Here is a 51558-nt window from a genome sequence, read left to right on the forward strand (position 1 = left end):
GCGAACACCACCGAGTTGGTGAATGAAATCGTCCGTCTCTCGACGCAGTTCGGCATTTTGACCGAATACACCGCCTTCCTCGCCGAGGAAGGAACCTCGCTCGCGGCCGCACCGGCCAATGCAGCTCGTGCCAATAGCGTTTACAACGACAAGGCGATGAAAACGCGCAGCGGAGCTGCCTCCGTGTCGCAATCGGAGAACCTGAAGCGATCGGCCGAGTCGAAGCAGCTAAACGTCCGCAACCGCTACCTTGATGCCAAGATGGAAGCTGTCGAGATCACGAGCGTGCAGCAGTGTCAGGCCGGCGCCCTGTTTAACAAAGGCAATCGCTGGACCGATGCGAACGCCGCCAAGGCCGAGCGTGCGCCGGACCGCACCGTCGAGATCGGGAGCACCGAGTTTGGCCGCCTCGTGGACGAACTCGCCGCCGACAACCGGCAGGGCCTCCTCGCGCTGCGTGGCGAACTGCTTCTCGAGCATCGCGGCCAGATCGTGCTGGTCCGCTGAATCTTTTTCCCATCCCAACACACCCACACATCCATGAAAACCAAACACATCCTCACTGCCGCGGCCCTGACCGCGTGCATCGCCACCGCCAAGGAAATCCCAAATCCCGCACCCGTGGCGGAAGTCGCCGTGGTCAATGCCACGCCCGACACACCCGTCGTGCAGATCGCCGTTTTGCTCGACACCAGCAGCAGCATGAGCGGCCTCATCGAGCAGGCGAAGACTCAGCTCTGGAAGCTTGTGAACGAATTCATCACAGCCAAGCAGGACGGCAAAACGCCGATCGTTCAGGTGGCGCTCTATGAGTATGGCAAGTCTTCGCTGCGCGCGGAAGAGAACTGGATCCGGCAGATTCAGCCGCTCACGCGTGATCTGGACAAGATCTCCGAAGACCTTTTCGCCCTCACAACGAACGGCGGCGACGAATACTGCGGCGCCGTGATTCAGCGTGCCACCCAAGACCTCGCCTGGGATGCGAATCCGAAGGTGTACAAAGCGATCTTCATCGCCGGCAACGAACCCTTCACCCAAGGGCCTGTTGATTCCAAGAAAAGCTGCCAGAACGCCATCGCGAAGGGCATCATCGTGAACACGATCCACTGCGGCAGCGAATCCCAGGGCATCGCCGGGAATTGGAATCAAGGAGCGCTGCTCGCCGACGGCAAATACCTCGTGATCGACCAGAACCAGGCCATCGTTCACATCGAGGCACCGCAGGACAAGGAAATCGTGAAGCTCAACGAGGAGCTGAACAAGACTTACATCTCCTACGGCAGTAAAGCAGCAGAAAGCAAAATGCGGCAGTCCATGCAGGACAGCAATGCTGCCGCGAAAGCCGAATCCGGCGCGCAGGTGCAGCGCGTCATCAGCAAGGCCAGCGCGAACTATTGCAACAACGCCTGGGACCTCGTCGATGCCTGCAAGCAGAAGGACTTCGACATCAGCAAGGTCAAGGAAGCCGATCTTCCCGAAGAGATGAAAAAGATGAGCGTCGATGAACGGAAGGCCTACATCGTCAAGAAAACCGCCGAGCGTGACGAGATTCAGAAAAAGGTTCTCACCTTGAACAAGGAACGCGAAGCCTACGTCAGCGCCAAGCGCAAGGAGTCCGCCAAGACCGACACGCTGGACACCGCGATGGTGAAGGCCCTCCGCACGCAGGCCGAGAAAAAAGGCATCGCGTGGGAGAAGTAGAACCTTTAACCTTCCGCCATGCCTTCCACCATCCTCGTTGTTGAAGACGACGCCGCGATTCGTCGCGGCGTCCTGGATGCGCTCAAGTTCGCCGGTCATACGACGCTTGAAGCGGGCGATGGTGACAAAGGCCTGAAGCTGGCCCTGAGCGCCACTTTTGACCTCATGCTGCTCGACCTCGTGCTGCCTCACGCGAGTGGCTTCGACATCTTGAAGGCTTTGCGCCGCGAGCGACCGGGGACGCCGGTGATCATTCTTTCCGCTCGTGGCGAGGAGAATGATCGCGTGCGCGGTCTGCGACTCGGCGCGGACGACTACGTCGTGAAACCCTTCAGCGTGCGTGAATTGCTCGCCCGTGTCGAAGCCGTGCTGCGCCGCGCCCCGGAACGCCAGCCGGTGAGTGAAACGCTCGCGCTGGCCGTGGCGACCATCGATTTCGGCCAGAGCGAAGCGCGCTTCGAGAATGGCGACCGTGCCGAGCTCTCCGAGCGTGAGCGCGATGTGTTGCGCTACCTCGCCTTGAACCGCGGGCGCCCCGTTTCGCGCGAAGAACTGCTGCAACGCGTGTGGCACATCGACAACAAGCAGACCGAGACACGTACCGTGGACATGCACATCGCCAATCTGCGTCACAAACTCCGCGACGATGCCGAATCACCTCAGATGATCGTCACTGTTCGCGGCAAAGGCTACCAGCTCGTGTGAAATCACCGTCATGCGCAAACCACTCCACATCTGGATCACCTTCCTCGCCTGCTTCGGGCTGCTGCTCGCGGCGATGGCGTGGGTGAGCTGGCACACGCTGGCGCTGGAGCGCACGCGTGAAGAGGCGGCCAGGGATGCGGACCAGCAGGAGCGCGTGCGGCTGGCGCTGTGGCGGCTGGACTTCCAGGCGAGTGCGCTGCTGATGCGCGAGAACGCACGACCGCCAACCGACTTCCGGCCCTTTCACGCGCCAGAAGGTCTGGTGAACAAGGCCTACGCCAATGTGGCGAAAGGCGACGTGCTCGTGCCATCGCCCTTGCTGGCCGAGGTGCCGGAGCATGTGCTGCTGCATTTCCAGATGGACGCCCGCGGCCAGGTGATGTCGCCGCAGGTGCCTCAAAATGACGAACGCGTGCTGGCGCTGGCTCAGTTCATCAACGCGGACGATCTCACACGCAGCGAGCAGCGTCTGAGTGGTCTGCGCGAACTGTTGGCACAGCCGTCGAATCCGATCACACCTCAGGACAAGGTTTCCGTGTCGTCATGGAACCTGCGTCGCTCTCCGGTGGCCGAACCGGCGGCGCCACCGGTTCTCAATCGCCGTTTGCTGACGGAAGCGGCCTGTGTGAACGCGTTCGACCTCGACGACACGCAGCAGCAACTGGACGCAAGTGATGCCAACCTTCCTCGGCATGCGGCGTGGGCGGTGCAGCAAGGGCAGGTGGCGCAGCAGCAGTCCCTTTACAACATCGCAGAAAACTCATTTCGAAATCGTGCGGTCAATGCCCAGGCTGAGGAGGCGATCAAGCAGCAGCCGACGATCAAGATGAAGGAAGCCCCCGCCAAACCCGTCACGAAAGCCGAGACGGTCGATGCCAAAGAAGCGTTCGCCATGAAGAAGGCGGAAGCGAAGATGGAGTCAGGCGCCGTGGCGATGGTCCCAGCGCCACCTCCGGCCGCTGCGAGCGCGATGCCGTCTCTCGCCGCGGCGGATCCCTTTGGAGGAGCCCAGGCCGATGTCTCCGCCGGTGGCGGTGCGCCCATGGACAAGGCGATTGCCTCACGCAAAAGCACGCCGGCTGCGAACAGTTCGCGGCCCTTCCAAGGTGTATGGCTCGGTAAGAATCTCATCCTCACGCGCGAGGCCTTCGTGGACGGCGTTCGCATGGTGCAGGGCGTGTGGCTGGACTGGCCGGAACTGCATGCCGCGTGGCTGCGCGAGATCACGGATCTGTTTCCTGATGCCAAACTGGAACCCGCCGCCAATGCGAACGTCGGCACACGGCCCACCGACGATCCGCTGCGGTTCGCCGCGTTGCCGGTGCGGCTGGTGCCTGGTGTCATCCAGTTGCCGCCATTGCCGTTCTGGACGCCGTTGCGCCGGTCGCTCGCCATCGCGCTCGCGTGTGTGGTTCTAGCGGCTGCCGCAGTCGGTCTCGTGCTGTTTGGCACCGTGGCGCTCAGCGAACGACGTGCGGCCTTCGTATCCGCCGTCACGCATGAGCTGCGCACGCCACTGACGACGTTCCGGCTGTATTCCGAGATGCTTGCGGACGGCATGGTGGCGGATGAAGCGCAGCGGAAGACTTATCTCGACACCCTGAGCGGCGAAGCAGGACGCTTGAGTCATCTCGTCGAGAATGTGCTCGCGTATGCGCGGCTCGAGCGCGGCAGCGGCCAGGCGCGTGCGGAAAACATCACGATCGGCGAGTTGCTGGACCGCATCCTGCCGCGCCTGAAGCAGCGCGCTGACGATTGCCGCATGGAGGTGCGCGTGCATGCCACGGACGCTGATCGCAAAACGCAGCTGCACATCGACGCGGCGGCGGTGGAACAAATCCTTTTCAATCTCGTCGACAACGCCTGCAAATACGCCGCTCCGCGTGCCGCGGAGCCGGTGATACATGTCGAAGCCGACACGAGCGGTAAATTCGCCATGCTGCGCGTGCGCGATTCCGGCGGCGGCATTTCACGCAGCGAACGGCGGCGCATTTTTCATCCGTTTCACAAAAGCGCCGATCAGGCCGCCCACTCAGCGCCCGGCGTCGGACTCGGTCTTGCCTTGTGCCGTCGTCTCGCGACCGCGCTCGGTGGCGCGATCACGCTCGACACCGCGACGAAGGACGGCGCCTGCTTTGTGCTGCGACTTCCGAAGTGATCAGCGCTCACCTGCAAGCGTGACGGTCCCAGAGAGGATCACGTTGTCAGCATCATCGCGTATTTCTCCTGCCACCTGACCGAGCGTGTCCATGACGGCCTGCAGCGTGCCGCTGATGTGAATCGACTGACCGGGCGTGATGCTGCCGAGGATCTTGATCTGTCGCACCGCGGTGAGACGAAGGTTCTTCAGCGGCACCTCCCCTGGGCGGGTTTGCACGAGAATGCCGCCGAGCTGGGCCAGCGCCTCGACCATGAGCACACCGGGCATGAGCGGCGCATTCGGAAAATGGCCGCGCAGGAATTCCTCGTCGCCCTTGAGCTTCCACACCGCTTTGGCGGAGACGCCTGGGACGAGTTCAGTGAGTTCGTCGATGAAGCGAAACTCCAAACCGTGCGGCAGGGAGGAAAGCGCTTGAACAAGATCGGCGGGCGGTGGCATGCTCCGGTCTTATTCAGGAAACCCCGTCAGAGCAATCGCCAAGATGCGCGCCGGTCATGAACCGTGCGCTCAGGGGAGCATGGCTGCTGATCGTGCTCGTGCTGAGCATGGCCTACTGGGCGGTCGGCGGGCTGTTGTTTGTCGTGGCAGGACTGGTGCTCGCACCCCTGCTTTCGTCTGAGGCGTCCCGCGCTCTCGGCCAGCAGATGCTGCAGGCGGCGTTCCGTGTATTTCTCGCAATGCTGCGTCTGTGCGGGGTCTTTGAATGCGAGTTTGTCGGCTTCGAGGGGCTGCATGGCGTGACCGGCGGGCTGATCATCGCGCCGAATCATCCGGCCCTGTGGGATGCGGTCTTTGTCATCGCCAAGGTGGGCGGGCTGCGCTGCATCTTGAAAGCCTCGCTCATGCACAATCCATTCCTGCGAGGCGGAGCGAAGCTGGCGGGCTTCATTCCCAACAAGCCCGCGCACAAGATGCTGCAGCATTCCATCGAAGCGCTTCGCCAGGGCGACCGGCTGCTGTTTTTCCCCGAAGGAACCCGGACACGGAAGGAGGAAGGCGTCATCAACAGCTTTCAGGGCGGTCTCGGCATCATCGCCACCCAATCGAGCGCTCCGGTGTGGCCGGTGTTCATCGAGACGAACAGCGACTATCTCCGCAAAGGCTGGCCGCTCTGGCGTCTGCCGGACAAAAAGATCAAGCTGCGCATCACGCTGGGCGAGCCGCTCGCCAGCCCGGCGGACGAAGGCGCGACGGCCTTCTCCGAGCGTCTGCGTGAAGTGTACGTGAACGCGCTGGGCGACAGTCCAAAATCGACGCCCTGAACGGGGCTGGATTTCAACTTGCGGCGGGGGGCATTATCGTGTCCATCACGCCTCCCTTGTCGGCGCATGAAGCTTCAGATTCTCATTCCCAGCTACAACACCGGACGCCTGCTGGCGGACACGGTGCTTCACGCGCTGGAACACTGGAGTGACGTATGTGTGGTGCTCGACGGCAGCACTGACGGCAGCGAGAAGGCCGTGGAGGTCATGCAGCCCTCACATCCCGGGCTGCGTTTGATCAAACAGCCCTGCAACTGTGGCAAAGGTGCCGCCGTGCTGCGCGGCGCCGAAGCCGCCAAAGCCGCAGGATTCACCCACGTGCTCACCATGGATGCCGACGGTCAGCACCCGGCAGAGTGGATTCCGAAGTTCGTGCAGCTCGCCGAGGCACATCCTCAGGCGGTGCTTTTTGGCAAACCCGTCTTCGGCCCCGAGGCACCGCAACTCCGCGTGCAGGGCCGTCGCATTTCCAACGGATGGGCGAATCTCGAAACACTCGGCTGGGGCATCGGAGACTCGCTCTTTGGCATGCGGGTCTATCCCGTGCAGGCTTTGCTGGACGCGTTCCGCAGCACGTGGTTTGCAAGACGTTTTGATTTCGACACCGAAGTGGCCGTGCGCGTGTGCTGGCTGGGCGTGCCGACGATCAATGTGCCCACTCCCGTGCGCTATCTCACGCAGGCGGAAGGCGGCGTCTCACAATTTCGCTATGTGCGTGACAATGCGCTGCTCACCTGGATGCATGCGCGTCTGATGATCAGCTTCATGCTGCGTCTGCCGTTTCTTCTCTGGCGCGCACTTCGAGGAGGCAATCCGCTGAAAAATATCGTCGTCGACTGATGGGCGGCACAGATCGCGGCGTTTTCATCTCATGCGAACGCTGCTCCTGTTTCTCGTTTTCGGTGCCGGCCTCCACGCCGCGCCTAACATTCTACTCATCGTCGCCGATGATCAGCGTCCGGACACGATTCGCGCGCTTGGCAATGCGGTCATCGAAACACCGCACCTCGACCGTCTGGCGGCGCAGGGGACCTCGTTCACACGTGCGTATTCGGGCTATCCCATCTGCTATGCCAGCCGTGCGCAGATCCTGACGGGAAACCCGGCCTTCAGGGCGTTGTCGAAGTATCCGGGCAGCGTGGTGAATCCCCAACTCGCCACGATGGCGGGCACACTGCAAAAGGCGGGCTATCACACCTGCTACACGGGCAAGTGGCACAACGACGGCCATCCGATGCAGCGCGGTTATACCACAACGAGCGGACTCTATTCCAGCGGCGGGGCGAAGGGTGTCACGCAGCCGGACATCGATGACCGTGGTCGTCCGCTCACGGGTTATCGAGGCTGGACCTTCAAAGACGCCGACAACAAAACCGAACTCGACAAAGGCGTCGGCCTGCAGCCGGACAACAGCCGGCATGTCGCTGACGGCGCCATCCGCGGCATTCAAACCGCGCCGAAGGACAAGCCGTGGTTTGTGCACGTGAACTTCGCTTTTCCACACGATCCGCGCATGTGGCCTGCGGGCATGAAGGACCGCTACGACGCGGCGAAGATGGTGCTGCCGGCGAACTTCGCGAAGGACCACCCCTTTGATCACGGTAACCGCGGCGGCCGCGATGAAGTCCTGCTCTCCATCCCGCGTGTCGAAAGCGAGGTGAAAGAGGAACTCGCGCTCTACTACGCCATGATCACCGATCTCGATGCGAACCTCGGTCGCATCCTCGATGCGCTGCCATCGTTTGAAGACACCATCATCATCTTCACAAGCGACCAGGGGCTTGCGCTCGGCAGCCATGGCCTGCTCGGCAAGCAGAACGAATACGAGCACAGCATCCGCAGCCCCTTCATCATCTGCGGTCCCGGCCTGCCGAAGGGCGATCGCAGCACGGCGCTCATCAACCTGAACGACATCTTTCCAACGCTCTGCGATCTCTCCGGTGTTGCGATTCCCTCCACGGTGCAGGCCAGAAGCATCGTTCCGTTGCTGCGCCATCAGGCGGATCGCATCCACGATTACGCCTACGGCACCTTCACGAACACCCAGCGCATGATCTGCGACGAACGCTGGAAGCTCATCCGCTATCCCCAGGTCGGCCGCGAGCAGCTCTTTGATCTTCGAAGCGATCCCGATGAACGCCGCGACCTCAGCGCCGACCCGGCGCAACAAACCCGGCTCGAAGAGCTGAAGGCGAAATTGCAGGCGTGGTGCCGCGAGAATGGAGATCCTGATTTGTGACTGGACGCAGGCCTGCTTTTTCGCAACGTTCCCTCCGCGGCCAACCACGCGTCCTTCCATGAAAACGCATCGCCTCTTCCCTCTGCTGGCGGCTCTGATCGTCAGCCTCCTCACCTCCGGCACCAGCCACGCTCAGAAGGCCCCGCGCCAGACAGCGAAGCCCAGGCCCGACCTTGTCAAGGTGCACTACGGCGACCATGAACGCCAGGTGCTCGACTTTTGGAAAGCCAAGTCCGACAAGCCCACACCGCTCGTCGTCTTCATCCATGGCGGTGGTTTCCGCGCAGGCAGCAAGGAGGGCATTCCCGCCTCGCTCTTCGCCCTGTTGGACAAAGGCATCTCGCTGATGGCGATCAATTATCGCTTCTCGCCCGGTGTCACCTTTCCCGCGCACTACATGGACAGCGCGCGTTCGATCCAGTACGCACGCCATCATGCCAAGGAATGGAACATTGACCCGACACGCATCGGCGCGACGGGCGGATCCGCCGGCGCAGGCACTTCGCTGTGGATCGGCTTCCATGACGACATGGCCGACCCGAAGAACGCTGACCCTGTGCTGCGCGAGTCCACACGGCTGAGCTGCATGGCCGTCTCCGGCGCGCAGACCTCGTACGACCCCTTCGTCATCAAGGAATGGGTCGGCGAGGCGGCGGCCAATCATCCGGCGCTCGAAGGTTTCTATGGTCTCAAGCGCGACCAGTACGAGACGCCCGCCGCGCGCGAGATGTTTAAAAAGGCTGCGCCCATCACCTACCTGACCAAAGACGATCCTCCCGTGTATGCGTTTTACAACGAGCCGCGCGGACCCGTGCCCCCGGATGCGAAGCCCGGCACCGGCATTCATCACATCAACTTCGGTCTCAAGCTCAAGGAGCAGATGGACCGGCTCGGCATCGAATGCACGATCCGCCACGCCGACGAAAAGGCGAGCTACGCGCAGGAGGCAAACGAGTTTTTCATCAAGCACCTGCTCGGCACGAAGTGAGCCGCCATGAAACGCGTCGCGGTTCTTGCCTTCTTGTTCTGCGGCAGCCTTGCCAACGCGCAGACGCCCAAGGTCAAGAAGCCGGTCTTCGTGCCTGAACCGCTGCCGCCGCTCGCGTATGCGTTGGAGGATGCACTGGGTGGACTGACGTTTTCGATGCCGGTCGCTGTCGTGAATGTTCCGGGCGACGAAAGTCGTGTGTTTGTCGTCGAAAAGACCGGACGCATCCAGGTGACCAGCGGTTTGGATCAAACGACACCGCAGAAGCAGCTCTTTGCCGATCTCACGCAGCCGTCCGACGGCAAACTTGATGACAAGGGCGAGTGCGGATTGCTCGGCATGGCATGCCATCCCGACTTCGCACGCAACGGCCGCTTCTTCGTCTGCTACAGCCTGCGCATCGATGGTCAACTGCATCAACGCGTCTCACGCTTCGATGGACAGAAAGAGCAGCCTCTCATCACACAGTGCGATCCCGCGAGCAATCACAACGGTGGCGATCTGCATTTTGGTCCGGACGGTTATCTCTACATCAGTGTTGGCGATGGCGGCGGGCAGATGGATGCGTTCAACAACGCGCGCTTCATCAACAAGGACTTCCAGGCCGCGATCCTGCGCCTCGACGTGGACAAGAAATCCGGCAGCCTGCCGCCGAATCCACATCCGGCCATCGCACGTGATGCGAACGGCGAAGCGTTCTACGCGGTGCCGGCGGACAATCCGTTTGTCGGCGCCACGTTGCATCATGGCGAGAAAATCGATCCCGCCACGGTTCGCACGGAAATCTGGGCCACGGGCCTGCGCAACGTGTGGCGCTTCAGCTTCAATCCACCGACAGGACGGTTGTTCGCCGGTGACGTCGGCCAGAATCTCTACGAGGAGGTCGATCTGATCATTAAAGGCGGCGACTACGGCTGGAGTCATCGCGAAGGATTGCACGCATTCGATCTCGGCCCTGGCAAAGACACACCGCCGTCTGATTTTCATCCCATCGATCCGATCTTTGAGTATCCGCACACGACGGGCTTGAGCATCACCGGTGGACGTGTTTGCCACGGCACGAAGTTTCCCGAACTCGAAGACGCCTACATCTGCGCGGACTATGCGTTTGGCCGCGTGATCGCTGCGCGTGAGAAAGAAGGACGCTGGGAGACGCAAATCATCGCCTTCGAGCCCGCCATCACGGGCATCGGTGTCGATCCACGCGATGGCGAGCTGCTGTTCTGCAACATGGCGAAGGGCCGTGTGATGCGCCTCGTCAAAACAGAACCCAAACTCGAAGGCGTGCTGTTCAGCGAGGGCTTTGACGATGCGCAGGCCGATTCACGGGGTTGGTATGATGGCAAAGACGTGCGCATCGTGCCTGAGGGACGACACGGCAACTGCATCGAGTATGAGTGGATCGACGGCAGCGGCGTGACGGGATCATCGGCAAAACGGCACCTGTTTGAGCCCGCGGACGAGATTTTCATCCGCTATTACCTCAAGCTGTCGAAAGGCTGGGGCTGGAGCGGGCGCAGCTATCATCCGCATCTCACGCATTTCATGACCACGGAGAACACGAAGTGGCATGGTCCGGCTGCGAGTCATCTGACGCTCTACATCGAGCCGGTGAACGGCAAACTGCGCCTCGCTGCGCAGGACATTCAAAACAAGGACGCGCCGCATGGACTGACTCAGGGGCCGCTCAAAGGCGGCTACAACGGGCAGATGTTCGACAGCGCGGACGAACTCTTCACCGACGACGCGTGGCATTGCATCGAGGCGCAGTTCAAACTCAACACGCTCGACCTCGCCAACGACAAACCCAACGCTGACGGCATCGTGCGCGGCTGGGTCGATGGCAAACTCGTGATCGATCACGCAAATATCATCCTGCGCTCCACCGACTTCCCCAACATGAAGTTCAACCAGTTCCTCATGGCTCCCTACTTCGGCCCCGGCCTGCTGCCTCATGCGCAGAAGCTGTGGATCGACGAGATGGTCGTCGGCACGAAACGCATCGGGCCACTGCACGCGGAAAGAACCTCCCGCTGACCGTCGTCACAACAGCCGGTTTCGTTTCATTCCAACCCAAGCACCTCATGAAACTATGGCTTCTCTTCACGGCCCTGATGGTTTCGGTGCTGGCAGGCGGTGCTGACACGGAAAACTGGCCGCAGTATCGGGGTGCGAACTCGGACGGGCTTGGTGAAGGCGCGACGCTGCCGGACACATGGAGCGAGACGGAAAACGTGGTGTGGAAGGTGAAAGTGCCCGGCTGGGGGTGGTCATCGCCGATTGTGTGGGGCGACAAGGTTTTTGTGACGTCGGCCGTGAGCGCAACCGAACTGCCGACACCGCATGTGGGCGGCTATCCAGGCGGACACGTCGAACAGAAAGAGCCGCATCGCTGGATGCTTTACTGCCTCGACTTTGAGACGGGGAAAATCCTGTGGGAGTTCGAAGCGCACAAGGGCATCCCGCCGCAGATGCGACATCCGCGCAATTCCTTCGCCTCCGAGACACCGGTGACGGATGGCGAGCATGTGTATGCCTACTTCGCGAACATCGGCCTGTTTTGCTGCGACATGTATGGCCAAAAGGTTTGGGAGCGACGCTGGCCGAGCTATCCGATGCGCGACGGCTGGAACACCGGCACCTCGCCGGCACTTCACGGCGACCGCATTTTCATCCAGAATGACAATGATGAGGCGTCGTTCCTCGAAACGCTCGACAAGCTCACCGGCAAGACGCTCTGGCGCGTGTCGCGCGATGAGAAGAGCACGTGGTCCACGCCCTACGTTTGGGAAAGCGGTGCGCGCACCGAACTGGTGACCATCGGCATGAACAAGATCCGCTCTTATGCACCGGAAGACGGCACCGTGCTTTGGGAGCTGAGCGGCACCGCCGGTCTCGTGAGCCAGACGCCGTTGTCGAAACACGGACTGCTCTATGCGGGAGCGGGTTATCACTACGGGCCGCTCTACGCGATCAAACCCGGTGCCAAGGGCGACATCACACTCCAAGGCGACGCGACAAGCAATGAGTTCATCGCGTGGACGCAGAAACACGGGTCGAGCATTCACCCCTGCTACCTCATTAGCGGCGACCGGCTCTTCGTCTGCTACGATTCCGGCCTGCTCGCCTGCTTCAACGCGAAGACGGGCGAGGAGATCATCCCGAAGACACGCCTCAACACGAAAGGCGGGCGCTTCTATGCCTCGCCTTGGGCTTACAACGGTCACATCTTCATGCTGAACGAGAACGGCGACACCTGGGTGATCGAGGACGGCCCGGAATACAAACTCGTGCGCAAAAACTCTCTCGGCGATGTCGCCTGGGCCACGCCGGCCATCGCACGCGGCAGCTTGTTCATTCGCACGTATTCGTGGCTGTATCGGCTGCAGAACAAAAAATGATCCGTCATGAAACTCCCGCGCATCCTTCTCATTTGGGCGACCGCCTGCGCCATGTTGCCTGCCCAGGAATCGCAAACGCTCAAAGCGGTGAAGGATCGCTCCGAACGCGGCACGCTGAGCGATCAGCGTCAGCTTGTGCGCGGCGACACGGGCAAATGGAATGATGCGGCGATGCTGCTGCGCGCGCCCTCCCCCGCACGGAAGCCAAAGGGCATGTCGCTCGATGATTGGATCGACGAATTGTCCGAGAAAAAACCCACCATGACCGCCGCGGATGAGAACTGGTTCCTCTTCCGCACACGCCAGCTCGATGACAACGACCGTGTGTGGATCGAAAAGATCGAGCGCACCGGCACTGAATTCACCATCACCATGCATGAGGCCGTCTGGAAAGGGAAGTACTTCAAAACCTTCACCTACTATGAGGTGGATGCCGTGAACCTCGGCAAACTGCCGCCGGGCGATTACACGGTGAAGTGGATCGTGAAACCGCTGATCTTCAAACAGCTCGAAAAACCGCGTGAGGCCCAGAACAACTACCAGACGAACTGGCCGGCGGATGAAGAACCAGCAGAGAGCAGGCCGGTCGAAATCAAGACCGCGTTTAGTGTGCGCGAATAGCGAACCGATGATAGGTCTGAGCAGCAGTCATGAACCGAGCCCTGCGAACCATCTTTTTCCAATCAGCCGTCTGGCTGACGCCGCTTGTTTCAAGAGCGGCGGACGAGCGCGTGATCATGGAAGCACCTGTGCGGGTAGTTGCCTCCGCGAGTCCGGACGTTTTTCCCGAGTCGTGGTGCAAGTCACCTGTGCTGGCCTCGGGTGAGGAACTGCCGGAAGAAGAGTTCGAACGCGTGCGGAAGATTCTGGGCCGCGCTCTTGCCAAGTATCCGCCACAGATTCTCCAGGCAGATCTGAAGGCGGTGTATGTGCTCGCCGAACTGCGATACAGCGGCGTCATCACCAGCGGCACCAACTCGCGAACCTGCGTGTATTTGAAGATCGGCGATGAGAAGAAGGGCTTCACTGACACGCACATCGAGAGTGTGTTTCACGCCGAGTTCTCCAGCATTCTACTGCGCAATCACGCGCGTCATTTCGACAAGGAAGCCTGGCAGGCGGTGAACCCGCCGGGTTTTCGATATCTCGGCAACGGCGTCGATGCCGTGAAGCAGAAAAAGGCAGGCCTCAAACTGAGTGATGCCTTGCACGAGATCGGCTTTCTCAAAGAATACTCACAATCGACGCTGGAGAACGACTTCAATGCACTGGCCAACCTCCTTTTCAGCGGTGATGCCAACCTATGGGAAATCTCGGCCCGGTTTCCAAAGATCCGACGCAAGGTGGACCTCGCGCTCGCCTTCTATCAAAAGCTCGACCCAGCTTTCACCGAGTTGTACTTCCGCAGCTTCACGAAACAGAACGTTGCGCGTTGAGCCTCCGTTGCGTTTCTCCACGCCCTGCAAGCCATCCTTGACCGCTTGCGTTCAGATACCAACATGCGCACACTCCTCCCTCTCCTTCTTGCCGCCGCATCACTCCACGCCGCCGACTGGCCGCAGTTCCGCGGTCCCACCGCGGACGGTGTCACCACCGACACGAATCTGCCGCTGACGTGGAGTGAAAAAGAGAATCTCATCTGGCGCACCGAGCTGCCGGGTCCGGGATCATCGAGCCCCATCGTCAGCGGCGACCGAATCTTCCTCACCAGCTACAGCGGCTACGGTCTCGACGTGAAGGAGCCCGGTGACATGAAGAACCTCAAGCGCCACGCGATCTGCCTCGACAAAAACACGGGCAAGATTCTTTGGAATCACGAGGTCGTCACCGATCTTCCCAACGCCCCTTATGCCGGCACTTACATCACCACGCACGGTTACGCCTCGAGCTCGGCGGTGACCGATGGCAAGGGTGTGTTCTTCTTCATGGCGAATGCGGGCGTCTTTGCCTACACCGTCGATGGCAAGCCCGTCTGGAACGTCAGTGTCGGTGAAAAGGCGCACGACTGGGGCGTCGGCTCGTCGCCCATCCTCTACGGCGATCTGCTCATCGTGAATGCCGCGCATGAGAGCAATCAACTGCTTGCGCTCGACCGCAACACCGGCAAGACCATGTGGAGCGTGACCGGTTTCCCCGCCTCATGGAACACCCCCACGATCGTGAAGGTCGATGGGCACGACGAACTCGTCCTCAACGCCAGCGGCAAGCTGCGCGCCTTTGATCCAAAGACCGGTAAGGAGCTCTGGAGCTGCAACAGCATCCGGGCGGCCGAGCTATGCCCGAGCATTGTCGCGCATGACGGCATCATTTTCGTCATCGGTCATCCCGGCGGACAGAGCCAGGCCGTCAAAGCGGGCGGCAAAGGCGATGTCAGCGCCACGCACCTCCTCTGGCAGCAGCAGAAAGGCAGCAATGTCGGCTCGCCCGTGTACAAAGACGGTCATCTCTACTTCATCAACGACAGCCGCGGGGTCGCCACCTGCCTCGATGCGAAGACTGGCGAGGTCGTCTACGAGCAGCCGCTCGCCTCGCGCCAGAAACGCGACCGCTGGTATTCCACACCGCTGCTTGCAGGCGACCGCCTGTATTGCGTGGGCCGCCAGACCGGCACCTACGTACTCGCCGCGAAGCCTCAGTTCGAACTCCTCGCCACCAACGTGATCGCCGATGACGACAGCGTCGCCAATGCAAGTCCCGCCGTGAGCGATGGGCGCATTTTCCTGCGCTCGAACAAGTTCGCGTATTGCTTTGGAACCAAATGACACTCGATGAAACCATGCAACTGCTCGCCAGCAAAGGCAGCGAGCAGACGAAGCAGACTTACAAGCGCCATGGCGCGCCGGAGCCGATGTTTGGTGTGAAGATTGGCGATCTGAAGCCGATCGTGAAGCAGATCAAAGGTGATCAGGCACTGGCGATGCAACTTTACGACACTGGCAACTCGGACGCGATGTATCTCGCAGGGCTCGTCGCGGATGGGAGCAAGATGAAGCGTGCCGAACTGGAGCGATGGGTCAAAGGCGCGACGTGGCACATGATCTCCGGCTGTACCGTGCCGTGGGTCGCGGCCGAGCATCCAGACGCCGTCGAGATCGCGTTGAAATGGGTCGATTCACCGAAGGAACCCATCGCCGTGTCCGGCTGGGCCACGCTGTCGTCTGTCGTGAGCGTGAGACCGGATGACGAACTGCCGATCAAGCAACTCGACGCGCTGCTCACGCGCATCGTGAAAACGATTCGCACCACCCAGAACCGCGTGCGCTATGCGATGAACAACTTCGTCATCGGCTGCGGCACCTACGTGGCACCGCTGGCGGACAAAGCGATTGCCGCCGCCCGCAAGATCGGCCATGTCGAGGTGGACATGGGCCAGACCGACTGCCAAGTGCCCGATGCCGAATCGTACATTGTCAAAAGCCGCCGCGGCCTGCCGGTGGCGCCGAAACGCAAAAACACCCGCTGCTGACCCTTCATGAAGCTGATCTTTCTCGCCTCCCTCGCCCTCATCGCGCCCGTGTTCGCGCAAACCGCCGCCAGGACCAAGACGCTCGACGCGGTGGACACGCTGGCGAAGGATCTGAAGCCGTCGCGCGTCCTCGTTTACAAGAAAGTTGGCGACCGTGAACTGGAGATGCATGTCTTTGAACCGGAGGGTTTCAAAACAGGCGACAAGCGCGCCTGCTACCTGATCATCCACGGCGGCGGCTGGACGGGCGGAGCGCCGCCGCGTATGTATCCCTTCGCCGCGCATTATGCGAAGCTGGGGCTTGTCGGCATCAGCCTGCAGTATCGCCTGAACAGCACAAAGACCGGAGTGACGGTGTTCGATTGCGTGAAGGACGCACGCTCCGCCGTGCGCTACATCCGTGCGCATGCCTCCGAGCTTGGCATCGATCCGCAGAAGATCATCGTGAGCGGTGGTTCCGCCGGCGGTCATCTGGCCGCGGCCACGGCCCTCTTCGACAAGGTGAACGAAGACAGCGATGATCTGGCGGTTTCAGCCACGCCCGATGCACTCGTGCTGCTGTTCCCGGTCATCGACACCTCGAAGCAAGGCTACGGCCAGGCGAAGATCGGAGAGCGCTGGCAGGAACTCTCGCCCGTTCATAACGTGCGCGCCAGTCTGCCGCCCACGCTCATCTTCCACGGCACGGGCGACACCGTGACCCCCTTCGCCGGCGCCAAGGCCTTCCACAACGCCATGCTCAAGGCCGGCAACCGCTGCGAGCTCGACATCAACGAAGGCGGTGTTCATGGCTACCTCATGCGCAAGAAGGAACTTTTCGACGACACGATGACGAAGACGGATGCGTTCCTGAAGTCGCTCGGGTTGCTCGACTGATCATTCGCCGATCCACACCGGTGTTCCTTCCGGCACGAGGTCGTAGAGTTCGATCACATCCTGATTGCGCAGCCGCACACAGCCATGGCTTGCAGGACGTCCGATGCTCTGCTCGTCGTTCGTACCGTGGATGTAGATGTAGCGCTCGTAGGTGTTTGAGTTGTGCGGCTCCAGTCCCTGCAGCCAGAGAATGCGGGTGAGGACGAAATCCGTTTTGGTGTCCATTCCTGGCTCCCAATGTCCCACGGGTTTCCGAGCTTTGAAAATTGTCCCGCGTTCGGCGTCCTCGCCATGCTTTTCCTTCACGACGAACCGCCCCAACGGCGTCTTGTTGCTGCCCTCGGTGAACCCGATGCCAAACTTTGATGTCGAGCACGGCCATTCGCGAACAAGGCGCTCGCCATCCCACAAACGCAGCCGCTGCGTCCCGATGCTGACTTCGATTTGTGGGCGTGTGTGAGCCATGCCGCAGTCTACCCACTCGACGTTTCATCTCCAGTCATCGTTTGCCCCGGATGAAGGCGGTTCTTTGCCTGCAATTTGGCTTTGTCAGAAGCCCAAAGCCATGTCACTAAAGACCGCCCGACCCCCCAGGCAGCACCGTTCTCACCCCTCGCCCTCATCATTCCATGACTTTTGTTGCTCTGCTGAATCGCTGTCTGGCCAAAGTGAACCGCCAGCTCATCAAAACGAGGTCGCCGATCATTCTGGGAGACGACTGGGTTTTGGACATCCGGCGCTATCTTGGAGAACGCGCCACCGGTGCCGTGCTGGATGTGGGCGCCAATTGCGGACAGACCACCAAGCGTCTCGCGAATGCCTTTCCCCATCTGCCCGTCCACTGCTTGGAGCCCAATCAGGATCTCCATCCGAAGATCAAGGAGCGTGTGAACTTCCACAAAGACCTCCATGTGCATCGTTGCGGCGCTGGTGCCGAGGATACGGAGATGCCCTTTTTCAAGAGCACCAAGCATGAGTCGAATTCCTTCCATCAGGACTGGAGTCATCGCCATGGCACCGCCACCGACACCGAGATGGTTCCCGTGCACCGCCTCGACACCTTCTGCGCGCAGAACGGCATGGAAACGGTGAGCGTGCTCAAGATCAACGCCGAGGGATTTGACTTCAAGGTGCTGGAGGGAGCCATCGGCCTGCTCCAGGCGAAAAAAATTCTCTCCGTCTATGTCGAAGTGTCCTTTGGCAAGGAAGCGGAGGAATCCGGCCGCTGCGGCGACTACCTCAACTTCATGGAGAAGCAGGGCTACAAGTTCATCGGAGTGTATCAAGTCGCCCGCGCCAAGGAAGGCCACATCAAGTGGGGCAACCTGCTGTTTGGAGCCTGAGCGATTTAGGTGAGGCCAAGAAGCGCGTCGTATCTCATTCGATCCTCGTCACTGAAGCAACAGAAGATCACACTCTGCGTCGTTCCCGGCGACTTCATAAACTCCTGCACCGTCTCCACCGCAATCCGCGCCGCCTGATCGGCCGGAAAACCGTACACGCCGGTCGATATGCATGGGAAGGCGATGCTCTGCAGGTGGTTTTCCGCCGCGAGCTTCAGTGAGTTTGCATAGCATGCTCGTAGCAGTCCCGGCTCGCCGTGGACGCCGCCATGCCACACCGGACCGACCGTGTGAATGACGTGCCGAGCCTTGAGCTTGTAGCCCTTGGTGATCTTCGCCTCGCCGGTGGGGCAGCCGTTCAGCGTCATGCACTCGCGAACGAGTTCAGGTCCCGCCGCACGATGAATCGCCCCGTCCACCCCGCCTCCACCCATCAGCGAGGTGTTGGCAGCGTTCACAATCGCATCGACATCGAGGGTGGTGATGTCCGCACAGATGGCCTCCAAGGTGGTCATGGGGAATTCTCGCGACGCCGGGCAGCCCGGGCAAGGGACTTTCCCGGCCTTGCATCCCGTCCGGTTGCCCTTACTATCGCGGCCCTTTTTCAACCACCCCCTAACCTGACACCATGAGCACCCTGAAGAACGTCGCCATCGTTGGAGCCACGGGCGCTGTGGGCGCGGAGATGATCCGCTGCCTCGAACAGCGTCAGTTCCCCGTCGGCCAGCTTACCCTCCTCGCCTCCGCACGCAGCGCCGGGAAGAAGCTGAAGTTCAAGGGTGAGGACGTCACCATCCAAGAGCTGACGCCGGATTCCTTCCAAGGCATTGACATCGCACTGTTCAGCGCCGGCGGCGGCATCTCGCGTGATTTTGCCCCGCACGCCGTGAAGGCGGGCGCTGTGGTGGTGGACAACTCCTCCTATTTCCGCCAGGACCCGAACACACCGCTGGTGGTGCCGGAAATCAACGCCGCCGATGTGAAGTCGCACAAGGGCATCATCGCGAACCCGAACTGCACCACGGCGATCTCGCTGATGGCGCTGTATCCGCTGCATCAGGCCTTCGGCGTGAAGCGCATCTTTGCCTCCAGCTATCAGGCCGTCTCCGGCACCGGCGCGCAGGCCATCGAAGAGCTGGCGAACCAGTCCCGCGAGTGGGCCTCACAAAACCGCGCCTGGGACGCTGCGAAGCTCGACAGCAAGCCGCACGTCTATCCGCATCAGATCGCCTTCAACGCCATCCCGCATGTCGATTCGTTCCTCGACACAGGCTACACGAAGGAAGAGATGAAGATGGAGAACGAAGGCCGCAAGATCATGCATCACCCGGACTTCCGCGCCTCGGTGACTTGCGTGCGCATTCCTGTCTTCCGTGCGCACAGCATCGCCATCAGCGCCGAGTTTGAAAAGCCCGTCACGGTCGAAGCTGCGCGTGAAGTTCTCTCGAAAGCTCCCGGCCTCGACGTGCTCGACGATCCGGCCAACAAGCAGTATCCGCTCGCCCTCGACATCGCAGGCCGCGACAACTGCGCCGTCGGCCGCATCCGCATGGATTGCGCGCTGGACAATGGCCTCGCCTTCTGGGTCGTCGGTGACCAGCTCCTCAAGGGCGCGGCGCTGAACGCCGTGCAGATCGCCGAGTGCCTTCTGTAAGGCGTCTTCAAAACTCAATCGCAAAGGGTGGAGCCGAGAGGTTTCGCCCTTTTATTTTGGCGGGTCCAATCAGCAGCGCTCTCAAAGCCCCAGCAGTTCCCGCATCCGTTCCTTCGGAATGTCGCCGACCTCACGTCCGGTCTCTCGGCCGGACTTGTAGGCGATGAAGGCAGGAATGGGACCCACGCCGTGCTCGCGGGCAAGCTTCGGGTCTTCATCGATATTGATGCGAATCACAAGCGCCTTTCCCTTCGTCTCACGCGAGAATTCATCGACCGTGGGGCTGACGGCGCGGCACGGCGGGCACCAGTCGGCATAGAACTCCACAAGCACCGGCACCTTCGCTGCGCGCACGGCGGACAGTGGGGACACACTGCCCACGGTGGAACCCGGGCGGTTCATGTCGAACACGATCCACCCCGCGTACAGAAAGAACGCGCCGGCAATCCAAAGGGGGATGTTGTTCTTGTTCACGCGGTACCATCCGGTCACATGCCTGGATCGCAAGCATCATCACATCGTGAATGCGATCGAGGAACTCCCTTTCGGCATCTTCAGGCAGACCAGAGTCGCACTCTTCTCACGACACCATGTTGCCGGCTTCAGCTTGAGCCGGGTATCGACCTCGGTGAGAGACTCGGGCGTCCCGATGCCCGCTGGAAGTGCGAGGGTGAACTCCTCGCACGCGAACGGTGCATGGAACGTGACGATCCGCTTGTTCGGATCGAACTCGATGCGTGTGAGCTCCTTCGCCGCCCAGTAGCGGGCAATCTCGCTGAGCTTCATCCAGTGCAGATGATCGAAGGTGGTGTGCAGCCGCTTCACGACCTCTTGGAAGATTTCGAAACCGATTTCGAGACCGTTCCAGTAAATGCCAGTCCAGTGGCACACGATGATCGCCGGTTCGCCACGCTGGGTCACTTCTACCAGCCGCCCTGCTTTGCCATCCTCCGTGATGAAGGCGTCCGCGCCCTTCGGTGTCACGCAATCCCAGCCGCCGGTCCAATCTCCCGTGCAGCCAATCACGTGGACGACGCAGCGCGGATCGTCCGAATCAAGTCCGCTCGCGTTCTGCACGATGGGTGCGACGCTTTGATCGCCGCTGGCGAAGAGATCGCGAAAGTAGTGCGGGATTTCGGCATTGAAGACGCTGCGGCAGGATTCGAACGTCGCCTGCGCGAGCTGCGGACGCGCCTTGCTGCCGAATCCACCGGGCGTGGTGAGGCCTTCGCACGACAGACCGATGTTTTTCAAAATCGTGAGCGCATAGCTCATGTAGTCGGCGATCTCATCGGCGCTGCGTCCGTTGCACCAGTCCCAGTTCTCCATGTAGCGCGGGCTGATCTCGGGATACGGATGACCGGTCTTCGTGTCGATGATGCGCGTGTGCGTGATCATCTCCGGATGGATGTCCCAGTTTGGCGTGATGCGTTCGCGCACGAGCTTGATGCTGTTCTCCAGCTCCTTTTGCGTCCAGCCGGGGATCACGCGGTCCAGTCGACCCACACAGGCGGGAAACGGCACGATGCTGTATTTGCCTTTCACGCCGTTTGCATCGGCCCAGTCGGCAAACTTCTGCACAAAGCTGTCGGGAATCTCATCGGGCCAGCTTTTCCACGGATAGTGGTCGTATTTGCCCGGATTCACCACCGCGAACTGCGGGATGGCGAACTTGTTCAGGTTCACGAGGCAGGTCGAATCATCGATGATGATGCTCACCGGCACCCGCCCCCGCGGATTAAGCACCTTCACCGCCGCATCCTGCTTCGGCCGGTCACCAGGCACCTGGCCGAGCAATTGCGAGCCGAGGGCAAGGGCGGACGTTTCGAGGAACCGGCGGCGGGAGGTCAGACTCTGAGCGTTCATGGGCCTGATACGTTGGACGGCGCAGCGGTCTTCGTCATGGCTCGCTGCCGGTCCACAGATTGAGACACTGCAAAGGGATCGCCCCTGTTTTCGTTCCAGTCGCCGGCCTTGGTTTCTTTGATTGCGTGACGGATCTCCTCCCACAGACGGGAGAACTCGGGAGGGAAGACGTTGCTGCAGGAGACCTCATGGTCACGATTCCGGGCTTTCATCCACAGAAATGCCTGACCGCCGTCATTGAGGTTGTTCTGATACCGGCTTGCGAGCTTGCGGCATTTTTGAAGTGCCACGCTTCGCAAGATGGAGGAAGCCAGGGAAGAATTGTGGACACGAAAGAACCGCCAGCGGCCGTTTCTCGGGGGTGTCTCCAAGACTACTTCAACATCTCCACCCGAGTCCACGGACACCGAGTCGTAACCATGCATGCCTGAGCCATAAGCAATGACCATGTGCTCGACAGCCTCTCCGGCCAATGGGTCCCCTGACAAACGCTCGCGCACATTTCCATGAGATGTGTCCGGAAAGCCAAGGAGGGGAGGTGCGCGACCTATGTCAGGGCTGGCCAATGGATGCGAAGAGCAGGAGGCCAGCATGCAAACCAAGGCTGCGCATAGGCCCGAAGAAACTGGGGCAAGCATTCGGCATCTTGTCCTGAGCTGAACTTCTGTCGAACCCAAACGCTCTTGAACCCGAACGTCCGATTCCCCCCAGTTTTCGACCTTGAAACCACCCCCCAGACCGGTAAAGAACTCGCCCGCGCGCCTGGCCGCATCTGGCGCTTTCTTCAACACCCCCTAAGCTCCCCAGCCCAATCTCATGAACAAAGCCCTCCTCGCCCAAGCCGCCAATGAAGCCCGTGGTCTCGCCATGGATGCGGTCCACAAATGCTCCTCCGGCCACCTTGGCCTGCCCCTCGGTGCCGCCGAAATCGGCGCCGTGCTCTTCGGCCAGGCCCTCCAGTGCGATCCCGCCGATCCGAAATGGCTGAACCGCGACCGTTTCATCCTCTCCGCCGGTCACGGCTCCATGTTCATCTACGGCTGGCTGCACCTCAGCGGCTACGCGGTGTCGATCGAAGACGTCGCCAACTTCCGCGTGCTGCATTCCATCACACCGGGACATCCGGAGTTTCATGAAACACCGGGCGTCGAGTCCACCACCGGCCCGCTCGGCCAGGGCGTGGGCAATGCGGTCGGCTATGCGCTTTCCGGCAAGATGGCCGCGGCGAAGTACAACACTGCGGAGCACAAGATCATCGACAATCACATCATCGCCCTCGCCGGCGACGGCTGCCTTCAGGAAGGCGTGGCGCGTGAGGCCGTGGCCTTCGCGGCACACAACAAGCTCGATAACCTGATCCTGGTTTACGACTCCAACGATGTGACGCTCGATGCGATGGCCAAGGTCACGCAGAGCGAGGACGTGGCGGCGCTCTATACCGCCATCGGCTGGGAGGCGGTGACCATCGACGGTCATGATCTGGACGCCGTCCTCGGCGCGATCGAAAACGCGAAGAAGAGCGACAACGGCAAGCCAAAGATCATCATCGCCAAGACCATCATCGGCAAAGGCATCCCTGAAGTCGCCGGCACGGCCAAGGGCCACGGCGAAGGCGGTGCCAAATTCGTCGATGCGGCGAAGAAAGGCCTCGGCATCCCTGAAGGCACCCACTTCTACGTCAGCGACGAGGTGAAGGCCTACTTCGCCGATCTGAAGGCCAAGCGCGCCGCGATCCACGGCGAATGGAACAACGTCTTCCTGGCCTGGAGCGCCGCAAATCCTGGATTGGCAAAGGAACTCGACGCCGCCCGCAACGGCAGCCTCTGTGCCGATGAACTGCTCAAGGCGATTCCGGAATTCCCTGCCGAAGGCAAGGCCGCCACGCGCAACAGCGGTGGTGAAATCCTCAACCACATTGCCAAGGTCGTGCCGAATCTCGTGACCGGCAGCGCGGACCTCTTCGGATCCACGAAGAACTACATCAAGGACGGCGGCGATTTCTCCGCGGAGAACCCGACCGGCCGCAACATCTGGTTCGGCATCCGCGAGCACGCCATGGGAGCGATCTGCAACGGCATCGCCTATGACGGTCTTTTCCTCGCCAGCGGTGCCACGTTCCTCGTGTTTGCCGACTACTGCCGCCCGAGCATCCGCCTCGCCGCGCTCGCCAAACTGCCTGTCACCTACATCTTCACGCACGACTCGGTCGGCGTCGGTGAAGATGGTCCGACCCATCAGCCGGTGGAAACCGTCAGTGGCCTGCGCGTGATCCCGAATCTCGATGTCATCCGTCCCGGCGACGCTGAAGAAGCCGCCGCCGCCTTCGCCGCGGCCTTCAGTCGCGCCGACGGCCCCACGCTGCTTGCTCTGAGCCGCCAGGACCTGCCGCATCAAGGAGTCGCCACCGCTGCCACCCGCCGCGAGGGCACGCTCAAGGGTGGTTACATTCTGGTGAAGGAATCCGCACCGCTGGAAGCCATCGTCATCGCCACCGGGTCTGAAGTGCAATGGGCGGTGCAAGGCGTCCAAGGCAAGCCCGGCGTCCGTGTCGTCAGCATGCCGTGCTTCGAACGATTTGACCGCCAGAGCGCCGAGTACCGAGAATCCGTTCTTCCCGCCGCCTGCACGAAGCGCATCGCCATCGAAGCCGGCGTCTCCGGTCTCTGGTGGAAATACGTCGGCACGCAGGGGCAGATCATCGCCATCGACCGCTTCGGCATGAGCGCTCCCGGCAACACCGTCTTCAAGGAACTCGGCATCACCGCCGAAGCTGTCGCGCAGGCGCTGGCTTGATCCGAGTCCACAGACTCCCTCAGACGGCCTCCCCTGCAAAAGCACGGGAGGCCTTTTGTTTGCCGATCGTCAGCGCAGGGTGGTCCACGATGGCAAATGACACAGCATTTGTGCTATCACGACGACCGTGCCACTCATGCCGGACGTAGGTGTTTCGGAACTTCTGTAGGTGATTCGTTGCAGGCTGCGTCCGGACACATCCCCATTCATGGAATCTGAGACCGAGAACAACCACGAAAGCGACGAGGCCCTCATGCAAAAGGTTGCCGACGGCGACGAACGCGCCTTCGCGGAACTGTACGACCGGTTTTCGGCACCTCTCTTCAGCCTGATGCGGCAGATGCTCGATGATGTGCAGGAGGCCGAGGATCTGCTTCAGGACGGCTTCGTGAACCTCTGGGACAAGGCGGCGAACTACGATCCCGGCAAGGGCAGGGCCTTCTCGTGGGCGATGATGATCTTCCGCCACAAGGCCATCGATCGTATCCGCGCACGTGGCAGGCAGACGCGCCTGATCGAGCAGGCGGCCAATGAGCCGACGCGCTGGTCCGGCAGCGCCGGTCCGCGGTCGGACGACGCCGCTGATGATCAAGACCGCGCGTCTCTCGCCCGCAATGCCCTGACGGCACTGCCATCTGAGCAGCGTCGTCTGATCGAACTGGCCTTCCTCAAAGGACTCACCCATCAAGGCATCGCGGAAGCACTTGGAATGCCGCTGGGCACCGTGAAGACCGGCATCCGCCGCGGACTGCTACGCCTGCGCGAGGCGTTGAAGCGTGGCACGGGCTAGGTCCAAACTTCAACGGCAGGACTAACCACGCGACTTCACGCCGATGGCCTTGCCGATGCGGCTGACGACACGATGAGCCATGTCATAGGCGCGCGCTGCACGCGGCGAGTAGTTTTTGCGCGACGTGATGATCAGCGCCTGACACCCCGAGCGGGAAATCATGTCTTCATGGTGAGATCCCGGCTCTGCATGCATGAAGTCGCCGGCGCGCAGAACACGGCCGTCAATGGTGGCGTCGCCTGAAAGAATGTACACATCTTCTTCCCCGGCATGATCGTGTGGCGGGAAGGTCGCGCCGGCATCACATGATAGCATGATGACCGAATAGTCCGGCGAGGCGGTGGAAAGCTCGCGGATGCGCACGCCGCGATACGGTGTAGCCATCCACGGCATATCGCCGACGGCACGTATCATCGCAGAGGCATGCGCGGGAACCGGTTTTGTCTCTGACTGGATTTTCTGCGAACGGATGGTGGCGAGAACGCGTTCCTTCACTCTCGCCGACGGCACCGCATCGGGCAGGGCGGCGAGGGTGACAGACGCCACCACATCACGATACTCGGCCGCCAGCGCCGCAGCACGGCTGTTCGGGCTGCCCAGGCAAGCCTCAAACTGGGCGCGCTCTTCACTGTCGAGAGTCCCCAGCGCATGACGCAGCGCCAGATCATCGAGGATGTCCTCGGGAGTCGGTGATGGTTCGTCGCTCATGATGGGTGGGGATTGGGGGACGTCTTTTTCCGCTCGGTCAGTCAAGCCTGGCCAGGGTTGCTCTACCGCGCTGTTTGGTTTCAGGATCATCCTTGTCGGTGTCAGGCATGGCTAGGCCTTTTTTCAGAAGCCTTGACGCCTCTGTCTTCCGTCCCATCAGCGCGTAGGTGCGACCAAGTTCGATCACGTGAATCAGGCGGTGGGGATTAAGTGAGGCAGCCTTCTCGAAGCACTCCACCGCCTCGTCATAAGAGGCCGCAGGCAGGCCGCCATAAATGACCAAAGCCACGCCGCGTGTGACGCCGCTGATCTGTGCGAGTTCCTGATGCCAGCGGCCGAGGAGATGCCATGCATAGTCGTTTTTGGGATCAAGCTGCACCGCTCTCTCAGCGGCGGTCTTGATGCGGCGGGATGCCTCCACTCCTTCTCTGTTCCCCACCAGCGGGGTCAGTTTCCCAAGGCAGATGGCCAGAGCCAGATGAGACTCGCATTTATTCGGGGCGAGCTTCACCGCACGTTCCGCGTAGGCGATTGCCTTTCGGCCGGACTGAAGTCGGGCGGATTTCGAAGACTGCTCAGCCATCAGGTAAACATGCTGCCGTGCAATTTTCACCAGCAGGGCTGCATTGTCCGGTTCCAGCTTCTCAGCCGGCGCATAGTATTTCAGCGCCGCCTCCGGCTTGAACTGCGCGTCGTAAACGTCGCCCTGCTTCACCATTTCGGCAAAGCCTCCGAACGCGCATCCGGCGCCCACCTGCAATGCAGCGATGATGCCCCCGGTTCTCATGGCTTCGTGAAGCGATAATGCGAAACGATCCATTCCTCGCCTCCGTGATAGCCCCACAACTCGGCGCAGGCGAGGAAGAACAGGCGCCACCAAACCCACCAGCGCGTGACGTTTTCATGTCCGTAGGTTTCGGCAAAGAGCGGCAGAATCTCCGCCTTGTGCGCGTCCATGTTCGCCAGCCAGGCCTCGCTCGTGCGCGAATAGTGCATGCCGCTCACGCACCAATGATCCTCGATCTTCAAATGATCCTGAAAATAGAGAAGCAGGTCGTCGCTGGGCATCTGCCCGCCGGTGAAGAAGTACTTCGCCATCCAGTCGTCATCGCTGCGCACCTCATAGTGGTAGGCGTATTCCCGGTGCGTGAAGATGTGCACAAACAGCTTTCCTTGCGGCTTGAGCCAGGTGGAGATGCGACGCAGCAGTTCCTGGTAGTTCTTCATGTGCTCGAACATCTCCACCGACACACAACGGTCGAAGACCCCCTCTCCCACGCCTTCGAAATGAATCATGTTCGCAGTTATGACCGTGAGGTTCTTCAACCCGCGCGCCGCCGCCTCGGCGTCGATGAACTGCTTCTGGGTACGTGAATTCGAGACGCTGGTGATCTGCGCGTTCGGATAATGCTCCGCCATCCACAGTGAAAGAGAACCCCAGCCACAACCGAGCTCAAGAATGCGCTGACCATCCTGCAACTCCGCCCTCTCGCAGGTCAGTTCCAGCATCGCGGCCTCGGATTGCTCCAAGGTGGTTGAATCGTCAGCCCAGAAGCCGCTGCTGTACTTCAAATGCTTCCCAAGCACGAGCTGGTAGAAGCGCGTGGGCACCTCGTAGTGCTGCTCGTTTGCCTCGTCCGTGGCGATCGCCACGGGCATCTGCTTCAGCTCCTGCACGTGCCGCATCAAAGCGAAACGCTGCGCGGCGACCGTGGGTCGTTTGTTCTCGCGCAATGTTTCGGTGAGACGCTGGCGAATGCCGAGGCGGATCATCGCATCCGGCAGGATGTTCTTGGCGAGGATGGTGTTTATGGCGCTCATGACTGTGTATGTTCCGATTTTCGATGAGGACTGGATTCAGCTTTTCCGAAACCACGGCACAAAGGCGCTCGTGGTGCGTTGATACTCGCGGTAGGCATCGCCCTTTGACTTCACAGCGCACTCCTCCGTGAGCGGAATGCCAGTGACGCGAAGGAGGAAGTAGAGAATCGAGGTCGGCGCATAGACCGTGACCCACCCCCATGGGGAGCCGCAGGCGAACAGCCAGAATCCCCACCACACCAAGGACTCAAAGAAATAATTGGGATGCCGCGAATAGCGCCAGAGTCCGATCTGACAAACTTTCCCCCTGCTCTGCGGATCGGATTTGAACCGCTGCATCTGCGCGTCGCTGAACGCCTCGCCAACGATGCCGATCAACCAGACACCGAGGCCGGCCCACTCAACGGTTCCAATCGTCGGAGATGAATTCAGGCAGGCCAGAAGCAACGGAACTGACAGGAGCACGATGAGCAGGGCCTGCGCCTGGAAGAAAAAGAAAAAGTTCCGAGCGAGGCTTCCCTTCCAGCTCTGCCTCAGGACCTCGTAACGCACATCCTCTTGCGGATGATGTCTTTTCACGCGGAAGAACAGATAGGTCCCCAGCCTCAGGCTCCAAACCATCGCCATCCCTGCGACGATCACTTTTCGCAGCGGAAAACCGTCACCGAGCAACGCATACATCGGCGCCAGCCACGCCGGCGCGTAAGACCACGTCACATCGACAAAGCTAAAGTTTTCAAGCTTCAAACTGAGCAGCCACGTCAGGGCAAACAGCGTGAACGCGATGACCGCTCCGAGACCGGTCAAAAACCAGAAATCATGCGTCATGAGGTATGAGGTTGAGGCGGTTGGCAAGCTTCTCGACCAAAGGCCGGCTGATGAAATAGACAGTGCCCAGCAGCAGTGGCGCGATCAGCAGCCAGACCACCACGGCGTAAAGTCCGATCATGCCGAAGTCCTGCATAAATCGTCCGGGATCGGCAAAGAAACGCTCCGTGAGCATCGGGATCGAGAGCGTCACATGCTCGGCACCAAACAAATCCTCCCCTGCACGCATGAAGAGCAGGATGGTGCCGAGATGCACCGGATAGCTCAGCTCACGGAACACCTGCAGCACAGGCTGATTGAGCTTCAGCGGAATGCCCACTGCAAGTGAGACGATCGTGGTCATGCCAAGCAGAGGGAACACACCCGTTGTGACGCCAAAAGCCATCGCCTGTGCAATCTTCGACGGCGATGTTCCCTGCGTGAGCTGGGTGATCACCGGGTTCACCACCCAGCGCCGCCAAAGAGATTCACGCTGGACGTTTTCACTCATGGCTGGCGGAGAAGAACGTCCTCCACACGTGCAGTCGGGGGCACGCGGAAGAGCTGGATGAGCATGTAGACCGCCATCACGATGTTCCCAAGCAGCAGGATGCCCAGCAGCCAGCCGAAACGGGCCGGCCACGTGCGCTCCTTGTAAAACACCCAGCAGTAAAAGGTCAAAAACGCCCAGTAGGTGTCGAACAAAGTCGCGATAAACCAAGGATGACCACCCACCGCGGCTGGAATGTCCCACAACGCGCAATTCATCGAGGCCCAGCTTGTCACACTGAGCATGGAAACGAGCACTACGACAAACAGGCAGCGCAGGAACACGATCATGGCAGTCAGAAGTTACGATGAAGCGTGGTATTGTTCGGCCGGGTGTAAACCGCTTGCACCACGCTGATGTTCCGCATGCCGAAGGCTGCCTCGCAGTACTGCAGGTAGTAGTTCCATTTGCGGATGAAGCGCTCATCAAAGCCCTGTGCCTTCACGTCCGCGAGCTTCGCGTTGAAACGCTCGAACCACAGCCGCAGTGTCTTCGCATACGAAGCGCCGAGATCTTCCAGACCGTGCATGAACAGATCGCTCGTGCGGTTTATCGCCTCGTTCACGCGACCGACGCTAAGCAGCAAAGAGCCGGGGAAGATGTGTTTCTGAATCCAGTCTACGCCTTTACGCAGGTCTTTGTGCTGGCAGTCAGCGACCGTGATCATTTGGAATGCGAGCAGGCCGTCCGGCTTCAAAACTTCCGCGCATTTGGCGAAGTAGGTCTCAAGATACTTGTCACCGACAGCCTCCAGCATCTCGATTGAAGCAATCTTATCGAACTGGCCGGTGATGTGGCGGTAATCCTGCAGGCGGATTTCGATTTGATCCGACAAACCTTCGCGTGCGACGCGCTCGGTGGCGTATTTGTGCTGCTCCTGCGAAATGGTGACGGCAGTGACATGCACACCGTGGTGTTTTGCCGCGTGAAAGGAGAATCCGCCCCAACCGCAGCCGATTTCGAGCACGTGGTCTCCCGGCTTGAGTTGCAGTTTCTGGCACAGCGCCTCGTATTTCGACGCCTGCGCCTCCGCCAATGGCTGACCCGGATGTTCAAAGCGAGCCGAGGAGTAGGTCATCGTCTCGTCGAGCCAGAGCGAGTAGAAGTCGTTTCCAAGGTCATAGTGCTCGGAGATGTTCCGCCGGCTGGTGGTGACGCTGTTCGGCCGCAGCAGGTGCTGGATGCGATTCACGAAGTTGAGGAAGTTCACAAACGCCACCTTCCCTGACGAACTGCGTGAGCCGAGCGCCTTCGACAGGTTGAGAATGAACCATGCAATCACATCCGCGATGCTGTCCGTGTCCCAGTCGCCATCGACATAGGACTCGCCAAAGCCGATGTTGCCGTAGAGCGCGCAACGCTTGAAGAACTCGATGTTGCGAACACGGATCTCCGCAGTGACTTCCGCCCCCGGCGCACCGAACACACGCATGCGACCGTCCGGCCACGTCATGCGCATGCCGCCATGCACGAAAGGCTTGAAGCTTTGCAGCACGAGCCATTCGTAGAATCCAGGTTTCGCCGTCGCACTGGCGACTGGCACGGAGACTTCGTCGAGGATGAGTGACGTGTTCATGATTTTGCTGATGCGATGGAATGATGCGGCCGCAGGACATCCTGCTGCAATTCGGGCCCGTCTGCCTTGCGGAACCAGGGAACACGCTTGAGCCACAGCCGCAGCGCGTGCCAGTGGATCAGAAAAATCACACGCAGCGTGAGCAGCGGATACTTCACCGCGCAGGAGAGCAGCGCGCCGTCTGTGAGGGCGCGCCTCGCGCCGGTGAGCGTGGTCACGAGCACTTTTTCGCCAGCCTTCTCATCATCGACCTCGATGTGCAGCCTCTCGTCCGGGAGGCGCAGATGAAATTTGAAATTCAAATCCAGTTCAGAGAACGGCGACACATAGAAGTGCTTCGGCGTCACCAGGAAAAATCCGCCGTCAGCCGCCAATTCCTGCAGCACATAAATTTTCTGCTCCTGAAAAGTGTTCGTCACCTGCGCGACGGCGCATACCGGTGATCCATCTGCTGCAAAGCAGTAGAAGAACGTCACCGGATTGAAGACGTAGCCAAGCACGCGTGGAAACGCGAGCATCTTGATCATGGCGATTCGCGACACATCCACGCCGCTCTTTTCAAGCCGCGAGAGAACGCCTGCCTTCACGTCCGCATGCTCGCCACCGACATGATCGCGGTCATAAAAGGAGAACAGATTGAACCGGTTCCGGCTGAAGAGAAGCAGGCTGCGATCGGAGCAGGTGATGGCATCGAGATCGACCCACAAATAAAACACGCGATACTTAAATCCGTGGCGTCGAGGCTGCAGACGCTGATGCATCACGGTACATTCGAAGATGGCGGAAGAATCAGGCATCACCACGGCTCCCTCCCGAGCAAATCGCGGCACAAGGCCACTGCGGAGCCGAAGGCGTCCTCGTGGAAACCGTAGCGGAAGTAGCTGCCGCAAAAGTAGGTCGTCTGATCGCGCGAAAGTCGGTTCAGCTCCGGCAGGCGCTTCTGCGCGTCGATGGCTGCCATGTCGAAGAGCGGATGCTCGTAGGCGATGCGCTTGATCACCTTGTCCTCGGCGATCTCATCGGCTGCGTTGATCGAAACGAAGTAGTTCGTGGTGTCGGAAACGCCCTGGAGGCTGTTCATCCAGTAATGCGTGCTCGGTTCGACGCCGCCGCCCGTCGTCGGTTTGATGCGGTAGTTCCACGAGGCCCAGCAGCGCTTCGTTTTCGGCATGAAGCGTTCGTCAGTGTGCAACGTTGCCGTGTTCGGCTGGTAGTGGAAGCAGCCGAGCAGTTCCCGCTCCAGCTCGGTCGGATCGGCAATCATGCGCAGCGTCTGGTCGGCGTGGCTGGCGAAGATGACCTTATCGAAGACACCGGCCTCCCCCTCACGCGTGAACACCTTCACGCCCGCATCACTACGCTCGACGCGAATCACCGGTGAACCGAGGCGAATGCGCTCTTTGAAGGGCGCGGTGAGTTTTTTTACATACGACTTCGCGCCGTTGGTCACTGTCCACCATGGATGCTGCGTATGCAGTCCGAGGAAACCGTGATTGTGCCAGAAGCGCAGCAACGTCAGCGCCGGAAAGGAAAGCATGAGCTCCGGCGGCGTTGACCACACTGCCGACGACATCGGGATGACGTAGAGATTGAGAAAATCCTCGCCGTAGTCGCGGGCGATGACGTACTCTCCCAGCGTCATGCGCGCATACCGCGGATCGTCGAGCGCGGCGACGGCCTCGGCGTTGAAGCTGTTGATGCGCGACAGGAACTTCCAAAAGCGAGGACTGAGCAGGTTGCGACGCTGACCGAAGAGATGATTCAGCGACGTGCCGTTGTATTCGATGCCGCTTTGCAGATGCGACACGCTGAACGACATCGACGTCGGCTTCGTCTCCACTTCGAGCTCCTTGAACAAACGCGTGAGCAATGGGTAGGTCACGTGATTGAAGACCATGAACCCCGTGTCCACCGGCAGCTCACGTCCGGCCTCGACGACATTCACGGTGTTGGTGTGGCCGCCGGCGTAATCGTTCTGCTCGAAGATCGTGAGATCGAAATGCGGATGCAGGAAGTGTGCACAGCCGAGCCCTGCCACCCCGGTTCCGATGATCGCGAGCGAGGAACGTTTCATGCACCCGGATGATCTGAATGTTTAAGCTGCCGTGCCTCACGATACACGCTGGCGGGAACCACCTTCAGGTCCCAGATCAGGCCGACCCAGGACAGCATTTTGAGGAGATAGTAGGACACATCGATCTCCCACCAGTAGAAGCCCTGCCGCGCAGCGCCGGCATAGCGATGATGGTTGTTGTGCCAGCCTTCGCCGAGCGTAATCAATGCCAGCAACAGGCTGTTGCGGCTGTCGTCCGATGTTTTGAACCGCTTGGAGCCGAAGACGTGCGCCAGCGAGTTGATGAAGAATGTCGCATGCAGAAGAACCACAGTGCTGATGAAGAAGCCCCACACGAACAACTGAGGCCCGTTCGTCCCAAGACCGGGGACGTATCGCTCCATAAGAGCTCCCGCACCCCAGAGAAACGCCCCATAGACCAGCGGCACGATCTGATCGTGACGATTCAGAAACACCAGCTCGGGGAACTGTTCCAGATCACGCACACGGCTGTAGTCCGTGGGAAAATTCTTCGCGCTCGTCAGCCAGCCGATGTGTGACCAAAGAAAGCCACGCACTCGCGGCGAATGCGCATCCGTCTCCTCATCGGAATGCTGGTGATGGTGCCTGTGCACTGATGCCCACCAGAGCGGTCCCCGCTGGCAGGAGGTGTTTCCCAAAACGGCGAATACAAACTGCATCCAGCGCGAAGTGCGATAGCTGCGATGGGAAAAGTAGCGATGATAAAACGCGGTGACCGCAAACATGCGCACTGCATACAGCACCAACGCAGCCATCAATGCCGCCCAGCTAAACCCCACCCAGAGGACTGCAAAGCAGCCCAGATGCAGAATGATGAAAGGCACGCATCGCTTCCAATCGATTCCGTCCTTCAAGTCGCGAACTGCGTTCCATCCCGGCGGCCGGTAATCGGAATCGAGCCACTGCCGCAACATCACCAGAACGTGTCCCGGCAGGGTGGATTTTCGCGGCATGGCGACTGTGGTCTCGATTCTCACGCTCTCTACTGCGCCTGACCTGATTCAGTGGATTCAAAAAAAACGCCGAATCGCGTCATGCGGCGAAACTTTCGAAACAAACGGAGGCGGCTGCACCTGATGACTGCCGCCGTGCCACGGACTCAGGCGGCCCGTCCCTCCAAAAACCACGTCGTCACACGCCCCTTGCCTTTGATCTCGATCTCACCGCGCTCGCGGAAGTCGAACTTGCCGCACAGACGTCGCCAGGTCGTCTCCGTCACCTGGATGGAGTTGATCTCGCAGCTCGATTCCATGCGACTGGCGGTGTTTACCGTGTCACCCCACAAGTCATAGAGAAATTTTTTCCGGCCGATGACGCCGGCCACCACCGGACCGGTTGCAATGCCAATGCGGATGTTCAACGGCGTGCCGTCCGGACCGTGAATGCCGCGAACCTCGTTTAGCATCGCCAGCGCCATGCCCGCCACATCTTCAGCATGGCTTTCCGTGGGGTTCGGCAGTCCGCCGGCCAGCATGTAGGCGTCTCCGACGGTTTTGATCTTCTCCAGTCCAAAGCGGTCCACCAATGCGTCGAAGCGCGTGAAGACCTCGTCCATCAGTTGGAGGATCTCCGCAGGTGACATCTTCTCTGACATGGGCGTGAAGCCTACGAGGTCAGCGAAGAGCACGGTCACATCATGAAAGCCGTCTGCGATGCTCTGCGGATCATCCTTCAGCCGCCGGGCGATCTGCTCCGGCAGAATGTTGAGCAGCAGCCGGTCGGCGCGTTCGTGCTCGTGGATCGCCTGCAGTTCCGCTCGCCGCGCCGTGGTGCGCAGCACCAGCGTCACGACCAGCGCGAGAATCAGCGCACCGAAGGAGATGAGCACCTCCATGGCGACACGCACGTCATGTCGCATCACCGGCACCAGCGGATCATTGCGTTCGCGCAGCCACATCATGACTCCAAACACCAGCAAAGAGGCGCCGACGACGAGCCACATGCGCCCGCGCTCCTCCTCCGGGAACATCGCCATCGATGCCGCGGCGATGACGATGACAAAAAGGTGCGCCGGCGCGAATCCGCCGAAGATGAATGTGGAACTCAGCACATAGAGCAGGGCGACCAACACCGACGCCAACCGCGCCGCCGCATGGTGACGGTGCAGGTTCAGCCATACCGGTGCCAGGAACAGAATAGCTCCCACGCCGCGTGCGGAAATGATCGCCGCCTCAAGGGCGTTTGTGCGGCCCCAGTCCGTGACGACAGGCATTTCAAGGAACCAGAACACCACCGCGCATGACAACCCAGCCAATGCCGTCAGGTTGCAGAAGCGCACATGCTTGGCCTCCGACGCGCTCATGGTGGCGGGCACGCCTGCATCCGCAATGCGTTCGAGGATCCGAGCCAGGCGGTTCATGGCGGCGAGTGTGAGCGGGGGTTGCCTCAGAAACCAGATAAATTTCCATCTGTGGCATCAAACCGGCGAACCAGACCCGTCTAGAGATCGATGCTGCGCATGCGCTCGGCGCAGCGCTCAGGCCGCGTGCTGTTGATGTAGGTGCCGCTGCCGAGTTCAAAACCGGCGAGCTGTGTGATCCGGGGAACGATGGCCAGGTACCAGTGGAAGCAGCTTGAAGACATCTCGCCCAAGGGTCCGGAGCGGATGGTGATGTTGAAGTCAGGATCGCCTGCAGCGATCTTCAAACGACGCAACAGGCGGCCGAGCATGCCCGACAGTTCCTCGATCTCCTCATCATTGATCGCATCAAAGGAGGACTCATGCTTGCGCGGAAATACCCACATGTGGAAAGGCGACAGAGAGGCATAGGGCATGAAGGCCACAAACGAGGAGCCGGCCTCCAGGATGCGCTCTTCGGCGAGCAGTTCCTCATGCACCACCGCGCAGTACAAACAGCCGCCGTTCAATTCATGAAAGCGGCGCGCCTCCTGCAGGCGTGTGCACACCTGCGCGGACAACACCGGAGCCGCGGTGATCTGCGAGTGCGAGTGCTCCAGCGAACTCCCCGCGCGCTGGCCATGATTTTTGAAAATGACAATGCTCTCCACACCCGGCATGGCACGCAGCGCCTGATAGCGCTCACGATACATGCGCAGGATCAGGCTCAGATGCGACGGTTCTATTTCGCCGAGGTCAAGATCGTGACGCGGATGCTCCACCACCACTTCATGCGCACCGGCGGCAGCCATCGAACGAAACGTGCCGTTCACCTTCCGTCGCAGATCGTCCGTGGCACTGAACACTCCAAACTTGTTGGGAACCACGCGCACCAGCCAGGAACCGTCCACCGCCGCCGAACGCGCGATCTCGGGCGGCGTCAGAGCTTCGTTGCCGGTGCAAAACGGACAGTCGTCACGATGCGGCATGCGCGGCGAATGCTCCGACACTTTGCGATGAAAATCATCCGGTCGCAGCGCCCGGTCCGGAGCCATGATGACCCAGTCGAGGGTGATGGGGTTGAAACGCATTTCAGACATGGCGGCACCATGCTAACGAGTCCGACAGGAATAGCTGGCACAAAAAAGCCGCGCAGGTTGGATTGCGCGGCTTTTCGTGGGGTTTTAAGCGGGCAAGAGATTACTTCGCCGCCTTCTTGAGGGCTTCGGCCTTGTTGGTCAGTTCCCAGGTGATTTCCGGGTCGTTGATCTTGCCGAAGTGGCCGTAGTTGGTGGTCTTCGAGTAGATCGGACGAAGCAGGTTGAGCCGCTTGACGATGTCGGCCGGCTTGAAGGAGAAAACCTTCAGAACGGCGTCGAGGATCTTGGCATCGCTGATGGTGCCGGTGCCGAAGGTGTCGATGTGAACGCTCACGGGAAGCGGATGACCGATGGCGTAGGCTAACTGCACTTCGCACAGCTCAGTGTAGCGGTTCCGCTACATAGAAAAAAACGTTCCCTGCATTGACTCCAGTCCGGCCTCTTTGCTAGGGTCATCCACGATTAACCATAATCTCGAAGAGATCCCATCCATGAACTTCTTCGTTTCGCCACTCTTACGCGTCTTGCTCGCAGCCACGCTGATTCTCGCTACTGTCAGCCCCACGCGTGGTGCCACACTCGTCTTCGGGGACTCCTCCTACAATCTAGATTCCGTTGAGGGATCCTCTGGCGCCAGCGGCGGGGGGCTAATCGGGAGTTTTAACGTCACTGAGCAGCTTCAGATCGTCTCCGCGGACTTGGCGGTGCAGGGGCTGGTCGCCGGGAGTGTCATCACCGGCGTGCGCACGCGGATCAATAGTGGCAATGGCATGGTGGGGGATCGTAGTATCAGCGACTTCGAGATTACACTGGCGCAGGCGGCCAATGCCATCGGCAGCATGTCCACGACCTTCGCCGACAACATGCTAGATCCCGTCTTAGTGCATGACGGGGCGTTTAGTTTCTTCGATGCACAGATGCCTGAGGGGAGTACGCCGAATGCGTTCGGCCAGTTGGTTTCTTTTGACACTCCCTACACCTATCAGGGTGGCGATCTGGTCTTCATGTTCTCGAGGCCGTCAGTCACTGGAGGGAGTGGTATAAGCACTGACCATCATTTCCTTGGTGACGGCACCATTGTCCGCCGCCTTTACGGCGGCACTTTTCATGCCGCCACCGGAAGCTTGGACACCGGCTTCGCGGTGCTCCAGCTCGAATTCTCGTCGGTACCCGAGCCGTCGCGTGCACTGCTGCTCATGGTTGGCTTGCTGGGCACGGGCTTGCTGCGAAAGCGAGTTCGGCCCCTGGTGGAATCCAGAGAAGATTTCACGTAACCACAAAAAAGCCGCGCAGGTTGGGTTGCGCGGCTTTTCGTGGGGTTTTAAGCGGGCAAGAGATTACTTCGCGGCCTTCTTGAGGGCCTCGGCCTTGTTGGTCAGCTCCCAGGTGATTTCCGGGTCGTTGATCTTGCCGAAGTGGCCGTAGTTGGTGGTCTTCGAGTAGATCGGGCGGAGCAGGTTGAGCTGCTTGACGATGTCGGCCGGCTTGAAAGAGAAGACCTTGAGGACGGCGTCGAGGATCTTGTCATCGCTGATGGTGCCGGTGCCGAAGGTGTCGATGTGAACGCTCACCGGAAGCGGATGACCGATGGCGTAGGCGAACTGGACTTCGCACTTCGAAGCGAGACCGGCGGCGACGACGTTCTTGGCGACCCAGCGGCCCATGTAGGCGGCGCTGCGGTCCACTTTGGACGGATCTTTGCCGGAGAAGGCACCACCACCGTGACGGCCCATGCCGCCGTAGGTGTCGACGATGATCTTGCGTCCGGTCAGGCCGCTGTCGCCCTGCGGACCGCCGATGACGAACTTGCCGGTTGGGTTGATGAGATACTCGGTGTCCTTGGTGAGCATGTTCTTCGGCAGGACCTTCTTGATGACCTGCTCGATGCAGAACTTCTCGATCTCGGCGTGGCTCACGTCCGCAGCGTGCTGCGTGGAGATGACGACGTTCACGATGCGGGTGGGCTTGCCATCGACGTATTCGACGGACACCTGGCTCTTTGCGTCGGGACGCAGCCATTTGGCGAGCTTGCCGGCCTTGCGGATGCGAGTCAGCTCACGGCCGAGGCGATGCGCGAACATGATCGGAGCTGGCATGAGCTCCGGCGTTTCGTCGCAGGCATAACCAAACATGATGCCTTGGTCACCAGCGCCTTGTTCAGCGGTCTTTTTGCCTTCAGCGGCAGCGGTGTCCACACCCTGTGCGATGTCGGGGCTCTGGATGGTAAGGTAGTTGTTGATGAAGATCTGGTCGGCGTGGAAGACGTCGTCCACGTTGGTGTAACCGATGCCGCGGACCGCGTCACGAATGACCTGGCCGACGTTGATGACTTCGTCGATGGGCTTGGTGGTGCCGAGCTTCTTGTTCTGGAGCTTCGGGATGGTGATTTCACCACCGACGACAACGATGTTGCTCTTCACGAAGGTCTCGCAGGCGACGCGGCTCTTGGAGTCGATCTTGAGGCAGGCGTCGAGGATGGCGTCGGAAATCGTATCGGAAACTTTGTCAGGATGGCCTTCGCCGACGGATTCGGACGAGAAGATGTAGCTGCGGGACATGGTGGTGGTCGTTTGGGTTATATGGACGAATCATGATTTGATGATGCGTCCGGAGGGCGGGGAGAGTATTCCCCAAATCGGGGGCGTCAATCCGGATTTCTCACCTCTACAGGTGCACTCTGGATAGACTCAGGAGGATTGTGCCCGATAAGGCCCCCTCCAGTCGGCGTTTGAACCCGTGTCATGCGCCTCCAACTGCTTCTCCTCTCGATTTTCGCCTGCACCAGCCTTGCGGCAGACAAGCCAAACGTCCTCATGGTGCTCATCGATGACATGGGCTGGGGTGATTTCTCCTGCTTCGGCAGTCAGGAAGCAAAGACGCCGAACGTCGATCGCATGGCCGCAGAAGGCATTCGCTTCACGCAGTTCTACGTGAACTCGCCCATCTGCTCGCCCTCGCGGTGTGCGCTGACGACCGGGCAGTATCCGCAGCGCTGGAAGATCACGTCGTATCTGAACAACCGCGCCGACAACGAGCGCCGCGGCGTCGCGCAGTGGCTCGACCTGAAGGCGCCCACGTTTGCGCGCATCCTGCATGACCATGGCTATGCCACCGGGCACTTCGGCAAATGGCACCTCGGAGGCCAGCGCGACGTCGATGACGCGCCGCCGATCACCGCCTATGGCTTCGACGAGTCGCTCACCAACTTCGAAGGCATGGGCGCCAAGCTTCTGCCGCTCACCCTGAAACCCGGCGACACCGAACCCAAAAAAATCTGGGCGGACGCCGTGCGGCTCGGCGAACCCGCAACGTGGATGCTGCGCTCGAAGATCACCGGCGGTTTCATCGACGCCGCGATTCCGTTCATCGACAAAGCCGTCGCCGCGAAGAAGTCGTTCTTCGTCAATCTCTGGCCCGATGACGTCCACGGACCGTGGTGGCCGCCGGTGGACAAATGGGCCGAGGGCAAACGCGGGCTCTACCTTGCGGTTTTGGAAGAAATGGACCGTCAGTTTGGCAAGCTTTTCGACCACATCCGCAACACTCCAGAACTGCGCGACAACACACTCGTTCTCATCTGCTCCGACAACGGCCCCGAACCTGGCGCAGGCAGTGCCGGTCCCTTCCGCGGTTCGAAGACCACGCTGTATGAAGGCGGCACGCGTTCTCCGCTCGTCGTGTGGGGCCCCGGTTTGATCGACAAGGGCAAAGCGGGCACACAGAACGAGAAGTCGGTCTTCGCCGCCTTCGATCTCGCGCCTTCGCTGCTGTCGATCCTGAACATCGAAGCGAAGGACGTCGCGTTCGATGGCGAAAACATCGCCCCTGCCCTTCTAGGCAAAGATGAAGTCTCTCGCCAGGCGCCCATCTTCTGGCGTCGTCCGCCGGACCGCAAAACCGTGTCGCCCACGCTGCCCGAGCGCATGCCAGACCTCGCCATGCGGGAAGACACGTGGAAGTTCCTCTGCGAATACGACGGCACCAAGCCCAAGCTCTATGATCTGACCTACGACAGATCGGAAGTCACCAACGTCGCCGATAAGAATCCCGAGATCGTCGCACGCATGACAAAAGCCGTGCTCGCCTGGCACCAGTCCATGCCGCAGGACAACGGCCCCGCCCTTGGCACCCAGACTCTCAAACCAAAGGGCAAGGAAGCAAAAGGAAAGCCGTAACCGGCTGCCAGGGGCAGTCCGGCGAGATCGTGGAAGGTGACAGGACAAAAAAGAGTCGCTCGAACGCAGCAAAATGACTCTTCCGGGCGCAACACGGGCTTCGGGGTGAATTTCCTCTAGCCAGCCGGAAGAATGCCGCTAGGATGCGCGCCCCTTTCCCCCGACCATGACCGAATCGAAAAACATCCTCCGCCTTGGACTGCCCAAAGGCAGCCTGCAGGAGCCGACGCTTGAATTGTTCAAGCGTGCGGGGTTCAATATCGTCGTTTCCTCCCGTTCCTACCGTCCATCAGTGGATGATGAGGAGCTCGAACTCCGCCTGTTGCGGGCCCAGGAAATCGGACGCTACGTCGATCATGGGTTCCTCGACTGCGGCATCACCGGCCGCGACTGGATCGTGGAAAACGGCGCCGACGTCGAGGTCATCACCGACCTGCGTTACAGCAAGGCCACCTCCTGGCCCACGCGCTGGGTGCTGGTGGTGCCGAACGACTCCCCGGTGAAAACGGTGAAGGATCTCGAGGGCAAGCGCATTGCCACGGAAGCGGTGGGTCTCACCCAGCGCTACCTCGAAAAACACGGCGTGAAGGCCGAAGTCGAATTCAGCTGGGGCGCCACGGAAGTGAAGGTGCCGGAGATGGTGGACGCCATTGTGGACATCACCGAGACCGGCTCCTCCCTGCGCGCGAACAAGCTGCGCATCGTGGACACGCTGATGGAAAGCTACCCCCAATTTGTCTCCAGCAAACCTGCCGCCCGTGATGAATGGAAACGGCAGAAGATGGAGACGCTCGTGCTGCTGCTCAAAGGCGCGCTCGAGGCCCGCCACAAGGTCGGCCTCAAGATGAACGTGCCCACCAAGCATCTGCAGGAGGTGGTGGACTGTCTGCCATCGCAGCGCTCACCCACGGTTTCGACGCTCGCCAGCCAGGAATGGGTGGCCGTGGAAACCGTCATTGACGAAGCCACCGTGCGGGTAATCATCCCGCGGCTGAAGTCACTGGGGGCCGAGGGTATTGTGGAATACCCGCTGAACAAAGTCGTCCACTAGATCAACGCCAACACACAGGAGAACACGAACATGGGATCGCTCAAAAAGCGGAGAAAAACGAAGATCAACAAGCACAAGCGCAAGAAGCGCATGCGCGCGAACCGTCACAAGAAGCGTTTGCGCTACAAGTCGTAACCGCTAGCCTTGACGGCATGGCTTCTCTCCGCAGTGCGATTCGATGGTATCGAGACGCAGGACGTTTTGTCATGCACTGGAATCGTTCCGTTGGCAGGGTTCTGCGGCCCTGTCAGCTCATCCTCTCCACCGGGTTCCTCGGTCTCGCCCACTCTGCCCATGCCGGAGCAACGGCGGCTGACCTGTCGTTGGGCATCAACGGTGCCAAGGTAACCGATTTGCAGCTTTCCAATAGCGGCGAAACCCGCGCGGATGTGCTGGCTCATTTCAGCACCGCCCTGCAGTTTGAGTCTTCGGGTAAGCTGCGCCAGGCGCTGGAGCATTACCTAACCGTCTTCAAGGCGGATCCCACCAACGCGGAACTCGCCTCCCACACCGCAGGCCTTGCCATGCAGTTCCAGGGACGCGCGGCGGCCGTGAGGATTCTCGAAGACGCGGTGCGCGCCAATCCGAGCTCACCCGCGCCACTGCTGAACCTCGCGCAGTTCGCCAGCACCTATCCGCCCGAAGATCTGTTTGAGAAAAACGAGGTGCCGGCCAAGGCCGTGAATGAGGCACTGTCAAAATTCCCCCTGCACGCGGAGGTCTATGAGGTGGCGGTCATGCTGCACCTCACCCACAACGAGCGTGACAAGGCCATCGAGGTCATGAACCAGGCCGCAAACCAGAACAGCCGCGATCCGCAGTACTGGCTGGCCACGGGACACACTGCTGAGCGCGTCTGGCCGCTCGGGCAGGCCGAATTCGGCATGGAGTACCGCCAGCGTGTCGAGCCGTTCTTCGAAAACGCGCTCAAGAACGTCTCCAAAGGCAACGCCGAGGAAGTGACGCTCGAGGTCGCACAGCAATACCTGCTGACCAACAATCCCGACCGTGCCCGGCAGCTCTGCGAGAAGCTTGCGACGGAGTACAATAGTCTGAACGCCCGCAAACTGCTCTACCGCCTCTACGGCGCCACGGAGCAAAAGGACAAGGCGCTCGCCACGCTGGAACAAATCGTCAAGCAGGCGCCCAACGACGCCGAGCAGCAGCGTCTGCTCGCCAGCGAATACGACAGGCTCAAAGAACCCGGGAAGGCCATCCCCCACCTCGAAGCGGCGATTCAAAACGGCGGCGGTGAAATCGGCGACTATGTGAAGCTCGGCTGGGAGCTTTACCAAACGCAGAAGTTTGACGACATGGTGCGCGTGGGACAGCGCAGCGTTCGCCTTTTCCCCGATCATCCGCTGGTGCACTATCAGCTCGCCATCGCTCATCGGTCTCTCGAGCAATGGGAACCCTCCGTGAAACACTTCGCCGAGGCCGAACAATACGCCGGTTCGACACAGACCGAGCTGCTCGATCACTTCTTCTACTACCAATACGGCGTCACGCTCGAACGCCTCGCCCGCTATGAAGATGCCTCGCGGATGCTGGAGAAATCCATCACGCTCACACCGCGTGAAGAATCGAAAGCCGCCGCGAACACGATGAACTTCCTCGGCTACATGTGGCTAGATGCGGGCACCAATCTCGACAAGGCGGGTGAACTGATTGCCAAGGCCAACGAGCTGCTGCCCGACCAGCCCGCGTACATCGACAGCCTCGGCTGGTTCCATTACAAGAAGGGCAACTACCCCGCGGCTCTCAAGGAACTGCAGCGCGCCGAATCCCTTCTGCATCCCATCGAACCTGAAGATGCCGAGATTCTCGAACACATCGGTCTAACGCACCAGGCTCTCGGAAACAAAACGAAAGCGCTCGAATATCTCGAACGTGCCAGCTCCCTAAACACACCCGAACCGAGAGCCCGCAAACGCATCGAGGACGAGTTGAAGAAATTCAAAAACGGCAAGACCGACACGGAGAAAAAGTAGTTCGGACATGATGGCCCGAACTACTCATGCAGCCGTTCTTCGGAATTGATGAAGAACCAGCATCCGGCCCCGAGGAAGTAGGCCACGGCAAACAGCGCAATGTTCACACTCCAGTTATTGTTCGTCGCGGCCAGCACCAGCGGCACCACCATCGGTGCGATCGCACCACCGGCATTGCCCATCATGTTCATGCTGCCCGCCAGCGCCCCCGCATGACGTCCGCCCACATCCATGCAGGCACCCCACGCGCCTGGCATGGCCAGATCATTGGACAAGGCGGCAAGACCGATGGCCAGCACGGACGCCAGCGGCGCATTCGTCTGCATCGAGATCAGCAGCATGACTCCGGCAACGGTCATGCCGAGCACACCCAGCCAGCGCCGTGTGCGGGCGATGCTGCCAAACAGACGATCTAGCCGTGCGGAGATCATCCCCGCCGTCACACAACCGATCCCACCGAAGAACAGCGGCACACAGGCCAGCAGTGCACGCTCCATTTCCGTGAGCGAGGTGAACTGTTCCTTCAAGTACGTCGGGAACCACGTGATGTAGAAATACCACGCGTAGGACATGCAGAAATACTGCGCCCACAGCATCCAGACCGTGCGTGAGGCCACCAGCCGTCCCCATGGCATGGCATGATCTCCCGGCGGCTCCGTTTCACCGATATGCGCGAGCTCCGCAGCGTTCACGGCAGGGTGATCCTTCGGATGATCACGGAACCAGCGGAAGAACGACAGTGCCCACACCACCCCGAGCAGACCGAAGATCAAGAACACCCACTTGTAATGAAGTCCAAGACCGACCTTCCCTTCCGTTCCGCTCGCGAGCATCCAACCGACCAGCAACGGCGTGAACGCCCCGCCCCAACGGGCGCTGAGCCACAGGATGCCCTGCGCTTTGACGCGTTCCGCCATCGGAAACCACAGTGTGAAAGCCTTGGTCAGATTCGGAAAGCAGCCCGCCTCGCCCACGCCAAACAGAAAGCGCGACACGACCAGGGATATCAAATTCCAGGCCCAGCCGGTGGCCACGGTGAAGATCGACCACATCGACACCACCCGCATCAGCACCCGCCGCGGCCCGATACGATCCCCCAGCCAGCCGCCGGGGATTTCAAACAACGCATAGGCCCAGCCAAACGCGGCAAACGCATAGCCCATCTGCGTTTTAGTCAGCCCCAGCTCCTCCTGCATCATCGGCGCCGCCTGCGAAATGCACACGCGGTCGATGTAAGTGATCACCGCCAGCGTGACGGCAAAAAACAGCACCACCTGTCGGGCGCGGGAGGGTCGGAGATCGGATTCCATGGGCGAAACCGCATGCTGTCACGTGACGCGCGTCGGCGTCAACCTTTCAAACCGTGCAAGCCAACGGAGAACGCACTCGTTGAACCCCAATCAATCCATTATGCCCAAATCCTGGAGTGAAAAGTTCGCCCATCCGCCGAAGCCGAGTGTCAGCCGACTCGGCAAACCGTATGCCGGACATGGTGAAGGCGAAAAGATGCTGATTCCGACACCCGCCGTCGTCGCTGAGTATGTGAAGACGATTCCCAAGGGCGAATCACGCACAATGCCGCAGTTGCGCGCAGATCTCGCCGAAGCGCATCATGCAGATTTCACGTGTCCGCTCACGGCCGGCATCTTTCTACGCATTGCCTCCGAGCTGGCCTGGGAACAGCATCAGAGTGGTAAAGCACTCGCCAAGATCACGCCTTTCTGGCGGGCGGTGGATGTGAAATCGCCGATGGCGAAGAAACTGGCCTGCGGTGTCGATTTCATCGTTAATCAACGACGCAGCGAGGGACTCATGAGCTGACGAAAGCAGGAGGCCCGGAACTCCCAACCCATCACTCATGCCACGTCCGCGCGATGCGTTCGATGCTGAGCGCCTTGCCGGTGGCAGGATCAATCGTGATGAGCGCGCCGTTCACACGCACGGCTCCACGTCCGACGCCAAAGCGCGCCGGCATCATGGTGTGGAATCGTTCCAGCACCGGTTCGATCTGGCTGCCGATGACACTGTCCATCGGACCGCACATGCCCGCATCACTCTGAAACGCGGTGCCCTTGGGAAGCACGCGCTCATCAGCCGTCGGCACATGCGTATGGGTGCCAACAACACCGCTGACTTTTCCGTCGAGATGCCAGCCCATGGCCACTTTTTCACTCGTGGCCTCGGCGTGGAAATCGACAAAGATCACCGGCGTTTCCTCACGCAGCTTTTCCACGCAGGCGGCAATGGCCGGAAAGGGGTTGTCGAGCTGCTGGTTCATGAAGGTGCGGCCCTGCAGATTCACCACGGCCACTTTGCACTTCTTCGATTCGAGCACGACAAAGCCGCAGCCCGGGGTGCCTGCGGGATAGTTCAATGGCCGCAGCATGCGCGGCTCTTCACCAAGAAACGGTACGATTTCCTTCTGATCCCAGATGTGATCCCCGCTGGTCACCACCGCAGCGCCGGCACGCATGAGACTGATGGCGATCTTGGGCGTGATGCCGCGACCGCCGGCGGAATTTTCACCATTCACAACGATGAAGTCGATCTTCAGTTCTTCCTTCAACAGCGGCAGCAGGACAGCGACCGCCTTGCGCCCCGGCTCACCCACCACATCACCCAAAAAAAGCAGGCGGAAAAGTCCGTCCTCGCGGTCAGCCGTGTTGTCGTTCATCGTGACGCTACTTAGTAGATGATGAAGCCGGGGATCAAGTCTAGGATGCACTTTATGATGATGAAACGAATGCTCCGCGGCTGCGCGCTGCCGATCATGCTGGCATGCTCGATGACGACGCCGGGCATGACGCAGACGATTGCGCCCGAAGCGCCTGCGCCTGCTGCCACACCTTCTCCGACGCCCGCACCCGATCCGGCGGCTTCCACGCTAGTTCCTACTCCGGCGACGCCGGCCCCGCCGCCAGCACCTGCCGCGCGGCTGGACCGCCTGAGCCCGCTCGGCACGAAGCCCGACTGGCTCAAGCTGCAGGCATTTCATCAGACTTTGACACGCAAGGAATTTGAAGAGGCCATGCGGGATTTTTATTCCGACGGGTCTCCCCTGCCGCCGCCGTGGAAACTGGAACCCGACGGCGTCGTGGTAAAAACCGGCGACCCGGTCAAACCGGAAGCACGCATCGCCTTTGCCGCCCGCGCAGAACCACCGCTGCCTGGCACACGCACCTGGCGGCCCGCCGCCGAGATGCCGCCTCTCAAAGGCCGCCCCGTGCTCAGTGATCTCCACGTCGCCATCGATCCCGGTCACATTGGCGGAGGCTATGCCCAGATGGAGGAACGCTATCTCAGCTTTGCTCCCGGTGAGGCCATTCAGGAGGGCGATCTTACACTCATCACCGCACAGGTCCTCGCCGAACGCCTCAAGGCGCTCGGCGCCTACGTCTCCCTCGTGCGTGACCGTCCCGAGCCTGTCACCCCGCAGCGTCCGTCTAACCTCGTCGTGCAAGCGCGGCAAATCCTGGTCGAGGCCGGTTTTCCGCAGCCGCAGGAGACTTACAGTGGCATCACCGGCGATGAAAAAATTCTCACGGTTCAATGGCAGAGCGAAAAACTCTTCTACCGAGTCAGCGAGATCCATGCGCGCGCTGAAAAGGTGAACAACACCATCAAACCGGACATCGTGCTCTGCCTGCACTTCAACGCCGAATCCTGGGGCAGTGCCACTTCACCGCAGTTCTCTCCGATGAATCACCTGCACGTTCTCGTGAACGGCTGCTACGCCCCCGTGGAGCTGGAGCAGCAGGACGTACGCTTCGAAATGCTCCGTCGCCTCTTTTCGCGCATTCATCAGGAGGAACTCCCGATCGCGGAGGCCGTCGCCAACGGCATGCGGCTCTCCACCGGCCTGCCCGCCTACGTTTACACCACGCCGAACGCCCGCCATGTCGGCTCGAACTCCTATGTCTATGCGCGCAACCTGCTCGCCAACCGCCTCTATGACTGCCCGGTCGTGTACCTAGAGCCCTACGTCATGAACAACGAGGAAACCTACCGCCGTCTGCTGCTTGGTCACTACTTGGGCCGCACGCTCTGCGCCGGACGTCTGCAGACCAGCGCCATCGAAGATTACGTGCAGGGAGTCGTCAACGGCCTCGTCGCCTACTATCAGAAACACCGTCCTCTATGAAGGTGCTCATCGCCGGTTGTGGGTTCGTCGGAGAACGGACCGCGGACCAGCTTCATGCCGCCGGGCATGAAGTGATCGGCCTCACGCACTCGCCGGAATCCGCTGCACGTCTCGGAGTCTGCAAACCATGGCGCGTGGAGTCCTGTGATATTTCAAATCGTGACGCGGTTCTCGCGCTCGCCGCAGGACTCGATGCAGCAGGCGTCGATGGCTTCATTCACTGCGCCAGCTCCGGCCGCGGCGGCGCGGAGATGTATCAGTCCGTCTATGTCGATGGCATGCGTCATCTGGTGGAAGCGTTCCCCCGCGCGTTTCCCCTCTACACCAGCAGCACGAGCGTTTATCCGCAGACCGACGGCGAAATCGTCGATGAAACCAGCTTCTCCGATCCTGATCGGGACACTGGACGGCTGCTGCGCGAAGCCGAAAACATCGCGCTCGCTGCAAACGGCGCCGTCGCGCGACTCGCCGGCATCTACGGTCCCGGACGCTCATTCGTGCTAAAGAATCTGCTCGAAGGCAAGGCCGCCATCGAAGGCAATCATGGCCAGGGGCGCATCCTCAATCAAATCCACGCCGACGATGCCGCGGCGGCTCTCGTTCATCTTATGACGCAGCGCCTCGCGGGCATCTACAACATCGTGGACGATGCCCAGATCACGCAGCGTCAGTGCTTGGAACGTCTTTGCATCGTCTTCGGCCTCAAACTTCCCGGCGAACGCGAGCCGGACCCAAATCGCAAACGTGGCTGGAGTCACAAGCGCGTCTCCAACACCAAGCTTCATGCCACCGGTTGGACACCACGCTACGCGAGCTACTTCGACGCCCTGCGCGACGATCCTGACCTCGTTTCCTCCATCCTCGATCTCGTTCATGCAGGAGGAGAAGCGTCCGTGCCGCGCCAGCCGAACATCCTGCTCATCGGCCTCATGGGTTCGGGCAAAACCACCGTCGGTCGCATCGTCGCGCAGATGATCGGATTTCAAATCGTGGACACCGATCATCTCATCGTCGAAACCGCGGGCAAAACGATTCCCGAAATCTTCGCCACCGAAGGCGAAGCCGGATTCCGCAAACGTGAGTCGGCGGCGCTGCGCTCCCTTTTGGGCAAACGTGGTTGCGTCATCGCCACCGGTGGCGGCATCATCACCCAGCCGCGCAACCTCTCCATCCTGCGTCATCTCGGCTACATCGTCTGGCTGGACGCGGATCCCGAGCGCCTCGCGCGACGCACCGCGATGAACAACAATCGTCCTCTTCTCAACGGCGAGGAGGATCCCAAGGCCAAGCTTGAGCGCCTGCTCGCCGAGCGCAAACCGCTCTACAAATCCCTCGCCGATCTGCGCATCAAAACTGCCGAACTCACGCCGCAGGAGACCGCATATGGCGTCATGGAAAGCGCCCGCGTGTTCTTCGCACGGCGGCAGAAGCTCGAATCAGTGGGCTGACAGATTCAGCTCCAGCTGATCCTCAGAGCCCAGCGCACGTGCATCGTATCCTCTGGAGCGAAGTTCCGATGCAAACTCCCGCGTCGAGCCATGCACGAGGTAAATCCGCCGAGGTTTGACCTGTTCGACTGTTTCATGAAGCTCCGGGTGATCTGCATGATCACTCAATGGCAACGCCACATCGACGCCGTAGCGATACTTCGCGCTCGATTGCAACGCCCATCCCGAGAGCATCAAGGTGCGCATGTTGGGAAGCTCGAGTTTGGCGCCCGGTGGAAACACCAGCACATGCCCCGTGGCTTCGCTTGCGTTGAACGGTCGCCAGTTGGGCAACGCCCCCAGATGAGGCGTCAGCACCTCGGTGATCTGCGCCACGCTCGGATGCACCATCACTGGCAGTTCCGCATCGCGCAGCGCACACAGAATCTCCTGTGCTTTGCCCAGAGAATAACCCAGCAGCACCGGAATGCCGCCTGCCTCAAGGGTTTCGCGCACAAACGCCAGCATCTGACCGATCACATTCTCCGCGGGTGGAAAGCGATACTTCGGCAGACCGAACGTGGTCTCCATGATCAGCGTGTCCGCCTGCATCAGTTCGCAGCGCTCCGCGCTCAACCCCTGCCGCAGCTTGTAGTCGCCGGTGTAAAGCAGCGTGGCTCCGTCCGCCTTGCGCGTGAGGTGCAGCATCGCCGAGCCCGTGATGTGGCCGGCGGGAAGCAGCCGCAACTCCCAGCCTTCCCATTCGAACACCTCGCGCAGCTTCGGCGTCACCACGGTTCCGGACTTCTTCACCGATTTTCGCACCACCATGAGCTGATGCGTGATCTCCGAACAAATCGTCAGCCCATGCCGCGCCACATGATCGCTGTGCGCATGCGACACGAATGCCCGTGCCTTCCCATGATGCGGATCGAGCCACAGATCCGCCTCCGGGAGGTAAATCCCGCGCGGGTGGGTGACGTCGATCAGGGAAGGCATGGCGTTTCGCATTCTACGCGTTGCACGGACGCCGCGCTGCGCCAGTCTTCATGAATGGCTTCTCTCGCCGATCAACTCGCCAAACTCCTCGGCCCTGACCGCGTTTCCACGACACAGGCCGACCTCGCCACGCACAGCACGGACAAATGGTTCGCGTCGAACCCGCCTGAAGTCGTCGTGCATGCACAGAGCGCCGAGGACGTGTCCAAAACACTGCGCTTCGCCAATGAGAACAAGATTCCGGTCACACCGCAGGGCGCGCGTGTCGGTTACGTCGGCGGTGCGGTGCCCTTGCAGGGCGGGATCGCACTCTCCGTCGCGCGCATGAACAAGATCAAGGAGATCGCCATCGAGGACGGCGTCGCGGTCGTCGAACCCGGCGTGATCACAGGTGATTTGCAGGCCGAGGTGCGCAAACTTGGCTGGTTTTATCCGCCGGATCCGGCTTCGCTCAAGGAATGCAGTCTCGGCGGCAACATCGCCACGAACGCAGGCGGACCGCGCTGCCTCAAATACGGAGTCACCCGGCATTACGTGCTCGGTTTGGAGGCGGTGCTTGCGGACGGTTCGATCGTGAAGGCAGGCGGGCGCTGCCACAAAAACAAGACCGGCTTCGATCTCGTCGGCCTCATGGTCGGCAGCGAGGGCATGCTCGGCGTCGTCACCGAGGCCACGCTGCGTTTGATTCCGCATCCGCCGATGCGAGCGATGCTGTCGGCAGGATTCAATTCGTTCGCGGAAGTCGCGAATGCCGTGCAGCGGATCCTTGGCAGCGGCTTCCTGCCGTCGGCGCTCGAAATCGCCGACAAGTTCACGCTGCGTGCCGCCCGCGAGTATCTCGGCGAATCCGTCACACCCCAGGGCGATGCGCATCTGCTTGTCGAGATCGATGGCCAGCCGGCATCGGTCAAAGGCGAGCTTCAGCAGCTCGTGAAACTCGTGCGTGACCTCGGTTGCATCTGTTTGAACGAAGCGATGGGCGACGAGGCCTGCGAAGCGTTCTGGAAACTGCGTCGTGAGTTCAGTTACAGCCTGCGCAACACCGGTTTGATCAAGTTGAACGAGGACATCGTCGTGCCGCGTGGAAAACTCGTCGAACTCGTCGATTTCGCGGAGAAACTCCAAGGCGAGTTTGGTTTCCCGGTCGCCAGTTTCGGGCATGCGGGCGATGGCAACATCCACGTAAACATCATGGTGCCGACGATGGACGATCCGGCGATCCGCGAACGCGCCGAAGCCGCGCTCGATCGTTTGTTCCATCAGATCATCGACTGGAATGGCGCGATTACAGGTGAGCACGGTATCGGCGTCGCCAAAAAACGCTGGTGGCGCGATGCGATCCCGCCCGCGGCGCACGAAACACACCTGCGCCTGAAAGCCGCGCTCGATCCGAACGGCATTCTGAACCCCGGAAAGTTTCTCGGCTGAGCCCGCCGCTGCAAGATCACTTCATTTCACCCTGTTCCCTGCCTACAACCATGACCAAACTGCTCATTCCAACCCTCCTGCTCGCGCTGCCTTTGTGCGCCGCGGA

49 protein-coding genes and 1 pseudogene are annotated in these 51558 nt (G+C 60.5%); 28 read left to right on the top strand and 22 right to left on the bottom strand.

The annotated features are described in order from the left end of the window. From KDL09_RS06925 to KDL09_RS06940, 4 genes are all read left to right on the top strand, one after another. A partial coding sequence (locus KDL09_RS06925) for a hypothetical protein (protein WP_294383070.1) occupies nt 1-507 on the top strand: 507 nt, incomplete at its 5' end. Between the two features lie 33 nt (nt 508-540). Further along, nucleotides 541-1701, top strand: coding sequence for a VWA domain-containing protein (locus KDL09_RS06930; protein WP_294383072.1), 1161 nt, complete (start codon nt 541-543; stop codon nt 1699-1701). 18 nt (nt 1702-1719) lie between these two features. Then, the gene (locus KDL09_RS06935; RefSeq protein ID WP_294383074.1) at nt 1720-2406 is read left to right on the top strand and encodes a response regulator transcription factor; all 687 of its coding nucleotides are present in this window, start codon (nt 1720-1722) and stop codon (nt 2404-2406) included. 10 nt (nt 2407-2416) lie between these two features. Next, nucleotides 2417-4564, top strand: coding sequence for a HAMP domain-containing sensor histidine kinase (locus KDL09_RS06940; RefSeq protein WP_294383076.1), 2148 nt, complete (start codon nt 2417-2419; stop codon nt 4562-4564). Here KDL09_RS06940 and KDL09_RS06945 read toward each other — a convergent pair whose 3' ends face one another. Beyond that, complete coding sequence (locus KDL09_RS06945; RefSeq protein ID WP_294383078.1) at nt 4565-5005, bottom strand: 3-hydroxyacyl-ACP dehydratase FabZ family protein; 441 nt, start codon at nt 5003-5005, stop codon at nt 4565-4567. Between the two features lie 56 nt (nt 5006-5061). On the opposite strand from KDL09_RS06945, the gene KDL09_RS06950 reads away from it, so the two are divergent. The 11 genes from KDL09_RS06950 to KDL09_RS07000 all read left to right on the top strand — a co-directional run bounded on the left by KDL09_RS06950 (nt 5062) and on the right by KDL09_RS07000 (nt 16799). Beyond that, on the top strand, nt 5062-5829 hold the full coding sequence (locus KDL09_RS06950) for a lysophospholipid acyltransferase family protein (protein ID WP_294383080.1): 768 nt from the start codon (nt 5062-5064) through the stop codon (nt 5827-5829). Nucleotides 5830-5895: 66 nt separating this feature from the next. Continuing rightward, complete coding sequence (locus tag KDL09_RS06955; protein ID WP_294383082.1) at nt 5896-6669, top strand: glycosyltransferase family 2 protein; 774 nt, start codon at nt 5896-5898, stop codon at nt 6667-6669. A 31-nt stretch (nt 6670-6700) separates the two neighbouring features. After that, a complete protein-coding gene (locus tag KDL09_RS06960) occupies nt 6701-8068 on the top strand; it encodes a sulfatase-like hydrolase/transferase (protein ID WP_294383084.1) in 1368 nt (455 codons plus the stop codon). Between the two features lie 58 nt (nt 8069-8126). After that, nucleotides 8127-9056, top strand: coding sequence for an alpha/beta hydrolase (locus tag KDL09_RS06965; RefSeq protein WP_294383086.1), 930 nt, complete (start codon nt 8127-8129; stop codon nt 9054-9056). Nucleotides 9057-9062: 6 nt separating this feature from the next. Beyond that, nucleotides 9063-11093 carry a PQQ-dependent sugar dehydrogenase gene (locus tag KDL09_RS06970; protein ID WP_294383088.1) on the top strand — a complete coding sequence of 677 codons (2031 nt, stop codon included), beginning with the start codon at nt 9063-9065 and terminating at the stop codon, nt 11091-11093. A 47-nt stretch (nt 11094-11140) separates the two neighbouring features. Beyond that, nucleotides 11141-12457, top strand: coding sequence for a PQQ-binding-like beta-propeller repeat protein (locus tag KDL09_RS06975; protein ID WP_294383089.1), 1317 nt, complete (start codon nt 11141-11143; stop codon nt 12455-12457). Between the two features lie 6 nt (nt 12458-12463). Continuing rightward, nucleotides 12464-13078, top strand: coding sequence for a hypothetical protein (locus KDL09_RS06980; RefSeq protein WP_294383092.1), 615 nt, complete (start codon nt 12464-12466; stop codon nt 13076-13078). A 29-nt stretch (nt 13079-13107) separates the two neighbouring features. Beyond that, complete coding sequence (locus KDL09_RS06985; protein ID WP_294383094.1) at nt 13108-13893, top strand: hypothetical protein; 786 nt, start codon at nt 13108-13110, stop codon at nt 13891-13893. A gap of 63 nt (nt 13894-13956) precedes the next feature. Next, nucleotides 13957-15219 (top strand): PQQ-binding-like beta-propeller repeat protein, encoded by a 1263-nt coding sequence (locus KDL09_RS06990; protein ID WP_294383096.1) that lies wholly within the window; start codon nt 13957-13959, stop codon nt 15217-15219. 14 nt (nt 15220-15233) lie between these two features. Continuing rightward, nucleotides 15234-15923: a DNA alkylation repair protein gene (locus KDL09_RS06995; RefSeq protein ID WP_294383097.1), complete on the top strand. Its 690-nt coding sequence runs from the start codon at nt 15234-15236 to the stop codon at nt 15921-15923. 6 nt (nt 15924-15929) lie between these two features. Further along, nucleotides 15930-16799 carry an alpha/beta hydrolase gene (locus tag KDL09_RS07000; protein WP_294383099.1) on the top strand — a complete coding sequence of 290 codons (870 nt, stop codon included), beginning with the start codon at nt 15930-15932 and terminating at the stop codon, nt 16797-16799. On the opposite strand, the gene KDL09_RS07005 is transcribed toward KDL09_RS07000, so the two are convergent. Next, the gene (locus tag KDL09_RS07005) at nt 16800-17264 is read right to left on the bottom strand and encodes a L,D-transpeptidase (protein WP_294383101.1); all 465 of its coding nucleotides are present in this window, start codon (nt 17262-17264) and stop codon (nt 16800-16802) included. Between the two features lie 164 nt (nt 17265-17428). Here KDL09_RS07005 and KDL09_RS07010 point away from each other — a divergent pair, with 164 nt between their 5' ends. Further along, complete coding sequence (locus KDL09_RS07010; protein WP_294383103.1) at nt 17429-18142, top strand: FkbM family methyltransferase; 714 nt, start codon at nt 17429-17431, stop codon at nt 18140-18142. 5 nt (nt 18143-18147) lie between these two features. Here KDL09_RS07010 and KDL09_RS07015 read toward each other — a convergent pair whose 3' ends face one another. Beyond that, a complete protein-coding gene (locus tag KDL09_RS07015) occupies nt 18148-18657 on the bottom strand; it encodes an O-acetyl-ADP-ribose deacetylase (RefSeq protein ID WP_294383105.1) in 510 nt (169 codons plus the stop codon). Nucleotides 18658-18770: 113 nt separating this feature from the next. Here KDL09_RS07015 and KDL09_RS07020 point away from each other — a divergent pair, with 113 nt between their 5' ends. Next, the gene (locus tag KDL09_RS07020; protein WP_294383108.1) at nt 18771-19796 is read left to right on the top strand and encodes an aspartate-semialdehyde dehydrogenase; all 1026 of its coding nucleotides are present in this window, start codon (nt 18771-18773) and stop codon (nt 19794-19796) included. 81 nt (nt 19797-19877) lie between these two features. Here the strand turns inward: KDL09_RS07020 and KDL09_RS07025 are convergent, their stop codons facing one another. Together KDL09_RS07025 and KDL09_RS07030 are read right to left on the bottom strand one after the other, a co-directional pair. Then, entirely contained in the window at nt 19878-20270 is a 393-nt protein-coding gene (locus tag KDL09_RS07025; RefSeq protein WP_294383110.1) for a thioredoxin family protein, read from the bottom strand. Nucleotides 20271-20309: 39 nt separating this feature from the next. Then, nucleotides 20310-21662 carry a hypothetical protein gene (locus tag KDL09_RS07030; protein ID WP_294383113.1) on the bottom strand — a complete coding sequence of 451 codons (1353 nt, stop codon included), beginning with the start codon at nt 21660-21662 and terminating at the stop codon, nt 20310-20312. A gap of 816 nt (nt 21663-22478) precedes the next feature. Here KDL09_RS07030 and tkt point away from each other — a divergent pair. Next, nucleotides 22479-24455 carry a transketolase gene (gene tkt, locus KDL09_RS07035; RefSeq protein ID WP_294383115.1) on the top strand — a complete coding sequence of 659 codons (1977 nt, stop codon included), beginning with the start codon at nt 22479-22481 and terminating at the stop codon, nt 24453-24455. 208 nt (nt 24456-24663) lie between these two features. Next, nucleotides 24664-25245, top strand: a complete 582-nt coding sequence (locus KDL09_RS07040) for a sigma-70 family RNA polymerase sigma factor (RefSeq protein ID WP_294383117.1) — start codon at nt 24664-24666, stop codon at nt 25243-25245. Between the two features lie 21 nt (nt 25246-25266). On the opposite strand, the gene KDL09_RS07045 is transcribed toward KDL09_RS07040, so the two are convergent. From KDL09_RS07045 to KDL09_RS07105, 13 genes and pseudogenes are all read right to left on the bottom strand, one after another. Beyond that, a complete protein-coding gene (locus KDL09_RS07045; protein ID WP_294383118.1) occupies nt 25267-25953 on the bottom strand; it encodes a cupin domain-containing protein in 687 nt (228 codons plus the stop codon). Between the two features lie 37 nt (nt 25954-25990). Further along, nucleotides 25991-26740, bottom strand: coding sequence for a hypothetical protein (locus KDL09_RS07050; protein WP_294383120.1), 750 nt, complete (start codon nt 26738-26740; stop codon nt 25991-25993). Then, complete coding sequence (locus KDL09_RS07055; RefSeq protein WP_294383121.1) at nt 26737-27774, bottom strand: cyclopropane-fatty-acyl-phospholipid synthase family protein; 1038 nt, start codon at nt 27772-27774, stop codon at nt 26737-26739. Before KDL09_RS07055 ends, KDL09_RS07050 begins: the two co-directional genes overlap by 4 nt. 36 nt (nt 27775-27810) lie before the next feature. Beyond that, the gene (locus KDL09_RS07060; RefSeq protein ID WP_294383123.1) at nt 27811-28602 is read right to left on the bottom strand and encodes a DUF1295 domain-containing protein; all 792 of its coding nucleotides are present in this window, start codon (nt 28600-28602) and stop codon (nt 27811-27813) included. Continuing rightward, entirely contained in the window at nt 28592-29092 is a 501-nt protein-coding gene (locus KDL09_RS07065) for a DUF2062 domain-containing protein (protein WP_294383125.1), read from the bottom strand. Before KDL09_RS07065 ends, KDL09_RS07060 begins: the two co-directional genes overlap by 11 nt. Further along, nucleotides 29089-29421 carry a DUF1475 family protein gene (locus KDL09_RS07070; RefSeq protein WP_294383126.1) on the bottom strand — a complete coding sequence of 111 codons (333 nt, stop codon included), beginning with the start codon at nt 29419-29421 and terminating at the stop codon, nt 29089-29091. Before KDL09_RS07070 ends, KDL09_RS07065 begins: the two co-directional genes overlap by 4 nt. Before the next feature lie 5 nt (nt 29422-29426). Continuing rightward, on the bottom strand, nt 29427-30707 hold the full coding sequence (locus KDL09_RS07075) for a cyclopropane-fatty-acyl-phospholipid synthase family protein (RefSeq protein WP_294383127.1): 1281 nt from the start codon (nt 30705-30707) through the stop codon (nt 29427-29429). After that, on the bottom strand, nt 30704-31504 hold the full coding sequence (locus KDL09_RS07080) for a DUF1365 domain-containing protein (RefSeq protein ID WP_294383129.1): 801 nt from the start codon (nt 31502-31504) through the stop codon (nt 30704-30706). Before KDL09_RS07080 ends, KDL09_RS07075 begins: the two co-directional genes overlap by 4 nt. Then, a complete protein-coding gene (locus tag KDL09_RS07085) occupies nt 31504-32781 on the bottom strand; it encodes an FAD-dependent oxidoreductase (RefSeq protein ID WP_294383131.1) in 1278 nt (425 codons plus the stop codon). The genes KDL09_RS07080 and KDL09_RS07085 overlap by 1 nt, the downstream gene beginning before the upstream one ends. Beyond that, nucleotides 32778-33755, bottom strand: a complete 978-nt coding sequence (locus KDL09_RS07090) for an acyl-CoA desaturase (protein ID WP_294383133.1) — start codon at nt 33753-33755, stop codon at nt 32778-32780. Before KDL09_RS07090 ends, KDL09_RS07085 begins: the two co-directional genes overlap by 4 nt. A 146-nt stretch (nt 33756-33901) precedes the next feature. Continuing rightward, the gene (locus KDL09_RS07095; protein WP_294383136.1) at nt 33902-35161 is read right to left on the bottom strand and encodes an adenylate/guanylate cyclase domain-containing protein; all 1260 of its coding nucleotides are present in this window, start codon (nt 35159-35161) and stop codon (nt 33902-33904) included. A gap of 80 nt (nt 35162-35241) precedes the next feature. After that, nucleotides 35242-36240, bottom strand: coding sequence for a DUF4931 domain-containing protein (locus KDL09_RS07100; RefSeq protein ID WP_294383137.1), 999 nt, complete (start codon nt 36238-36240; stop codon nt 35242-35244). A 100-nt stretch (nt 36241-36340) separates the two neighbouring features. Beyond that, nucleotides 36341-36616, bottom strand: a pseudogene (locus tag KDL09_RS07105) (methionine adenosyltransferase domain-containing protein); the annotation flags it as partial. Between the two features lie 115 nt (nt 36617-36731). Between KDL09_RS07105 and KDL09_RS07110 the strand changes: the two are divergent. Next, the gene (locus KDL09_RS07110; protein ID WP_294383139.1) at nt 36732-37514 is read left to right on the top strand and encodes a PEP-CTERM sorting domain-containing protein; all 783 of its coding nucleotides are present in this window, start codon (nt 36732-36734) and stop codon (nt 37512-37514) included. Between the two features lie 63 nt (nt 37515-37577). Here the strand turns inward: KDL09_RS07110 and metK are convergent, their stop codons facing one another. Then, nucleotides 37578-38798: a methionine adenosyltransferase gene (metK, locus tag KDL09_RS07115; protein ID WP_294383141.1), complete on the bottom strand. Its 1221-nt coding sequence runs from the start codon at nt 38796-38798 to the stop codon at nt 37578-37580. Nucleotides 38799-38981: 183 nt separating this feature from the next. Between metK and KDL09_RS07120 the strand changes: the two genes are divergently transcribed. The 4 genes from KDL09_RS07120 to KDL09_RS07135 all read left to right on the top strand — a co-directional run bounded on the left by KDL09_RS07120 (nt 38982) and on the right by KDL09_RS07135 (nt 43457). Continuing rightward, nucleotides 38982-40415, top strand: a complete 1434-nt coding sequence (locus KDL09_RS07120) for a sulfatase-like hydrolase/transferase (RefSeq protein ID WP_294383143.1) — start codon at nt 38982-38984, stop codon at nt 40413-40415. Nucleotides 40416-40581: 166 nt separating this feature from the next. Beyond that, complete coding sequence (hisG, locus tag KDL09_RS07125; protein ID WP_294383144.1) at nt 40582-41466, top strand: ATP phosphoribosyltransferase; 885 nt, start codon at nt 40582-40584, stop codon at nt 41464-41466. A gap of 30 nt (nt 41467-41496) precedes the next feature. Further along, entirely contained in the window at nt 41497-41601 is a 105-nt protein-coding gene (locus KDL09_RS07130) for an AURKAIP1/COX24 domain-containing protein (RefSeq protein ID WP_133796641.1), read from the top strand. Between the two features lie 17 nt (nt 41602-41618). Further along, nucleotides 41619-43457 (top strand): tetratricopeptide repeat protein, encoded by a 1839-nt coding sequence (locus KDL09_RS07135; RefSeq protein WP_294383150.1) that lies wholly within the window; start codon nt 41619-41621, stop codon nt 43455-43457. 20 nt (nt 43458-43477) lie between these two features. Here KDL09_RS07135 and KDL09_RS07140 read toward each other — a convergent pair whose 3' ends face one another. Beyond that, complete coding sequence (locus KDL09_RS07140) at nt 43478-44767, bottom strand: MFS transporter (protein ID WP_294383153.1); 1290 nt, start codon at nt 44765-44767, stop codon at nt 43478-43480. Nucleotides 44768-44867: 100 nt separating this feature from the next. Between KDL09_RS07140 and KDL09_RS07145 the strand changes: the two genes are divergently transcribed. Beyond that, nucleotides 44868-45278 carry a hypothetical protein gene (locus tag KDL09_RS07145; RefSeq protein ID WP_294383155.1) on the top strand — a complete coding sequence of 137 codons (411 nt, stop codon included), beginning with the start codon at nt 44868-44870 and terminating at the stop codon, nt 45276-45278. 31 nt (nt 45279-45309) lie between these two features. Here KDL09_RS07145 and KDL09_RS07150 read toward each other — a convergent pair whose 3' ends face one another. Next, nucleotides 45310-46131: a TIGR00282 family metallophosphoesterase gene (locus KDL09_RS07150; RefSeq protein ID WP_294383157.1), complete on the bottom strand. Its 822-nt coding sequence runs from the start codon at nt 46129-46131 to the stop codon at nt 45310-45312. 126 nt (nt 46132-46257) lie between these two features. Between KDL09_RS07150 and KDL09_RS07155 the strand changes: the two genes are divergently transcribed. Both KDL09_RS07155 and KDL09_RS07160 read left to right on the top strand, forming a co-directional pair. Next, a complete protein-coding gene (locus KDL09_RS07155; protein WP_294383160.1) occupies nt 46258-47598 on the top strand; it encodes an N-acetylmuramoyl-L-alanine amidase in 1341 nt (446 codons plus the stop codon). Next, nucleotides 47595-49046: a shikimate kinase gene (locus KDL09_RS07160; RefSeq protein WP_294383162.1), complete on the top strand. Its 1452-nt coding sequence runs from the start codon at nt 47595-47597 to the stop codon at nt 49044-49046. Before KDL09_RS07155 ends, KDL09_RS07160 begins: the two co-directional genes overlap by 4 nt. Here KDL09_RS07160 and KDL09_RS07165 read toward each other — a convergent pair. Further along, a complete protein-coding gene (locus tag KDL09_RS07165; protein ID WP_294383163.1) occupies nt 49035-50024 on the bottom strand; it encodes an MBL fold metallo-hydrolase RNA specificity domain-containing protein in 990 nt (329 codons plus the stop codon). The two genes, KDL09_RS07160 and KDL09_RS07165, sit on opposite strands and share 12 nt — an antisense overlap. A gap of 54 nt (nt 50025-50078) precedes the next feature. On the opposite strand from KDL09_RS07165, the gene KDL09_RS07170 reads away from it, so the two are divergent. After that, nucleotides 50079-51452 (top strand): FAD-linked oxidase C-terminal domain-containing protein, encoded by a 1374-nt coding sequence (locus KDL09_RS07170; RefSeq protein WP_294383165.1) that lies wholly within the window; start codon nt 50079-50081, stop codon nt 51450-51452. The last annotated feature ends 106 nt before the right edge of the window (nt 51453-51558 follow it).

The sequence above is a fragment of the Prosthecobacter sp. genome (assembly GCF_020439865.1).
Taxonomy (GTDB): Bacteria; Verrucomicrobiota; Verrucomicrobiia; order Verrucomicrobiales; family Verrucomicrobiaceae; genus Prosthecobacter.

What these genes read in the sequence shown, in the direction of transcription:
- KDL09_RS06960 (WP_294383084.1), top strand. Translation starts at nt 6,701, where the DNA reads ATGCGAACGCTGCTCCTGTTTCTCGTTTTCGGTGCCGGCCTCCACGCC.
- KDL09_RS07140 (WP_294383153.1), bottom strand. Translation starts at nt 44,767, where the DNA reads ATGGAATCCGATCTCCGACCCTCCCGCGCCCGACAGGTGGTGCTGTTT.
- KDL09_RS06995 (WP_294383097.1), top strand. Translation starts at nt 15,234, where the DNA reads ATGCAACTGCTCGCCAGCAAAGGCAGCGAGCAGACGAAGCAGACTTAC.
- KDL09_RS07075 (WP_294383127.1), bottom strand. Translation starts at nt 30,707, where the DNA reads ATGAACACGTCACTCATCCTCGACGAAGTCTCCGTGCCAGTCGCCAGT.
- KDL09_RS07135 (WP_294383150.1), top strand. Translation starts at nt 41,619, where the DNA reads ATGGCTTCTCTCCGCAGTGCGATTCGATGGTATCGAGACGCAGGACGT.
- metK (WP_294383141.1), bottom strand. Translation starts at nt 38,798, where the DNA reads ATGTCCCGCAGCTACATCTTCTCGTCCGAATCCGTCGGCGAAGGCCAT.
- KDL09_RS07150 (WP_294383157.1), bottom strand. Translation starts at nt 46,131, where the DNA reads ATGAACGACAACACGGCTGACCGCGAGGACGGACTTTTCCGCCTGCTT.
- KDL09_RS07070 (WP_294383126.1), bottom strand. Translation starts at nt 29,421, where the DNA reads ATGATCGTGTTCCTGCGCTGCCTGTTTGTCGTAGTGCTCGTTTCCATG.
- KDL09_RS06985 (WP_294383094.1), top strand. Translation starts at nt 13,108, where the DNA reads ATGAACCGAGCCCTGCGAACCATCTTTTTCCAATCAGCCGTCTGGCTG.
- KDL09_RS07170 (WP_294383165.1), top strand. Translation starts at nt 50,079, where the DNA reads ATGGCTTCTCTCGCCGATCAACTCGCCAAACTCCTCGGCCCTGACCGC.
- KDL09_RS07020 (WP_294383108.1), top strand. Translation starts at nt 18,771, where the DNA reads ATGAGCACCCTGAAGAACGTCGCCATCGTTGGAGCCACGGGCGCTGTG.
- KDL09_RS06975 (WP_294383089.1), top strand. Translation starts at nt 11,141, where the DNA reads ATGAAACTATGGCTTCTCTTCACGGCCCTGATGGTTTCGGTGCTGGCA.
- KDL09_RS06935 (WP_294383074.1), top strand. Translation starts at nt 1,720, where the DNA reads ATGCCTTCCACCATCCTCGTTGTTGAAGACGACGCCGCGATTCGTCGC.
- KDL09_RS06945 (WP_294383078.1), bottom strand. Translation starts at nt 5,005, where the DNA reads ATGCCACCGCCCGCCGATCTTGTTCAAGCGCTTTCCTCCCTGCCGCAC.
- KDL09_RS06980 (WP_294383092.1), top strand. Translation starts at nt 12,464, where the DNA reads ATGAAACTCCCGCGCATCCTTCTCATTTGGGCGACCGCCTGCGCCATG.
- KDL09_RS07040 (WP_294383117.1), top strand. Translation starts at nt 24,664, where the DNA reads ATGGAATCTGAGACCGAGAACAACCACGAAAGCGACGAGGCCCTCATG.
- KDL09_RS07130 (WP_133796641.1), top strand. Translation starts at nt 41,497, where the DNA reads ATGGGATCGCTCAAAAAGCGGAGAAAAACGAAGATCAACAAGCACAAG.
- tkt (WP_294383115.1), top strand. Translation starts at nt 22,479, where the DNA reads ATGAACAAAGCCCTCCTCGCCCAAGCCGCCAATGAAGCCCGTGGTCTC.
- hisG (WP_294383144.1), top strand. Translation starts at nt 40,582, where the DNA reads ATGACCGAATCGAAAAACATCCTCCGCCTTGGACTGCCCAAAGGCAGC.
- KDL09_RS07165 (WP_294383163.1), bottom strand. Translation starts at nt 50,024, where the DNA reads ATGCCTTCCCTGATCGACGTCACCCACCCGCGCGGGATTTACCTCCCG.
- KDL09_RS07120 (WP_294383143.1), top strand. Translation starts at nt 38,982, where the DNA reads ATGCGCCTCCAACTGCTTCTCCTCTCGATTTTCGCCTGCACCAGCCTT.
- KDL09_RS06990 (WP_294383096.1), top strand. Translation starts at nt 13,957, where the DNA reads ATGCGCACACTCCTCCCTCTCCTTCTTGCCGCCGCATCACTCCACGCC.
- KDL09_RS07100 (WP_294383137.1), bottom strand. Translation starts at nt 36,240, where the DNA reads ATGTCTGAAATGCGTTTCAACCCCATCACCCTCGACTGGGTCATCATG.
- KDL09_RS07010 (WP_294383103.1), top strand. Translation starts at nt 17,429, where the DNA reads ATGACTTTTGTTGCTCTGCTGAATCGCTGTCTGGCCAAAGTGAACCGC.
- KDL09_RS07095 (WP_294383136.1), bottom strand. Translation starts at nt 35,161, where the DNA reads ATGAACCGCCTGGCTCGGATCCTCGAACGCATTGCGGATGCAGGCGTG.
- KDL09_RS07155 (WP_294383160.1), top strand. Translation starts at nt 46,258, where the DNA reads ATGACGCAGACGATTGCGCCCGAAGCGCCTGCGCCTGCTGCCACACCT.
- KDL09_RS06940 (WP_294383076.1), top strand. Translation starts at nt 2,417, where the DNA reads ATGCGCAAACCACTCCACATCTGGATCACCTTCCTCGCCTGCTTCGGG.
- KDL09_RS07030 (WP_294383113.1), bottom strand. Translation starts at nt 21,662, where the DNA reads ATGAACGCTCAGAGTCTGACCTCCCGCCGCCGGTTCCTCGAAACGTCC.
- KDL09_RS07015 (WP_294383105.1), bottom strand. Translation starts at nt 18,657, where the DNA reads ATGACCACCTTGGAGGCCATCTGTGCGGACATCACCACCCTCGATGTC.
- KDL09_RS06950 (WP_294383080.1), top strand. Translation starts at nt 5,062, where the DNA reads ATGAACCGTGCGCTCAGGGGAGCATGGCTGCTGATCGTGCTCGTGCTG.
- KDL09_RS07145 (WP_294383155.1), top strand. Translation starts at nt 44,868, where the DNA reads ATGCCCAAATCCTGGAGTGAAAAGTTCGCCCATCCGCCGAAGCCGAGT.
- KDL09_RS07060 (WP_294383123.1), bottom strand. Translation starts at nt 28,602, where the DNA reads ATGACGCATGATTTCTGGTTTTTGACCGGTCTCGGAGCGGTCATCGCG.
- KDL09_RS07160 (WP_294383162.1), top strand. Translation starts at nt 47,595, where the DNA reads ATGAAGGTGCTCATCGCCGGTTGTGGGTTCGTCGGAGAACGGACCGCG.
- KDL09_RS07085 (WP_294383131.1), bottom strand. Translation starts at nt 32,781, where the DNA reads ATGAAACGTTCCTCGCTCGCGATCATCGGAACCGGGGTGGCAGGGCTC.
- KDL09_RS06965 (WP_294383086.1), top strand. Translation starts at nt 8,127, where the DNA reads ATGAAAACGCATCGCCTCTTCCCTCTGCTGGCGGCTCTGATCGTCAGC.
- KDL09_RS07045 (WP_294383118.1), bottom strand. Translation starts at nt 25,953, where the DNA reads ATGAGCGACGAACCATCACCGACTCCCGAGGACATCCTCGATGATCTG.
- KDL09_RS07080 (WP_294383129.1), bottom strand. Translation starts at nt 31,504, where the DNA reads ATGCCTGATTCTTCCGCCATCTTCGAATGTACCGTGATGCATCAGCGT.
- KDL09_RS07090 (WP_294383133.1), bottom strand. Translation starts at nt 33,755, where the DNA reads ATGCCGCGAAAATCCACCCTGCCGGGACACGTTCTGGTGATGTTGCGG.
- KDL09_RS07000 (WP_294383099.1), top strand. Translation starts at nt 15,930, where the DNA reads ATGAAGCTGATCTTTCTCGCCTCCCTCGCCCTCATCGCGCCCGTGTTC.
- KDL09_RS07065 (WP_294383125.1), bottom strand. Translation starts at nt 29,092, where the DNA reads ATGAGTGAAAACGTCCAGCGTGAATCTCTTTGGCGGCGCTGGGTGGTG.
- KDL09_RS06955 (WP_294383082.1), top strand. Translation starts at nt 5,896, where the DNA reads ATGAAGCTTCAGATTCTCATTCCCAGCTACAACACCGGACGCCTGCTG.
- KDL09_RS07005 (WP_294383101.1), bottom strand. Translation starts at nt 17,264, where the DNA reads ATGGCTCACACACGCCCACAAATCGAAGTCAGCATCGGGACGCAGCGG.
- KDL09_RS07110 (WP_294383139.1), top strand. Translation starts at nt 36,732, where the DNA reads ATGAACTTCTTCGTTTCGCCACTCTTACGCGTCTTGCTCGCAGCCACG.
- KDL09_RS06930 (WP_294383072.1), top strand. Translation starts at nt 541, where the DNA reads ATGAAAACCAAACACATCCTCACTGCCGCGGCCCTGACCGCGTGCATC.
- KDL09_RS07050 (WP_294383120.1), bottom strand. Translation starts at nt 26,740, where the DNA reads ATGAGAACCGGGGGCATCATCGCTGCATTGCAGGTGGGCGCCGGATGC.
- KDL09_RS06970 (WP_294383088.1), top strand. Translation starts at nt 9,063, where the DNA reads ATGAAACGCGTCGCGGTTCTTGCCTTCTTGTTCTGCGGCAGCCTTGCC.
- KDL09_RS07055 (WP_294383121.1), bottom strand. Translation starts at nt 27,774, where the DNA reads ATGAGCGCCATAAACACCATCCTCGCCAAGAACATCCTGCCGGATGCG.